Genomic DNA, 56,419 nt, shown 5'->3' with positions numbered 1-56,419 from the left:
TCGGTGTTGCGTAGCACCTCGTGGCAGGGACCCGATGTGCTCGGCTGGTTCGAGTTGGCCAACTTCGTCACCGCCGAACTCGTCGATCGGGCCTCCGAGCGGCCGAGCGATCCGGGCGCTTTTCTGATCGCGGCCTGGATCAACGGCGAATTCGGTCAGCCGAGCGAGGGCAACCTTCGCGCACTCGCTCACTATGTGAAAGCGCAAACCGAGCTGTCGAAACGGATGACGGAAGTGCTGCACAGCAACGCTTCCCGGTGGGGAAAGCTCAGCGGGAACGTCAACGGCCTTCTCGGCCGTAGTAAAGCCGACAGGAAGCACCGAGGGGAGCGCGATGACATCATCGAACAGTGAGCGCGAACTCCTAGCAGCGGTAGCGGCGACGACTGTCGAGGACGGGCACACGCTCGTGTGTCAGGTCGGCCAACGTGTGGTCGTGGCGGCGGTCGTGCTCAGGTCGCATGGTGCGCTCCGCGTACTCGATACCCGATCCGCTCAGATCGGCGATGCCGAACCAAGCGCGCGCATGCTCAGAGCGAACGGGTTCACACCGACCCCCGATCGCGTCGCCGCACTCAACACCGAACGCGCACAACACGGCAGGCGCGCCAATCTGCTTCTGGCACGAGCGCTGACGCACCGTCAGTATCTGGCGACTCCGGTGTATCCAGCGGGTGCGCACGGCGGGTCCATCGACGCGGCGACTGTCCTGGCCGCATTGCGTCCCTTGGCCGAGATCGTCGCCGATGTCATTGCCGCGCTTGTTGCCCGCGCGAGCCCCTCGCTGCGCCTGGACCTCACCCTCGTCGGCATCAGCGCACTCGGTCCCGTTGTGGATTCGGCCCATCTCGCTGTCGGCGGAAGGCTCGAACAGGCGCGGGTGATCGAAGCGACTGAAGTCGACACCGGGAGAACCCAGATCGCCGCCGGCGCCGTGCGCGTGCTCACCGAGTATCCGCATACGGTCGGCGTGCTCACCCATCGCATCTGCGACGGTCTCCTCACCCAAGTCATCGAATCAGTCCCCGTCGTACCAGCTGAGCAACTGGTCATCGAGTGTCAAGCGCCGCAACGGATTGCACAGATAGTGCGGATCCGAGTGGATAGTGACGGCGGCTGGCTGTCCGTGGACGCGTCGGCTGCTCGGCACTTCCCCGCGGGCCGCTACTGGCTCTCGGTTGATCCGAGTCGCACTGAATGGGGTCGCTTGCGTGTCACGGCGGACTCCGGCGATATCACCGATATACCCATCGAGCCGGAACGGGAGATCGCCGCATGAACGATGAGCAGGCACGCACGATCCTGGGGGATACGCTGGCCGACAACACGATTCCGTTCCCTGGGGTTCGCGCACTAGGGCAGGCGATCGACTGGTCGGCGGTAACCATCGCTGACGCGCTGGCGCATCGAACTCACCACTGCGACAGCGCCGACCAGTCCACCCTCGACCTACTGATAGCCCTTGATGACGCCCTCGACCGGGTAGGTGACCTGACCGATCGCTTACCAGCCCTCGCCTCTGCCGCCATGAGTGGCGCCGAGGTGGCCGAGGTGCTGGCCCGACGCACCGATGAGCTCAGGGCCCGCACCGCCGAACTCGCTACGGCTCGATCCGATTTCGCACGCGTAGCCGAAACCGAGGCCGAATTGATGGCTGCCGGCGCGGAGTACGAACGGATCACAGACCGGATCGCTGAGCTCAACCGCTTGCGCGCGCTTGCCGCTGAACTACCGGCGCTGCGCGAGCAGCAGCAAGCCCTGCTCGGTAAGGAAGCCGACCTGATCGTCGCGACCGACGAGCTCGAGCGGGATCTGGCGAGTACGAGCACGCGTGTGCTCACCCTCGCTCAGGACCAGCAGGCGCGATTGTCCTCGCACCTGGCTGAGCTATTGGCCCAGATCCAGGCTGTCGAGATCGGTAACGCCGCGGCGGCGAACCAATGCGCACAGGCGCGCGCCGAAGCCCAGACCCTGCGCGACGACCACGCCAAACGGGTTGCCGAACTGTCCATCCATGCCGAAATCAGCAAGCAACTACTCGACCAGCTCAGCGGTGTCACCGATACGTCGGCACTTCGGCGAGTCGAAGCACTCGTCACCGAAGCCGGCGACCTGCTGCGCCGCGTCGACAGCGGCCTTGGCGCTGCGCTGCGTCGCTATGACGAATTCCGTGCTCGCGACCACCAGGTGCTGACCTGGGGCGGCCAGGATTGACATGGCGAAAACCGAAAGGAATCACAATGTTCAGCCGTTTTCTCCTGTCGCTGGTCGGCATTCGAGAAGCCATTCTCGAGCAGGCACCGTCGGATCGGGCGCGCTACCTGTCCCTGGGCGCGATCTTGCTCGGCACCGCCACGATCGCCGCAGTCTCGATGACCTTTGCCATACGGATGGCCGCACGGGCACCGCTACCCCTGGCTGTGCTTCTCGGAATCGGCTGGGGTGCTTTCATTCTCGTCTTGGACCGCGCGATGGTCATCGGGATGAGCAAGCAAAGGGGTTGGGTCCGTACTGCGGTGATGGTGGTGCCGCGCGTTGGGCTCGCATTCCTGCTCGGCGTCGTCGTATCGACCCCGATCGTGTTGCAGATCTTCGACCGCGAGATCCAGACCCAGATCAAGGTGGAGCAGGCCGAGAACGAATCCGACTATCAGCGCGACTTGGCCGCCGACCCTGCCTACTTGACGATCCCCGATCTGGAGAAGAAGGTCGCCGAGTTGAGCGCGACCGCATCGCGCGACCCCGCGGTGATCGACCGGAATCCGGCTGTGCAACAGGCGCAGGCCGCCTATGACCAGGCGAGCGCGGAGTTGAGCGAGGCGGTCAAGGACGAAACGTGTGAGCGTGCTGGCTGGAACTGCCCGAACAGCACCGGCGTCGAGGGCATAGGCGAGGCAGCGCGCGCTGCGATGGACGCACGACAGGAGAAGCAGCGGGTCGTCGACCAAAAGCTGGTGATTCTGAACAAGGCGAAAGCCGACGCAAAAGCCGCCGAGAACATCAACGCAGTAGCCGCACAGGCCGAATTGCAACGGGTGCAACCAGAACTCATCCGCCTACGTGAAGCCCGCGACGGCAAAACCGCCGCGTATCGAGTCAAGTCAGCCGACAGCGATGGCCTCGCGGCACGCCTGGACGCTCTTGACGCGCTCAGTGAGACAAGCCCGTCAGTCAACCGCATGCGCTGGGTACTGTGGGCGACGTTCCTCGCTATAGAACTTTTGCCGGTGCTGTTGAAGCTGCTGCAAATGGGTGGCGGGGAAACCTCCTATGAACGGTTGAGCAGATTGTCGGATGAGTCCGACGAGCGCGCCGCGCAGGCCCGCATCGCGCAGGAGGAGAACCGCGTCGCGCTCGAGCGAGAAATGGACGCCGACCGCGAATACCTCGACGCCCGCGACCAACTCAACCGTCGCCGTACCGAAGGGTGGCCGAACCGGCAGCCCGAGGAGGCTGACGACCACGCGGCGAGCGCCCGCGTCGATTCCGACCTGCACAGTGGCCTGTGACCGTGCGCTTTGAACCCGGATGTCGGACAGGAGAACTCGATGAGCATGCTCGCTAAGCAGGTGATCGGCGCGGTTGGGTCGGTCGCGGTCGCCGGCACCGTGAACGTGGCGACGTCGATCCTCACCGAGAGTCGAACTGTCGGGTGGATCGCGTTCGTTGTTGCGTTGCTCATGGCCTGCGTCGCGGTCCAGTTCTGGCTCGGACTGCTGGGGCGGTCGGCGTCGAGCGCGATGGTGGTCGAGGATGTGATCGTCGACGGTTCGATCAACGCGCGAATGACGAACCCCGGAGTCCAGCGGGTGAGTGGCGCCATTGTTGGTCGAGATCTCAACCTCGAGCAGAACGGCAATTGAGGCGTGTGCGCGTTCCGTGAACGGCCAGGCATGCGAGCCGAGATCAGCGGTACCACCGTCGGCGGCGATGTCAATATCAACCAGTATCGCAACGACGTGCATATATACGGCACCTCAGCCGCACCTCAGCCTGCAACCGTCACTGGGTCGTCGCGCTGGCGCGTTCTCGCGTGGACCGTCCTCGGCTGCTGTGTCGGCGCGGTTCCGTTGCAGGCCTGGCTGTTGGCGACATCCTCGCCGGGGACCCTGGGCTACGCGTTGACCCATGTGGTCAACGGTCCTGTCCAGCTCGGATTCCTCGTCCTGTGCGCGGGTGCCCTGATTGCTGATGCGGTGCTCACCCGTAGGTTTCACCAGTTCCCTGGCTGGACCCGTGCCGCGCACATCGCGGCGATCATCGCCGGCCTTGTCGCGCTCGCGCCCTTCCTCGGGGTCGTCCTCGCCATCGTGGTGGTCGTCGCGACGGTGCAGGTGATGCGCTTGCTGATGCGTGCTGGCGATCGCACCACCGAATCGCTGACGCGGTTCTCGAGCTGAGAGGGGGCTACCGAGGTGCAGGGGGCGGACCAGGTGATCGAGGCGGCCTGGCCGTTGGCCGGGCGTGGCGACTTGATGGCCGGGGATGCGTAGATCTCCGGCATCCCAGGACTCGCCGCCGCAGCAGCGTGGGAACCGATTCGCGCGATCACCCTGCCGGCCGTCGTGGTGTTCAGTGTCCAGTTGATCAATCGGTTCTGCGTTCGCCGGACTGCAATGCAGCTTTCTGCCCGATTTACTGATCGGGATCGTTGTCGGGCCGATCATCGGCAGCTGAGTGCGCTACCCGGCGTCCTGGTTGGTATATCGCGTCCACCAGCACTGGACGTACCACCTTCCCCGAATACGTGTAGCCGCGACGGATCAGGGTGTCCACATGGAGTGGACCACCGGGTTCCCCGCTGATCGAACGGATTTCGTGAGTGTCGGGATCGACCGGCTCACCGGGGTGGCCGAAGGGCTGAACGCCGCAGTTTTCCAGGATGGCGTGGAGTTCTTCGATCAGAGAGGTGACGAAGGGGTCGGGGGAGTTCTGTTCGGCGCGGTCGATCAGGCGGGCGAGCTGGAGTACGACCGGTACAAGATACTCCGCGCCGAGGCCCGCTTCAGCGGTGGCGACGCGGAGTTGGAGGGATTCGACGAGTTGGCGGTAGCCGCGGTCGTCGAGGAGGCGGCGTTTGAACAGGTCGGACAGGCCGGCCAATTCCGTTCGGATGCTGTCGAGTTGGTCGGCGACGGTGTTGTCGGTCACGTGATCTTCGCCCAGATCAGTTCGGAACGGCTGGCTTCGACGTCGGTCGCGGTGAGGTTGGCGTCACGGTCGATCTCCATTTCCCCCAGGTTGTTTCCGTCGACCAGATCGACCACCTCGATGTGCAGGGTGCCGTCGAGGTCGCAGGAGAAGACGACGCGGATGGGGGAGCCGGCCGGGCGTTGGGCGAGGGTGAGTTGGGCGGTGCCGAGGATGCGCACGTATTTGGGGTCGACGCCGTCCTCGTCGCCTTCGGTGACCTGGAGAAACAGCGATTTCTGGCGGTCGACAACGGTCGCGAACCAATCGGCGGTGATCTGGCACGGCACGGTCAGGTTCGGCCGCACGACCATCGCGTTGGATGCCACGCCGTGCTCGTTGTCGGCCACCACTCCCAGACCGTGTGACACCACATCGCGAATCGCGACATTCCGGCGCCCGGCCAACGACGGCGCCCGGCCTGCGAACTCCGCGTGCCGAAGTTCGCCGATGATCGCGGCGCCGAGCGCGACCGCCTCGTCGGGGTGGATCGAGACATCGGCGGGCATGCCGGTCACCCGTTCGATGAGGTCGCGCACCATCGGCATGCGAGTCGACCCGCCGACCAGCAGTACCTTGTCGAGGTCGCGGTAGGTGAGCTCGGCCAGCTCCACGGTCTCCTCGACGAGGTACTCGCACCGGGTGAGCAGATGCCGTGACAGTTCGGCGAATTCGGTCCGGGTCAGCTGGAGCTTGGTGGAGTGGTCCTGGTGGGTGATGAAGATCGTGGTCGACTCGGCGGTCGACAGTCGCCGTTTGGCGTCCTCGGCGCGTTCGCGCAGTTGCGCTCCGGCAGTGGAATCCTCCTCGAACCGCGCACCGCCCACACGCTCGAATTCCGCCAGCGCCCAGGTGATGATCGCGTTGTCGAAATCGTAGCCGCCCAGCTGCGGGTCGCCGCCGACCGCGAGAACGTCGAAGGTGTCTTTGCCACAGCGCATTACAGTGACGTCGAGCGTGCCGCCGCCCAGATCGACGACCAAGAGCGTGCCGGTGTAGTCGCGACCGAGCCCGAAGCTTACTGCCGCCGCCGTCGGCTCGTTCACGATGCCGATGACATTGATTCCGGCGATCTCTCCCGCCTGCCGGGTCGCAGTGCGTTGCGCCTCGTCGAAATAGGCGGGCACGGTGATCACCGCGTCGGCGACATATTCGGTGAGTTCGCGTCCCGCATTGGAGACCAGGGATTTCAGGATCAAAGCCGAGATCTCCTCCGGTCGATATTCGCCCTCGGTCGACTCGGGAAAGAAACGATAGTCGGGATTTCCCATCTGCCGCTTGATGAACTGCACGGTATCCAGTGGGAAAGCGCTCAACTGTCGCTTCGCCCTGGTTCCGACGACGATGTCGGAACCGTCGAACAAGACCACCGACGGCGTCAGGCTCCCGCCGTCGCGATTCGGGATTATCTCGGGTATTCCCGCCTGATTTATCGCGGCGACGGCCGAATAGGTGGTGCCGAGATCGATGCCGATGACGCGTGCGCTCATCGCGCCAACTGACTTGCCGCTTTCCAGCGGGGTACCCAGCACGTCTTATAGACGAGAAACCCGATGCCACCGGCCGCCAGGATCAGCAGAAAGCCGACACCGGCTGCACCGGAGCTGAACAGAATGAAGGCCAGAACCACCGCGGCCACGGGAATTCCGACCGCCCGCAGGCTCGAGAAACCGAACAGGCCGGGAACTTGCCAGGTCATCTCCTCCATGCGGTCGAGGTATGCCAGGATGTCGCGCGCGCGATTGGCGATGTCGAAATCATCGCTGGGCAGGCTTTTCGCACGATCGACGAGTTGACGCATGGTGGCGATCTCGGCTTCGGAGGTCGCCGCGTAGGAGTCGTTGCTCTGAACGCGCGGGGTCTGCTCGGCCTTGTCGAGCAGCGCGCTGGCGAGGTAGAACGCGACCAGCGGCACATCGCGATGGGCGGCGTAGACCGGCTCGAGCACCTCGAGCGCCTTGTCGGCGAGGCCGTGTTGCAGGTAGACCCCACCGATCGCGATCTGATAGATGTACTCGTTCGGCGCCAGCCGCGCGGCCGCTTGATAGCTGTTCAGCGCGTCGGACCACTGCTCCATCTGCTCCTGGATGAGCGCGGTCTGGAAGAGGAAATCGGGGTTGTTCGGCGCGATCGTCGTCGCCTGTCTGGCCTCGTAGATCGCGTCCTGCAACTGTCCGAGACCGGCGTTGGCGCGGGCGCGGATGATCCATGCCTCAGGTGAGTTCCCGGCGGTGTGGGTCGCTTCCCTGGCAGCGTAGGAGGCATTGCGATAGTCGCCGCGACCGAGGGCCGCGCGGGCCTGGGCGAGCCAGTCGCCGCCACCGGACACCGCCGCTGGTGCCGCGACGCCACCGGCGGTGAGGTCGCGGTCGTAGGCTTGCCGCTTCGAGGGCTCGAGCAGGATGTCGAACGCCTGACGCAGCAGGCTCGTCTTCGTCTCGGCTTCCTGGCGCGTGCTCTGATCCGCGCTGGCGGTCCGTTTGGTCCAAATGCGGGTCTGGCGTTTGTGGGCATCACGGATGGTGTCTTCCGAGGCATCGCGCGCGACGCCGAGAAGATCGTAATAGTCGACCTGCACGGTCACTGGCTTACTCCAAATCGGTCGCAGAAAGCACCTACTGCCACGAGCTGATCGCCTCAGTAGGAAGAACATCGCACCGGCCGCGATTGCTCCCACTGTGACAGCCTGGATTTGACTCCGCTATCGGTTGTTCGGTGGACAAGCTGACCGTTTCCTGTCGTTCATGGAGCGGACAGACAGGCGTCGGCGAGCTCGATACCATTCTCCGGCAAGGCGAATCGATCACCGAAGGAGAATTGCTGTGGCCGGTCTCAAGTGCAAATGTCACCGCCCGCTGGTGGATTGTCAGGGGTGCAAAGGAAAGGGCGGGATATCCGATTTCGGCAATCGCGTGAATTGCGGCCAGTGCAGTCAAGGTCTGGTCTGCCCGGACCACGGCAAGCACTGGAAGTAGCGGCCTGTCGATGTTGCCCGGCGGACACCGCCGGGCACTACCAGGTGCGCACCTCGTTGGCGGGATCGGTGAGCCCGTAGCGCTGGGCCGCCGCGGCGAAATACGGCGCGAGGGCGAGGCGACCGTCGGGCATGCGCAGTCGCGGCGGTGGCGCCATCGGCAGGGCCGCCCCGGCGACGAGTGTGGCTGCGCCGCCGTGTATTCGGGCCGCGTCCGAGGGGTGCGGAGGCCCGGCGATGTCCAATTCGGCCACGGCGAGACTGGTGGTTCGCAGGAGATCCTTGGACGTGGCGGTGGTGTGGGTGCCGGAGTTCAGGGATACCTCGATGAGGTCGCCGAGCAGCGCCGGGTCAGGGTGTCGCACCGCGAGGGTGAACAGGTGGGCTTGCAGTTGCGTATAGAGCGCTGACCACGAGACCCGGTCGTTTGCGCTGTCGAATTGCAGTCGGATGCTGTTGATGTAGAGGACGGCGGGAAGGGCGAGGTCGATCGCGGTGGAGACCGCCGAGTCGTCTCGGTCGTAGAGCGTGACGGCGACGAAGAAGTCGCCCTTGGCTACTTCGATCAGAGTGCCGATTTCCATGGCGATCGCCCGGCCCGCGGCGAACTCGGCCAGCGCGGTGTCGTGATCGTGGCGCATGGTCGCCAGGAGTCCGCGTCCCCGGTGCACCAGAGCGAGGTTGGCGCGGTAGTCGGGATGGGCGGCGAAATAGCGGCCGGCCTGGTCGAAAGCCGCTGCGCTGGCGTCGAGTTCGCCGATCATGATCAGCGCCATGCCTTCGTTCTGCGTGCAGACCGCGGCTTGGCCGTGGAGTTCGCGGGTGCGCAACTCGTCGGCGGAGCGGCGGTAGATTTGCGCGGCGTCAGCGTATCGACCCTGTTTGAGATACAGGCCCGCGATATTGCCGTCGGCGGCCATGACCCTGTCGGGTAGCTCGGCCGCGATCATGATCGCGCGGGCGCCGCGCAGCGCCAGTTCGGCGTCGGCGAATCGGCCGGTCTCGGTGAAGACCAAGCCGAGGTGCATATCGGTGAAGGCGCGCTGGAGGTCCATACCGTAGGTGGTCGCGATCCGGCGTGCGGAGAACAGTGAATCGGTCGCGTCGGAGTACTCGCCGAGTGAGTACCAGCAGATCCCCTCGCTGTGGTGGCAGAGCATCTCCTTCTGATCGGAACCTATGCGCGAGAAGGTCTCTCGGGCGAGCGATAGTCTCTCCAGCCCGGTTCGATATCTGCCCGTGAGGGTGGCGACGAGGCCGAGGCCATAGTGGCAGTCGGAGATGAACTCCTCGTCTTCGACGTAGGTGCCGATGTCGAGCGCTTCCTCGTAGTGTTCGACAGCGAGCTGGTATCGGGATTGTTCGGTGCGTAGCCCGCCGAGGAAGCGCAACGTCTGCGCGTACCGCGCGGTGCCGACCTCGGTGCCCGAGTTGCGATATCGGTCGGCCGCCCTTGTCAGATCGGCTTCGGCGGTGAGGTAGTCGCCGGTGTTCATGGCGGTTGTCGCGAGATTGACGTCGTACCACAGCGCGTCGTCCGGATCGCCGTACGTGGCGCACAGGTGGCCGCCCTCGCGGTAATTGGCTGCCGCCTCGGCGAATCGGCCGAGATCGTCCATGACCATCCCGATCTTCAGGGCGACCTCGGCGGCGTCCAGTGGTTGGTCGGCACGCAGGAAATCGGTTTTGGCCGATTCGAGGACACGCAGTCCTTCCTCGATGCGCAGCGCGGGTAGCAGCAGGTTGCCCAGCCGCCAATTCGCGTCGGCGGCGCCCGCGTAGTCGGAATGCTCGGTAAGAATGCCCGCCAGTCGGGAGAGATGGGCGGCGGCCTCCAACGGACGATCCAGTTCGGTGAGCAACTCGGCCAACAGATTCAGCGATGCTGCCACACCACCCGCATCGTCGATGGTGTCGAATTTTTGCAGTGCCAGCCGCAACTGGGTCTCGGCGCGGGTGAACTCCTCGACGCCGAGATCGGCGGTGGCCATGCCGAGCAGGCAGTGTGCCGCGGTCTCCGGGTCGATCTCGCCGAGCAAAGCGTGGGCAGTGCTGAAGTGGTGGTGCGCGTCGGCGGCGTCCTCGCGCTCCATGGCGAGGTCGGCCAGCGATTCGTGGCAACGGCCCCGCAGTTCGGCGGCGTCGGCGTCGGCGACGAGTTCGAGCGCGGACTCCAGTGTGATGGTCGACGCATCGAGGTCGCCGTTCTCGTACTGCGCGGTGGCGAGCCAGTAGTAGCAGTCGGCGAGCTCGAATTCGTTGTCGGCCACACGGATAGCCGCCTCGAACTCGGCGATTGCCTCGACGGGAGCGTCGGCCTGCAATGCTTCGAGGCCACGTGACCGATAGACAGATAGCTCACTCATGATCGGCAATTTCCTGTCGGACGAACAGTGGATACCCGGGTGTCGCCGCGGCCATTACCGTCGAATTCGCGAGACACTTTGTCGCCCCGGTGATTCGCGAATAGCTCGAGCATTCTTCGGTGGGGTGTGTGCACGGAAAGTCGACAACATTCATGCAAATATTCGTGTCTCTCATCGTGGTCGCGCTGCTCGGTGGTGCCATCGCCTCCTCCGGCGGGTTCGGGGCGGTGGTCGTGTACGGCCTCGGCGTTCTCGTCGCGCTGCTCGTTGTTTCCCTGGTCTTCAGCGTCGCGGCGAGACGTCAAGCGTCCTACAGTGTTTCGGCGCCGCGCAGCGAGGTGGTCGGATTGGTGTACACCGAATTCAAGAAGGTGGGGTGGAAGGAAGTCAACGGTCGCGGCGAGTTGAACTACCAGTCGCGGGGTCTCGGTGTCGGGGTTCAGGGACGCAAGCATCCGGTGCTGAGCATCGATTTCGAGGATCTGCCCGGTGGTGCCACGCGGGTGGATCTGTGGATGTCGGAATGGGAGTCGGTGCTGGGCATGGTTCCCGCGTGGGACCGGGTGCTGTCCAAGCGCTGGATGCTCGGTCGGCGCCTGTCCAGGGTCTCGTCGGTCTCGAAAATCGCCGGCTGAGTCGGTCATCGCACCTCGAATCGGCCGGCGGCGCTGTCGGCCAGGTTGAACGCAACCGTGCGCCCGCTGGTGGTCGGCAGCTCCACGGTGACATCGGCCGGTTTCATCCGGGTTCGAGCGCCCTGCGCGGTGGTGGCGTAGATCGTGGTGGACCGGTCAGTGGTGAACGGCTCGGACCAGTTGAGGTCGCGCACGGTAATCGACTCGGTGAAATGGTCGTTGTTGTCGAGGTCGAAGGAGCCGACGCGCTCCCACCCGCGATACACACTCACCTGATTGCACTCGCTGACGCGCGGCGTACCTTTGGTCTGGCCGAGGTGGATCTGCCACAGCTCGTTCTGCCACAGCTCGGTCTCGGCTTCGATCTCCCAGCTGGCGCAGTCGACGAAGCGTGCGGCGAACGGGAAGGCCGACTCACGCAGCGACGTGACCGTCTTGCTTTCGGCCTCGTTCCACCACGACAGCGTCGTCGGCAGGAGCACGACCAAGGTCAATGCCGCGATCACCCCGCCGATGATCATCTCCCGCTGCCGGAATTCTCGTGGTCGCACCAGCAGGAACACCGCGAGCAGGGCACCGATCGCGGTGACGCCGCCGAGATAATCGGCCAAGAAGTGATCGGCCAGGCCCCGTGCCTCTTCGTCGAAGACCCGCGAATCCGGTGCCAGCAGAAAGGTCTTCCGAAGCGCGAAGTGTCCGAGTAGGTAGGGGCCGAGCACGGTGATGCACGCCAGGCCGGCCGATCCCAGCGCGATGTAGTCGTTGTCGCGGCGCGGTTGAGCGAGTCTGCGGCGCTCCTGCACGCGTTGCAGTCGTTCGCGCTCCTCGGTGGCGTCGCGCTGTTCCTCGGCCTGTCTGGCCTGCGTCAGAGCGGTGCCGAGCACTGATTCCAACAGGATCGACTGGGCCACCTGTCTGTTCGATGGAGGAGTCATCGCAGACCGGCCCGCAGTGCCGCGAACCAGCTGACCTCGCCCGCGCCCGCGGCGGCGGGATCGGCCAACTGACGTTGGATCTGGTCGATATAGGTCTCGACCAGTGGCGCATCCGAAGCGGCCAGCAGCAGCCCGCGTGCCATGATCTGTTCCCGGCCCGCGGCATCGAGAGGCACGCTGTGCTGCAGGGCCAGTTCGTGCGCGCAGGAGACGATGTCGTGCCAGTTGCTGTCGATCATCGTGTACCCTCCGCGCGCGGGTGCGGTTGCCAGGCAGGACAGCAGTTCGTGCTGGTAGAGCGCCGCACGAATGGTTGTATCTGTGGTGGCGGCGAGTGCGCGTAGGTCGGCGGGGGTGTGCACCGAGGCGCCGCGATAGGCGAGTGCGAGCTCGGGTGCCAGGCGTGCGACGAAGTAGGTGACCAGCTCGTCGGGGCCCCATTTCTCGCCGTGGGTGGTGAGTTCGGGGTAGCGCTCGCCGGTGTTGGCCTCGGTGGTGAGCCAGGTGACGAGCCGTTTGCGACCCGGTCCGGTCAGAGCGCGGGCGGCATTGCCGGGATTGCGGGCCATCGCCTGCCCGAGTTCGAGCGCGTCGAAGAATTCGCCGACGCCGGGGATGGGGAACGATGTCCGCGCTCGCGTCGGGCCCGGCGCGCTCACGGCGGTCGGTGTTGCGGGCTCGTCGGCGATGCTGCGAAAGATCTGTGGGGTGTCACCGCGCAGCCAGGCCGCCACCTCCTCGCCACCCCAACGGTGGGTGGTGTCGCGGGTGAGCAGCCCGGCCAACAGGTGTTGCCAGCGTGCGGTTTTCGGGCCGAGGTCCGACAGCGCGCCGAGGCCGGCCAGGGACACATCTCGGGCGAGCAGTTCGGACTGGATGGTGTAGTCGTCGAGCCAGACCATCGCCCTGCTGCCCGGATCCCATCGCTGGAAGTAGGAGCGCCCGACAATGACCTGGTACATCACCATGCCAAGGCTCCACCAATCGGCAGCTGGTGTCTTGAACCTCAGCAGTTCCGGGGCGTTGTAGGCGATGGTGCCCTGGCCGAGGTTGGTGAGCTTGCTGCGGGCGCCGAGGTCGGCGGCGAGCCCGAAATCGGCGAGCACGAGATCGATCGGAGATCGTGTGCGCAACAGGATGTTCGGCGGTTTGAGATCGCTGTGGACCAGCCGGTCGGCAGGTCCGATGCCTTGGAATCCGGCCAGTGCCGCGCTGAGCTGACGAAGGACGGTGGTCGCCAGCTCGTGACCCGCACGCCCCACGATCAGGGATTCGAGCGTGCCGGGGCAGTACTCCATGACCTCGTAGTGGACCGAATTCTCGGTGCCGCGCTCGGCGACCTGCACGGTGTTGGTCGGTGCGAAGTTGCTCGCGTACAGAGGATCGTCGAAGGCCAGGGTGTAGGTGGGTGGGCGCCAGTAGAGCTTGATCGCCACCGACTCGCCCGCCGCATTCACGCAATGGGTCACGGAGGCTTCGCGGCCCGCGCCGAGGAAGCCGACGCGGGTGAAGCGGGCGGCGAGATCGGCGGGCATTTCCCGTTCGTCGCGGTCCAGCGGCGTCGCACCGCTGTCGTCGGGAACGGGGTCGAGGATGGTTCGCGGGGCGGTGCCGGTCGGGTTGTCGAGGGTGGTGCGTGGCGCGCGGGTGCCGGTGTGCCGTTCGGGATGGTGGTAGGAGATGCGGGGGGCGTCGTTGTCGTCGGGGTCGATGGTGGTCAGTGCGGCCACGGGGCACCTCCTGGTGGCTGGGCGGGCAGCCGGTCGAGCGCGGGCGAATGGGGCAGGTAGGTCGGTTCCACGGCACTGACCTGCAAGATCGTGATGTTGTCCCCGCCGCCGCCGCGCAGGGCCAGGTCACGCAGCCGTGCCGGAACACCGGGTTCGGCGGCCAGCAGCACGTGTTCGATCTCGCTCTGTGCGGCGTAGTCGTCGAGGCCGTCGGTGCACAACAGCAGGCCGAGGTCGGTGGGAAGCGGGCAGTCGAAGAAGTCGGGCTCGAGGATCACGCGGACTCCGCCGCCCAACGCCTGCATCAGTGTGTTGCCGCCGATACGCCGGTGATCAACGCTGAGCTGCGCAAGGTAGTGGTCCTCGAGTCGGTAGCACCGGGAGTCGCCGACATTGAACACGATCGCGTGCCCGTCGGGGCTGATCGCGACACCGACCACCGTGCACCCCATCCCGGCCAGTTCGGTCTGCTCGAGCGAGCGGTCGTTGAGCGCGTCGGAGGTGAGCTGGATCCGGGTCCGTAACGCGGCGGTGAGCTCAGCGACGCTCTCACCGCGCACCGCACCGGGCGCGGTGAGCAATTCGCAGGCCATACGACTTGCCTGCGCACCACCGGCGTGACCACCCATGCCGTCGCAGACCACGACGAGCGTCGGTTCGCTGATCGTCAATTCGGTACTCAGAGAACCCGATTCGCTGCCCGAGAACGACCAGCCAGCCCATCCGAGACTGTCCTCGTTGTGTGCGCGCACGTTCCCGCGGTGGGTGATCGCGGTGATAGCGACGGTGATCATCGGTCCCACCGGATGGTGAGGTGCACATCGGCCGCCAGTCGCAGCCGCTGACCGGGCTTGATCTCGTATTCGGTGTCGTCGGGGATGCGGTGGTCGTTGATGAATGTCCCGTTGGCGGAAGCGGTGTCGGTGATGAGGAGTCGGCCGTCGCGGTACAGCAACGTGCCATGGAACCGGGACACATTGGTGTGGTCCCGGAAAGCGTCTGCCGTGGGGTAACTCTCGTCGCGTCCGAGGGCGAGCGGCTTGCCGGATTCGAGGCGAAATATCGTCCCGCCGGCGATCAGCTCGATCGCGGCGCCCGACTCGGTGACGGGATCGAGCTGAGTGCGCGGTGTGTCACCAGGTGGTGGCGGCGGAGGCGGCGGGGGCGGCGCGATGGTCGTGATCTCCCACAGGTCCGTGCCGTCGTCCGGGCACTGTGCGAGGGCCATTCGGTTCCAGGTCTTTCCGCACCGGCAGCGGACCGGGTCGGTACTCACATCAGCCATGACGTCCTCTTCGTCTCGATGCCTCGTTCGGCCATGCGGGTGCGCAGGGCGGCCAGATCGCCGGGCAGCGGGATGCCGACGGTCCAGATGACACCGCGATCGACTGCCACGGAAAGGTGTTTTCGTTGCGGGCCGTATTCGCTTTCCAACGAGACGAGCGGGTATCGGCGCGCGCCGAGTTCGCTGAAGATCCGCACGATCTGATTGCGGGAGCCGCGCAGCGCGCATTCGTCGGCACGGTCGAGCAGGAACGGTTCGCTCACCAGCACATCGACAAACTCCGCGAGCCAACCGAATTCGCGTTCCAGCTGCGTGGTGTCGCGGCCGGAGTACAGCAGCACGTCGATGTCACGTTCGCCACGCCAGGCGCGGATGCCGGTAAGCATCGCGGCCAGAGCCTCGGGTTGATCGGTCGGCTCGCCACCGGAGACGGTGATGCCGTCGAGCTGATCGGCCGGCAGAGTGGCGAGCCAATCGAGGACATCGGAGATCGCACAGGCCCGATCCGGGTCGAATGGCCAGGTGTCGCGGGCGATGCAGCCACGGCAGTACACCGTGCATCCCTGGAACCAGATGCCCGCGCGCACACCGAATCCCAGATTGCGCACCGGGTGGTGCAGGCGCGAGAGCAGCATCGTCTCGGTCATGCCAGCGTCACCGCCCAGCCGTCCTCGATGTCCTCGATCCCGGCGACGGTGACCGTGCCGCCGTCGGGTTGCTTCTCGAACAGTGCCCTGGCGAGGGGGTTGACGAGCATCGACTCGACGGTCGAACCGACCCCGCGTCCACCGAAATCCAGCCTCTCGACCGCCGCCCGGTGCAGTCGATCCAGGGCGAGCTTGCCCACCTCGACGCTGAATCCGGTGGCCGAAAGCACGCGTGCGCAGACGTTTTCGACGAAGATGTCGACCAGTTCGCGGGCGGTGGTCTCGTCGATGAAGTCGAATACCACGATGTTGTCGCCGATCCGGTTGAGCAGTTCCGGTCGGCCGATCTCCTTGGTGAAGTGTTCGCCGACCGCCGCGCGGATGGTCTGCTCGACCTCGCGGTAGGGGGTGCCGCGCGTCACCACCGGCACCCGCGCCCCCCGTTCGTCGGTGCGGTACACCCCCAGATTGGAGGTGAACACCAGCAGCGTTTCGGAGAAGAACACCGTCGACCCAGTACCGTCTGTGAGCCTGCCGTCTTCCAGGATCTGCAGGAACTTGTCGAGGATGCGGGGATGGGCCTTCTCGACCTCGTCGAACAGGGCGAGCTGGAAGGGCTGCTGGCGGATCGCATTGGTGAGCTCGCCCCCGGCGTTGTGTCCGGTGTACCCGGGTGGCGCGCCGATCAGGCGGGCTTCGGCGTGTTCGGCGGAGAACTCGCTCATGTCGAAGCGGATGAAGGCGTCGTCGCGGCCGAAGACCAGTTCGGCGAGGGACTTGGCCAGCTCGGTCTTGCCCACACCAGTCGGCCCAGCGAAGAACAGCACACCCTGCGGCCGCGCCGAACTGCTGGTGGTCTGCGCCCCGGACAGGCCCAACGCCGAGCGGATGAGAATGTCGATGGACTTGCGGATGGCGGCCTGCTGACCCTTCACCTTCGCGGTGAGCAGGGTCGGCCCCTGCTGGATCCGCGCGCGCAGCGCCGAGTCCTGCCACGGGTTGTCGGGGATGCCGACCCGGAAGGTTCGAATAGCATCGTCGATCTCGGCGGCCGGGATGCGTCGGTCGATCGCGAGTCGGTTGATCTCACGGATGGAGCGCAGGGTCAGGCCGTTGGTGCGGGCGGCGTACCGGGCGACGATGGCGTCGAATTCTGTTGGGCGCGTATTCCGGTCGGGGATCTCTGGCAGAGAACCGGCCAGCATCGCTGCCAGCGTGAGACGTTGGCGCAGTCCCGGCGCGGGAATGGACACCACCCTCGCCAGCTCGCCGCCGGTCAACCAGTGCGGCAGATCGCCTTCGCGGTCGAGCAGCCAGATCACGGTGTTGTACAGGGCTGTTCGGTGCGGGCCCGGCACGTCGACGCGCTTGGCCGTCACCATCAGTTTGTGCGCGGTGATCAGGGTCCGGTGCAGCGACTCGTCGCTGAAATCGACACTCGGAGACAGCCGCGACGCACCGTCGATGACGAGGCAGCACGGTTGGGGCGAGCCGACGACACCTTGCAGCAGGGCGGGGAGATAGTCGAGCAGGTTCGCGTCCGCCCCGCCGCGCGCGGCATCGACCAGCTTCGCCGCGACACCGTCGGCGTCGAGGGCCGCGCGCGCCCCGTCGACTGGGTCGGCGACCACGACCCTGGCGTGTCCGGCGAGGGCGAGCACATGCAGCAGCGCATCGACCACCGACAGCATGCGCGGCATCGGTGCGGGCGGGATCGGCACCAGCACGATGTCGCGCAGGTTGCCGGTGATCAGTAGCTGCGGGTTGGCGGCCAGCGCCACATCGACCTCGCGAAGCCACGCGGGCAGCTCGACGGCCTCGGTGCTCACGGCGCGCTCCTCTCGGTCGTAGTCGAGCGGCGCTTGGCGGTCCGAGCGGCGGTCGGGGCGGTCGAGACGGCGCGTTCGAAGAGCGGTAGGGCGGCGATTCCGGCCGGTGCGCGGCGGATGCGGCCTGGCGTGACGCCGCGGGTTCGCAGCGCGGCGGCGATCTGGTCGATGTCTTCGCAGAGCGCCCGGTCTTGGGTCCGGTCGTCGTCGGGTCGCGTATCGGGGCTGGTCCGGACGGTGCGCAGGGAGATCTCGTTGTCGACCACCTGCGCAAGCACCGAATGTTGTGCGGCGCCGGGACGGTTGACCAGGACCGATCCGGGAGTGACCACCGTGACGGGGTCGACGGTGTAGCCGAGGTCGGTGAGTGCGGCGGTCACCGCGTCGAGTACGAAAGCGGTCTCGGGTTCCGGTCGTTCGGCGGCACGGGCGCGATCGGCGAGGGTCGTGGCCTGGTCGAGCAGCGCGGCGGCGGTGCTCGGGTCCGGGGCGGTCTCGGCGCGGTCGAGCAGGTCGGTGATCGGGCCGGGAACGCGCAGATCCGCTGTGTCCGAGCGGAGTTCGGCGATGGCGGTGCGGTGGGCGCGGGCCGCCTCGGTCGCCAGATTCGCGGTGCGGACGCGCCTGCTCAGGTCGCTGGTGAGCAACCTGGCGCGGGCCGGGTCGGTGGTGCGCAGGATCTCCGCACCGGCGGCCAGGAGCGCCGAATCGGGTTCGAGCAGGCCGGCCAGCAGCTGCTCGACCCGCTCGCTACGCGCCTTCGCCACCTCGCCGGAACGATCCGGTGCCGACTCCCGCGACATTGCGCCCGAGACTTCGCGACGCGCCGAATCGACCGCAGCCGCTTCACGATGAGCCAAATCAGCCAGCGCCACGGACAATTCGGCATCGACCTCGGCCCGCCGACGCGTCTGCGACCATGCAGCCAACTTCCCGACCGCGGCGACGAGCTCGGCCTCCAACGCCGCACACGCCGCATCGATGGCCCGGACGTCCAGGCCAGGATCCGCGCCTGCGGTGACAACGAATTCGGCGGCCCCGGAACTCACACAGTGCTGCTCGTGTACCCGTACTCGCGCGGTCACCCGCCGCCAGCGCGACCGAGCCGCGTCCAGTTCGGCCCGCTCTCGCGCGGCTCGCGCCGACGCCGCAGCCGCACTGTCGATCGCCGCCCCGACCAGGTCGAAGGTGATGAAACTTGAACTCATCGCACTCCCTGCTCTTGTTGCCGGCGCCGGTACAGCCCGTAGCCGAGGTGCGCGAGGACCGCGAACAGCGGCGGCCACCACCAACTGGCCGCCGACCCCGATCCGGCGATCGCCTGATAGGCCAATAGCAGCAGCCCGACACCGAATCCGACCATCGCCGGAATCGATGTGACCTCCTCGTCCCTGGGGTAGGGGAATACGAAGCCGAGCGCGGCCAGGCAGACGACCATGCCGAGCAGCAGTTTCCACAGCAGTCCGTACAACGTGCCCGGCCCGCTGCCCGCCGTGGCACCGGTGTCCCCGGACAGGAACACCACCTCGGTGATGTTGTCGCTGAAGATCGACAGGATCGACCCGATCACCGGGGTGAGCACCCACACCGGCACCGATAGCGCGAGCAGTCCACCCGCGCTCGACAAGATCCGGCGCCGCAGGTCCCGATGCTCCTGGGCCATCTGCTGGCGCCTCTCGGCGAGTTCGCGCTCTGCCCGCTCTGCCTGCTCGGCAAGTGCCAGCAGTCGTCGGGTCTCGGCCTCTGCGGCGAGCACCAGTGCGCGAGTCGCAACGACCTCGAGTAGCACGATCCTGGCGAGATAGTCGTTGGTTCGCATGGGTTTCACCGCCGATGCAGGTCATGGGTAGGCGACGGGGCGCCGCCACGACCCGCGTGCGTCGACCTTGCCACGGGCCTGAGCCCCTGTCTGTCGGGTGAACAGCCGACACCGACGCCGACACGGCGCGAAATCCGGGGGATCGGTGTCGATTCCGCGAGGGGCAGCACGGCCGCTCGCGGATCGACGAGGAGTCGCGATGATTTCCACTCAGACCCGGCCAGGATTCGCCCAGGCTCTGCGAGTATTCCGGCAGGCGGCCCACACGGTGCCCGCCTACGCAAAGTTCTTGTGTGACAACGGCATCGATGCCGATGCGGTGCGTACCCCCGCCGATTTCGCCGAGGTTCCCCCGGTCACGAAGGACAACTACATCCGCGCCTACCCACCGCACGAGCTGATCACCGGCGGGGTGATCACCGGTGCGGGCACGTGGTCATCGAGTTCGGGTTCCTCCGGCGCGCCCACGTTCTGGGCGCGCGACGAGCTCTCCCACGAGCACGGCGTCGACCTGCACGCCCGGATCCTGCGCGGCTTTCTGGCCTCGACCGCGCCGACGCTGGTCGTGGTCGGTTTCTCGATGGGCGACTGGATCGGCGGCACCTACACCTTCCGTTCGGTCGCCGACCTGCATCGCCGCGACCTGCGGGTTTCGGTGGCGACCCCCGGCATGGACATCGATCTGATCCGCGCCGATATCGCTGCCCTCGGCCCCTATTACCGCCAGATCGTCCTCGCGGGCTACCCGCCCTTCGTGCGCGACGTCCTCGATCGAGCCCCCGCCGCCGTGCTCGACCAGGACATCAAGGTCCTGATGGCGGGGGAGGCCATCAGCGAGCCGTGGCGTGACAACTTGCTGTCGCTGCTCGGCAAACCGGACCGCCCCGAGGACACCTGCCTGATCTACGGCGCCGCCGACGCGGGCATGTTCGGCCACGAGACGGTGAGCTCGATCACGACCCGCCGACTCGCCCAGCACGACAGCACTTTTCGCGATGCGCTGTTCGGTGCCGATCCGGTGCTGCCGACCTTCGTCGAATACGACCCCGCCTACCGCTACGTCGAGACCGACGACCATGGCCGGCTGCTGTGCACCGTCGCCAACGCGATGCCGTTGGTGCGCTACCGGATCAACGACGTCGGTTCGGTCCATACGTCGGCCGAAGTGGGCCAGGCGCTGCGCGCGGCCGGACACCGGACTCAGATCCGAACCACCACGCCCACAGCCGGTTTCATCGCCCTGCGGGGCCGCCCCGATGTGGCCGTGAGCTTCTACTCGGTGAAGTTTCCGCCCGAGACCGTCCGCGCAGCGCTCACCGATCCGCGGCTCGGCGGCGAACTCACCGGCAAATTCGTCCTCGACAAGGACCTCGATCCCACCGGCTCCGACCGGCTCCGGTTGCTCGTCGAACAGCGCCCCGGCCGCACCCGCGACGAAGTCTTCGCCGAGAAGGTCGGCGCAGTGTTCGTGGACACCCTCACCGAGGCGAGCCGCGAATACCGTGACCTGCGTAGTCGCATCGGCACGCGCGCCGAACCCCTGGTCGAGATCCGGCCCTTCGGCAGCACCGAATTCCGGTATGGGATCAAGCACGACGGGCGGATCAGCGGGGCGTAGGCGAGTCCCGAAGCAGGCCGTGCAGCAGTAGGTCGACGATGAACGCGGTGTTTTCCTCGGGCAGGTGGCCCCGGCGGGTGAAGCACCGGTGCAGTTGGATATTGGTGATCGTGGCGGCCAGCTCGTCGGGTGGGGCGAGCTCGGCCAGCACGCCCTTGCGCTGGGCCGTGGCGATCACCGGCGCGATGATGGCAGGTAGATCGACCTTCTCGCGCAACGAGAGCAGCCCGTCGGGTTCCCCACGCGAGTCGTGAGCCAGCGCCACCAGCAGCGCGTCCATGAACGCGGTCTCACGCGCGGTCAGCTGGGCCAGTCGCAGGAGATGGTTGCCGAGGATCGTGAGTTCGTCCCGATCGAGCTTGGTATCGTCGGCCACCGCCTCGGCCAGCTCGGTGACGTGCTTGCGCAGTGCACCGATGATCAGGTGCGGCTTGTTCGGGAACAGGGTGCGTACCGTGCCGATCGACACGCCCGCCCGCTCACCGATGGCCTGCATCGACGCGTCGAAATACCCACGGGCATCGAACTCCTCGCGTGCGGCCCCGAGTATCGCCGCACGCAGATCGCGGGGTAGCCCCGCGGTGTCCGCGGTGGGGTAGTAGGTGGTGAGCACGTCGTCGATGTGCTCGTGCCGATCCGGCTTCGCGATTGCGCCGTTGAGCAGCGCGACGATCGTGTCGGCGACCAGATTCGCGGTGACGGTGCTCGGATCGCCGTCGGTTCGCAACCGAAATCCGTCCACCAGTGCGGTGAGCGCGACGGCGAGAGACCTGGTGGTGAAGGGCGAGCGCAGTGAGGCGCCCGACCGGGTGAACGCGACATCGACACTGGCGACGGCGAGTTCGTCGCGCCGATGGAAGTGCGAGGCGACCGCGCGCGCGGTGCGCGGATCGCCGGTCGCGAACAGGTGGGACAGCAGGTTCTTGGTCAGGGTGGTGCGATCGGTGAGGACGTCGAAATAGTGTTCGGTGAGCGCGCGCACCACCGCTCGACCGACATTGGCATGCGCGGCGACCCGCTCAGCGACTGTCTCGCGAACGGCCTCGACGGTGCAGTCGGCGGGGGCCTGCATTTCGTCGAGCACGGCGAGCAGAAACGCGTTCTTGGTGGCGAATCGGCGATAGAACGTGGCCTGTGAGACACCGGCGGCGTTGATCACGTCCTCGCTGCGGAAGCCACGCAAAAGGATCTGCTCCGGGTGATCGACCAGCGCGCGCAAACCCTCGCGGACGAGCTGCGCGGAAATAGGGTCCTCGACGGAAATGGTTATCCCTCCTGCGATCTCGTTCCCCCGGTGATAGTTCGTCAGGGAGAGCCGCCCGTTACATCGTGTGAGAGTAGTTGCCCTCAGCTGAGAGCGCGCACGTGCAACGACGGGAGTGATCTCGCTGAGAAGTTCCTCTTTGATGGAGTCGAGGCGCCCGAGCAATCGACGGGCGTCCGCAGCGAACGAGTGTCGGAGGGTAGCAATAATGTCTGTTGGACCCGTTGTCGCGACAGCACCCAGCGAGTTGGGGCTGATCGCACCGCAATTGAGCCCCCGCGAGGTGGAGGTGCTCCTCACCTGGATCCGCGTCGACACCAAATCCGATGTGGGCAAGTCGCTACACATCGCGATCGGCACCGTGAACACCCACCTGGCCAGGATCCGCGACAAGTTCGCGGCCGTCGACCGCGCCGCCCCCACCAAGGCGTTGCTGCTCGCTCGGGCATTGCAGGACGGGTTGATTCAGCTCGACGAACTCTGAGCCGAGCTATCGGCCGGCGATGGGGTCGGCTGTGGCGGGGATGCCGCGGGCGGTGAGTGTGGCGGCGGTCGCGCTCACCAAGCCGCGCAGGCGGGCGAAATCGGGGGATTTCGCACCACGACGGGATCGACAGAAGAACTCCGCGTAGGCCACCGCGTCAGTGATCGCGAAGACGACGTCGACCGTCGGACAATGACGTTGGGTCAAGGCGATCGCGGCGACGGCGCGGCCGGGCCGATCCGTCGCGGGCACCGGCCGGTCACAGACTCGCGGGCGACCCAGGTAGGTGACGTTGCCGGTGCGCCAGGTCGGCGCGGGCGGGCCGACGGCGAGTTCGTGTACAGCATCGATCAGCTCACTGAGCGCGTCCGTGGGCACGGTGAGCTGGTAGCCCGCCCGGTGTTCCATCTGCCTCCGTTCCCATCGCGTCGCGACCGCCCCAGTCTGCTGTCCGCGCAGGGTCATCGGGTAGTCGGCGATTCGCAGGACATCACAGTTCGTCGAGACCGATGATCCCGTCTTGCAGCGCTCTGGCCAACAGCGCCGATTTCGTGGTCGCGGCCCGGCCGACCGCAGCGTACTTGGTTCTGGTGCGGCCCAGATGGGTGTTGACGGTCCCCATGGTGATGAACAGTTCCAGGGTCACCTGCTGTTTCGTCTCCGACAGCAGCCAGGTGCGCAGGACTTCGCGTTCGCGCACCGACAGCGGCGCTGGGGTGAAGCGGGGCATCCCGCAGTTGGGGCACTCGTGGGGTTCGGGGGTGTTCGCGATGTTCATATCGCCTCCACCGATCCCCCGGTCGGCTGTCATTCAGCCGACCGATGGCGGGGTGGGTTGACGACTGCCATGCTCGGCGGAGTGACGCCTTCACTGACCGGGCAGCGATATCCCCAGCCGGACTGGATCCGCGAATTGTGGTGGGTCCGAACGGGTTCCCGTCCCGAGGTGTCGCGCACCGTGTTGGCTCGGCAGTGGTTCGCCGCGGCTGAGGCGCCCAAGCCCCGCAAGAAGGAGTTCATCGACGAACTCAAAGGCTGGTCCGGGGTGCTCAGCGGAACCTGCGAGTGGGTGCGCGAAAGATACGGCGCGCTGGCGGTGTTTCTCGCCGGAACCGACAGCAGTATCGACGAACCGGCCGGGTGGCTGGCGGTCTCGTTCCTCTACCGCGACTACGCCGATCCGCTTGCCCGATTCAGCGCCCAGTTCGCACTGCTCGCCCACGAGCACCGTCCGCGCGGAATACCGAACAAGATCTCCGATCGGGTGAAGAGCTACGAACTGGTGGTCCCGCCCTCGGTGCGCGCCGCGATGGCGGGCGAACGCCTCGATGCGGGGGTCGGTGGTGTGCTCGACACCGCGGCCGACGCGGACGCCTTCATCGCCCGGCCCCACGACCACCGGGACCGGTACCTGTCGATAGCCCTGCGCCGCTACGCGTCCCACCTGCTCGAGAAACGCCCCGACTTCTCGGCCGACCAGCGGGTGCTCGACGCGATCGATGCCGCGGTCGCCGCGCTGGCTGTCCACGGCGATCCCGACCGGCCCGCGCGCGAACCGACCCCGGCCGAACTGCGCCACGTCGACGGTCTGCTGACGGCCCGGATCGACGCCGACCCGACTGTGCGTGAGGATCCCCGCTTCGCGCACGCCTACCTGCGCGCCAGGAAGACCATGGTGCGGTGGGCCGTCGAGGGCCGCGAACTGACCGACGCGACGGTCCTCTACACCAAGCTGCGCGCGGTCGGACTCGACAACGCCCGCGCCGACTACCGCACCGCGCGTCGCGAGGTGCCGGTGGCCGAACCGACCGTGCTGGACTCGGCGACCGAGCAGACCGGGTTCGGCCGACTCCTCGACACCGACATCTTGTCCAGGGCCGCAGCCGAATTGGACACCGTCTCCCCGCCGTCGTGGGAACGCTCGCTCGCCGCCGAATTGCTCCGCGGTGGGGCGGGTCGCGTGCCGTACGACGATCTGCGCGCGAAGGTGCGCGCCGACTGGAATGCTGTCGGCGGTGACGGTCCGCCCACCGCGCGGGCGCGCAACCCGGCGGTCGCCGCGCGTCTGGTCGACGCCATCCTGTTCATGGCGGTGGCCTCGGTGATCGGCACCGACGACGTCGCCGAACTCTTCGACGCCACGGCCGCACGCGGCATCGGCGCGCGATTCGACGGCGCTGCGACGGTTCTCTACGCATTGGGTGCGGATGAAGGGGAGGACGGGACATGGTGAACCTCCGAACGGGTCGCCTCGTCGTCGACGATCTCGGCGGCGTGAGCTGGTTCGCGCTGCGCACCCCGGCTCTGCCCGCGGCGGAATTGCGGGTGGACGCGGGCATCTCGCTCGCCGTCGACCCCGTGGCGCCCGCCTGTCCGCTCGGCTGGTCGGTCGACCCGGGCGCCGATCCCGCCGCACTGGGCGAGGTTTTCGCCGATCCCGCGCTTGTGCTGCTCGTGGCGGCGTCGCGCAACGAGGGACCCGCGGTGACGCACCTCGACTGTCCCGCACTGCCCCCGACATGGGCGCATCGAGCTCACGTCGCCGCGACCGCCCGCTGGACTCTGCGCCCGCTCGACAACGGCGCCCTGCTGCTCGATGAAGCCATAGCCGAATACCGTTGTGGCCGTATCATTCTCGCGCGTCGACTGTTCGGCTATGGCGAATACGCGCTGCTCGCCCTCGGCGAGCGGGCAGTGGACGGCGAATTATCCGCGGCGGCAACAGAACTGGTTCGCACCGCGATGTCGGCCGCGGTGTCGGCGGGGCTGGGTGGCGAGATCGCGGACCTCGCCGAACAACTCACCGGCATCGATGAGGCGCACCTGTCGGCGGTGCTCGCAGATTGGCGCGCCGTCGACGAATCGGCCCTGGTCGGTGCGGGCACGTACGCCCACGACCGCGCGGCCCCCGAGAACGACACCGCCTACGTGATGGCCGATCCCACCGTATTGCCCCCGCGAATCCTGGCGTGGCCGGGCGCGGCCAGACCCGAGATCAGGGTCGACTACCGTGCGGGCGCATACGAACTGCGGTCCAGGCTCGCCGCGGGCGTCGACCCGTGGTGCGCCGAAGCCACTGAACTGCTCGCCTACACCGCCGACGAGACCACCGGTCGTCTCCTCGGCGTCGCCCCCGTCGAAGCCGGCCCCGACGGCGACCTCTTCGCCGAACTCCCTGACCACGGCGAGCCCGGCGCCCGCGCCTTCGGCTTGTTCTCCGCCGAGATCGACCCGGAACAATTGCGTGGCACCGCGTTCGGTCGAACCGGGATCGAGGTGGATCGCGAACTCCTCGAAGGCTGGAATCTCGACCGCGCCGCCGCAACCCGACGCCACCTCAGCGGCGCCTCACCCGAACTCACCGAACTGGTGATGGCGGCCGAAACCGCCGTCGGCAACGCGCGCGCGCAGGTGGACGACCTCCTGCTCGATGACCATCCCGACGCGGTGGCGCGGGCCCTGCGAGCCCGCCTCGACGCCATCGACGCCTATCTCGCCTCGCTCGCGGGCGCCGAGCCGCGCCAGGGTGCGGTGCTGCTGTGCGAACTGGTCGAACCGTCGGAGGGGCGGTGAGCGCACCGATCGAGGTGCTCGTGCGCGCCGTCGACGCCGGCGACACCTACCTTTCCTGGCGCTGGCTGGACCGGCCCGACCGGTGCGAGTACGCCGTCGTCGCGGCCGGCACCATGGAGCGGGTCTTGGCCCAACTGGGTGCCGCGCTCCCTGCGCTCCAGGCGGGGGAGGTCGGCAACGACGGTGTCGAACGCGCGCTGACCGGTGCGTTCACCGACCGAGACGCCGAACTGAGGCTGATCGAGGCACTGACCGCCGCGGTGCTGCCCATCGCGTTCTCCGCCCAACTGTCGCGCCGCGCCGCGCGCGGCGAACAGGTCAGGGTGCGACTGACTCCGAGCGCCCGACTCGCGCGTCTGCCGTGGGAGCTGCTGATCGTCGACAGCGTGCACAGGATGCTCGAGATCGCCGACATCGTCTACGAGCCACCCGCGGCCGTGCACGCGGGCCGAGACAACCTGCCACCGGACTGGTCGGTGAGCGCTGGCCGTCCCGCCTTGCTGCTCATCGACCCGCGTACGCCCTCCGGTGCCGAGGCCCACCACCTCGGCTCGGTCCTGGACCGCGCCGACCACTTCGACTTCACCGACCGTGTGGACTCCTACGTGACGGCGGGTCGAATACTCGCCGCCGAACGTGGCCGCTGCGTCGCCGCCCGCGTGAGTCGCCGCGACCTCGCGACCGCCCTGCGCACCGAACGTTCCCGCCTGTTCTACTTCGGACACATCTCCTCTGTTGCCGACGAGCCGGGCTCGGCCGCCCTGCACCTGCACGACACCCGCAGGACTTGGGGCATGGCGGAGCCGCTGACCCGTGCCGACCCCCACGGCAACCCGATCGTCGCGAGTGGCGATCACCGCCCGCTGGCCGCCATCGACCTGCTGCTCGGCACCCTCGCTGGTGACGCCGCCGCGCACCGCGTCTACGGCCACACCGAACCGCAACCGGGTGCCCGACTGTGGCCGATGCCGCCCCGCGTCGCCTTGATCGCCTGCGAGGGTGGCGTCGACTACCGTTCCTCGGAGACCTTTGGCCTGGTCGTGGCCATGGTGAACGCGGGCGCGGCCCTGGTCACCACTACCCGCTGGACCCTGCCGACCAATCGGGCCTTCGCCGACTTCGGTCCGGGCACGACCGCGAAGCCGACCACCGAACTCGGATTGCGGGTCGACCGCGCACACGAAGGTCTCGACCCCGTCGGGGAGTTGCGCGCCTGGCAGCGCGAATGCCTACATCGGTGGCAAGCGGCCGGCGACATCGCCGACAGCCCGCTGGTCTGGGCGTCGCTGAGCCACACCATCGCCCCGTGGAGACCTTGATCACCTCCGTGTGCGGGTGTTCGCACCGATCGCGCTCGCGACCGCGAATGTCGCGCCGAACACCATCACCATCACGATGCCGTTGGTGTTGGCGCTGTCCCCGCACCGCGGCGCGAACGCCGCGACCAGGATCGCTACCGCGGCCAGCGCGCTCGTCCCACCATCCAACACCACGTTCGACCGGCGCGCGGCGAGCCAACCCAACGGCATCGCGAGCAGCACCATCGCGCTCAGCGGAACGGGATCGGGCAACGCGTCGATCCCGAACGGCGACGTCGCGGCGGTCAACAACTCGACGGCTCCAAACCAACGCAACCCGAACTTCGGCGCGATCCCGGTCGTCACGACGGCCGCGAAGAATCCCAGCCCCGCGAGCACAGACAACAACGCGAAGACCGAGTACCGCAGCGCCGCGGGTGCGGTGTCACACGGTGTGCCGCGCAGAAATGCGGCGGCGACGGGGATGCACGCCAAGAGCCCGACCGCGGAATAGAAGAAGTCGGCCACCGGAGCTAGATAGCGCGCCCTGGCGAACAACGCCGCGACGATGCCGACGAACAGCGCGAAGACAGCCATCGAACCCCCATCGACCCCGGGTGAGGTGGCCGCCAGCTCGCCGATTGCCGCGGCCGCGACCAATCCGTCGGCGAACGGAAGAAAGGGATGTGCCGGGTCGGATGTGCGCATATCTACCCCCGAAACCGGAATCGACTCTGCTGCAGGGCTACCTGCCGCTCCCGTCGATCGTGTCGATGCAACGCCTGGCTGGTTTTCTGGGCGACGTCATCGACAACAGGACGCGCGTCGGACAAAGTGGGGCCGCCGGCGTTGCGTGCGTGTATTTTTCGGATTCGCGCACCCGGAGAGAATGCGGATCGAATGCGACTCATGACGCCCATATCGCTCGATCGTAGGGCTCGAATCCGGAAGCCGATGTCCGTCGAAGAGCTGACATTGCGTTGAGCCACAACGGGATACGCTTTTTTCGGCGGCGATTCCGGAGGGAGCGATAGTACATGGAGTCATCGGAGCGACAAGTAGCTGACGGGCTGACAGTGGTCGACGGTGTCGTAGGAACCGTGTTGAGCGGTCGGATCCGCGAGCAATTGCTGGACGCGGATCGCCACCATCGCAGCGAGATTCTCATCGACTCTCACCGGCACCTCGCGCCTCGGCTCATCTCGTCGTTCTCCGATGTCCCACTCGCGCTGGACGGGATGGATCCCAGTCGACCATGGATACCGGAACTGGCTGACCTGCGCGAGTTCGTCGGCCTGCGGTTCGGTCTGACCTTCAACTACGCGCTCGCCAATCTGTACCGCGATCGTTCTGATTTCACCGGCTGGCACTGCGACAAGGCATGGCTGCACGAACCGGGCAGCACCATCGCGATTGTGAGTTTCGGTGCCACCCGAACTCTCGCGGTCCGGGCGTTGGGTACCGACTCGACAGTGCGATATCCCCTGTCGGATTCCTCTGTCGTGCTAATGAGCCTCCCGCTCCAGGAAACACACGAGCATTGTGTTCTCGCCGAAACTGAGGACGTGGATATGCGCCTCAGTATCACGCTCCGGCACATCCGAATACTTCCCGAATATCTGGATGATGACCGGCGATGTCGCCGACACCATGGCGTCACCACCACTGAAAGGAAATAGGCACATGACATACACGGAAAAGGTGCAGCACTTCATCGACGAACCGCTGTGTGGGTTCACCGAAATCGAACTGCGAGAGCGGGTCTCGACCGACCTGGCGCGGACGGCATTGGCACATCCGCCGCAGGAATTCCTGATCGAGAAATTCGCCAAGGACCACGGGTACGCCGACGACGACGCCCGCGCCCTGTTCGAAGACGTCAAGAAGTTCCTGTTGCTCGGCAGTCTCGTCGACGCGTCGCCGGCGCCGAGTCTGCCCATCGACCAGATGTGGCACGCCTTCATTCTGTTCACGAAGGACTATGCCGAGTTCTGCGGCAAGGTCGGTGGGTTCATCCATCACCGCCCATTGCCCTCGACCAGCGAGCACCAGCCGCCGATCGAGCCGACCCTGGAACTCATGACCGCGGCCTACGGCCCACTGAGCGAAACCTCGTGGCCCGCACCGCTCGGCGCCTTCGGAATCATGGATTGCAAGGCCGGCGTCTGAGCGAGAGCACTGGGCGCGTACTCCGCGCCGGACACCGCTCTCGGTGCCCGGCGCGGGCTCGTTCGGTTCGAAGGGAGGCGCGGTGACCAGCGGGTTGTACCGAGACAGTGCGCACTGGTGTGACGATGGCAAGCCGACGGCAGTGGCCTGGGATGAGCGAATCATATTGGGCAGCAGCATGTTCGACGCGACCCGAGCGGAACGAACCGGTATCGGCCGGGTACTCCTTGTCGGGCACAGTTGCGATCCTGACCTCGCACGGATCGCGATGCTACTGGCAGACTCCGGGGCCGAGGTCCACGCCGTCTTGGTGGACCGCATCGGTCGCCAGCCGAGTATGGCGTTTCCGGGCCTCGGAGATCGGTCGCACTACGATGTCGGCTACTGCCGGGGATTTCGGCCCGAACAGTTCGTCCACTTCCACTTCGACCGGACGCTGCGACGCGACGAGGATTGGCGAGCGGTCGGGCCGGATCTCCTCGATCACGCGACCGGCCAGGCGAATACGCTGATGTGGGGGTGGCTGGCGCGCGTCGACGTGGCCCGCTGGGTGAACTCACCGTGGCAGCTGCGTACCGCCGAGAACAAGGTGATCCAGTTGGCTGCGGCCGAGAGCGCGGGATTGGCGATCCCGGCGACTCTGGTGACCAGCCGAGTCGACGAACTGCGGCAGTTCGCGCGCGGCTGTGCGGCAGGCGTGGTGCACAAAAGTCTGAACTCGCCGATCATCTCCGGGCACCATCGGGGGCGGAGGTTCCTCTACACCTCGGCGATCACGCCCGACGACGTCGAGTCGTTGTCCTACCCCTGTCTGTTCCAGCAGCGTCTGCTGCCCCGCGTCGAACATCGGGTCACCGTGATCGGCGCGCGCACCTTCGCCGCGTCGCTGACCCGCGCGGCCGACGAACCGGCCGACTGGCGACGGGCCGCGAACGGTCACGCTCGTTTCGAACACCACCGCCTCGACGAATCACTGGTCAGCGCTATTCGGCAGCTGATGAAAACACTGGATATCCAAGTCGGCGCCGTCGATCTGATCGACACCGGTGAGGAGACCTACTTCCTCGAGATCAACCCCTCGGCCGCGTTGCTGTGGTTGGAGAGAACGCTAGGAATGCATTTATGTCAGAGCGTGACGAACCTGATTCTCTGCGGCAGGTAGCCGAGCACCTGCTCGATATCGCTCGGCGCGACCTCGGACTGTCGGTGGATGCCGTCAGATCGGTCGTCGCGGCCTCAGCGCACGACAGCGACAGCTACCGAGCGCTGGCGGGGGTGGCCGACGCCGTGATGGGGCGTCGTCCGCTGGCGGACGGTGTCGTGGACGGCTTCTATTCTCGAGCCCGACGCGGTGACCGCGGAGAGCGCGCCTTCCTCGATGGTGCCGACGCGATGCTCGTGCACGGTTACCCGCGCTCCGTGATCGACGGATTGCCCGCCGAAGCCGTCAGCAGATTCCTCGGGCTCGGGAACGTGTGCAGTGCCATCGCGGAGTCGGCGGGTGGCCGGGTGGTCGACATCGGTTGCGGCGCAGGCGTGGATCTGGGTGTCGCGTCGATGCTCTGCGCGGATCCGACGCTGCTTGTCGGTATCGACAAACGCCCGGACCTCCTGCACGTCGCGGCCGCCGCGTGCCCGCGCGCTGAACTCGTCGTCGGGGACGTCACCGCGCTGCCCTTCACCGGCGATGCTTTCGACACTGTGCTGGCGAACGGGCTGCCGCCGTTGCAGCGACCGGCGACGCTACCGGCGACGGCTGACGCGCTACAGGCGCTCGCGGTCACTGGAGGCATCGTCTCGGTGACGGTGATCGTCGCCGCGCCACGCTTGACGGCGAGGTTGGCCGAGGTCTTCCTCGGTGACGACGTTCTCACGCGTGGTCTGGCAGTGTTGATTTCAGGCAAGCCGACCATCGCCGATGTCGTGAGTGCGTTCAGGTCGCAGAGCCTGGTGACGGCGCGTCAGGGAAACAATCCCTACCGAGAACGAGGTGCGCGCCATCGCACCGCCATGTACGCCGTGCGAGCGGTCAAACAATGAACGCGATTCCGTCGTGCCTGAGCAATAGCGGTGCCTCGCTGTCCTGCGGAGACCACGATTACTCGCCGTCCGCATTGACGAGGGCGATCGAGCAGATGATGGCGGAGTGTCGTCAGATCGGTCTCGGTGCGACCGATGTGGTCGTGCTCCGCGCTCACCTGTCCGACCGCTACGTGATCGCCCTTCTCGCAGCGATCGAGCTGAGGTGCTGCGTGGTGCCCGTCGATATCTCTATGCCGACTGTCATGATCGAAGCGATCGTCACCGTAGCCGCGCCCGCGGCGATCATCGACGACGACGGGATCGTCGTCGTTCCAGGCCGGGGTAGACCGGTGCCGAGTCGCGGGCGCGACCATGACGACGCCGCCTTTATCCTGTTCACTTCGGGAAGTACCGGGGAGCCGAAGGGGGTGATCGGTACCCGCCGCGGCCTGGAGGCCCGGCTCGATTGGGCGGTTCGCTCCTTTTTCAGCCACGACGTGGATCGCTGCGCGATCAAGACCAATCCGACCTTCATCGACAGCCTCACCGAGATCCTCGGTGCTTACCGCAGTGGGCGGACCCTGGTGGTCGCACCGGTGCTTGCCCAACGTGATCCGGGGTTGCTGGCCGAGTTCATCGAGTCTGCCCGCATCGAGCAGGTCACCCTGACGCCCAGCTGTGTTCCGGCACTGGACGCGATGGGCGGGGCCACCTTGGCGACGGTGCGGCGCTGGATACTGTCGGGTGAGCAACTTCGTCGCGGTTGGTTGTCCACGATCCGCGCACTGTGTCCTCGCGCCGAGGTGATCAATTCTTATGGATCGACCGAGGTGTGCGGTGACGCCGTCTTCTATACGGTGCCCGCGGGCGTGGCGACTCCTGACATCGTCCCGATCGGCCGTGCCGCGCCGGGAGTGCATCTGTATCTCGACGGCGATGTCACCGGATTCCCGGCCGGAGCCGCCGAGCTGTGGGTCGGTGGCGATCAGGTCGCACGGGGCTACCTGGTGTCAGGGCAAACGGCCGAATCGGACCGGTTTTGTCGAACCCCGGATGGTATGCGCTGGTTTCGTACCGGTGACATAGTGCACCGGACCGGGGGACTGCTGTACTTCCTGGGTCGCGGGGGAGACGTGGAGCAGGTGCGAGGACGCCGGGTCGATCTGACCGCAGTCGCCAACGCCCTCGAATCCGTCGACGGCGTCGATGACGCGGTCGCCTGGGTGAATCATCGTCAGAACGGCCCGTCGATCCTGCAGGCGGCGGTGATTCCGGAGTCGGGCGCGAACCCGACCGCCGCGACCGTGCGCGACGATCTACACAAACGTTTTCTGCCGCAGCTGGTTCCGGACCGGATCGACATCGTGACCCGGTTCCGTCGGACGTCGAGCGGCAAGATCGATCCGGCGGCGACGGTCGGTGGCGCTGACCAAGGCGAGCTGGATCGGTCGAGATTCGCGACGGGACTGCAATACCTGATCGCGTCGGTCGTGGGCTCGGCGACAGAGAACAGCTGGATCGGGCCGACCACGTCGTTCGTCGACCTCGGCCTGGACTCCCTGCTGGCAGTGCAGGTCGCCGAAGAGATCGCGCGACACTGCGGTACGCGTGTGACCGGCCTGGATGTACTCGCAGCTCACAACGTCGAGGAGCTGGCCATTCGGATTCCGGGTCTGGGCCCAGCCACAATCCGTGGCCCCGTCCGGCTCGCCCGCGGCGGTGGTACAGACACAGACCGGGTACTGATACTGCTACATCCGGCGATCGGTACTTGTCTAGGGTATTTCCCCTTGCTGCAGCAGCTCTCATACCAGGGCCGAATCCTCTACGTCGAACAGGACGATCGGGCCCGCGTCATCCTGGGCGACGGGGGGATGGAGGCGCTGGCGCGTTACTACGCGGTCGAGGTGGCTGCGCACGCGACGGACGCGACTGTCGATGTCTTCGGCTACTCGTTCGGTGCGTTGCTCGCCCCAGCCGTGGCACGGAGCCTGCGCGGCCTCGGCAGGCAGGTGTCATCGCTGACACTCGTCGATCCGGCGTGGGTGAGATCGAGCGAACAAGTCGGCGAGGATCTAGTGCTGCGACGCGTGCTCACCGACTCCGGATACCGCGATCTGCCGGATTACCCGTTGGACGTCATCGGTGCGCTCGAGGTGGTCCGCGCGGCATCCGGTCCGTTGCGGCTGGTCTCGGTCGAGACGCTCCGGCATTGGGCAGATTGTCTGCGGCTCAACATGATCCACGGTATCGGATATGAACCCGGGCAACCAGCGGTCGATACGCTCGTCGTGCGCGCCTTGGCGACGGCCGGCTTGCTCGGCGTCGACGCGAGCTGGCTCGACGGGGTGCTGGCAGACGCGACAACCGTCACGGTGGACTGCACGCATTTCGAGTTGCTGCAGGGTGATGCGGTCGGTCGGCTCGCCGCCTCGCTCTCGACGTTTCTGGCCACCCGAGGCACCCATGGGCGCTAGGTCATCGGCGCGCAAGGACATGGTCTTGTGTGCGTTTCTGTGCTCGACCGGCTATCACAGCGCGTCCTGGCGGAGGCCCGGAGCTGACCCGATGGCCAACATCAAGCCCGACTACTTCTGCGCGCTGGCGCGCACCGCCGAACGCGGTGATCTCGACGCGGTGTTTCTCGCCGACAGCATGGCGGTGTGGTCGGATGTGGCGGTTCGGCCCGCAGGCGCTGTCGAGCCCGCGGTTCTCGCAGCCGCGATCTTGCAAGCGACCGAACGCATCGGAGTGATCATCACGCAGTCGACGTCGTACAACGAACCCTTCAATGTCGCACGTCGCCTGGCCTCGCTCGACCACCTAGGGAACGGGCGGATCGGATGGAACATCGTCACCTCGGCCACCCGCGAAGCGGCCCAGAACTTCGGATTGGCCGACATCCCGGACCATGACACTCGATATCGGCGCGCGAACGAGTTCGTGCGGGTATGCCTCGCCCTGTGGAACAGCTGGCAGCCTGACGCGATCCGGGCCGATCCGAACGGCATCTGGGCCGACCCGGCCGCGATCACGCCGATCGAGCACGACGGTGCATTCTTCCGCGTTCGTGGTCCGCTCGACGTGCCACCATCACCGCAGCGGGTGCCGTTGCTGGTCCAAGCCGGTTCGAGCGAGCAGGGGATCGCGCTCGCGTCGGAATTCGCGGACTTGGTGTTCAGTGTGGCATCCACTGTCGAAGCGGCGTACGCGTTTCGGCAACGTCTGCTTTCGCGCGCGAGGGCCGCGGATCCGCGACGGCGAATCCGGGTGCTACCCGGATTGATCCCGGTGGTCGGGTCGACCGACGAGGACGCCCACCAGCGTCTGGCCGCGCTCGACGCGCTCGTCGATCCCGCGCCGAGCGTGCGCCAACTCGAACGCAGCTTGGCGATACCGCCGAACACTCTGGCCGTCGACGATCCATTCGACCTCGAATTGCCCTCGGCGGCAGTCAATTCCGGCAATCAGACCTACTACCAGGTGATCCGGGACATGGCTCTCGCTCGCTGCTACACCGTGGGTCAGGTCGCACGGCTGCTCGCGACGAGCCGGGGGCACCGCTTGGTGATCGGATCGCCGACAACGGTCGCGACGGCGATGATCGACTGGGTTCGGCGCGGCGCCGCTGACGGCTACGTCGTTATGCCCGCCGCATTGCCGAGCGACCTGAACCGGTTCGTCGACGAGGTGGTGCCGCTGGTGCGGTCGGCTGGGTATCACGGCATGGCGACGTCGGAAAAGCCACTGGCACAACGGTTTCGAACTGACAGGACGCCAAGGTGACAGGTGAATTCGGACTCGATGCGGTATGGGCGTGGAAATCGACGGCCGCGATCCCGATCGGACTCGGCGGCAGCGTATTCGGCTGGATAGTCGCACCCGCGGACACCGACGCGATTCTGGACCGGTTCTTCGAGATCGGCGGCAGGTTCATCGATACCTCCGACGGCTATTCCCACGCTGCGCGGCCTGCCGGCGCAGACTCGGAGAGTCTGATCGGATCCTGGGTACGCAGACGCGGCGTCGCGAACGAGATTCGGATCATGACCAAGGTCGGATTGTGCCCCGGTGTCGAGGGGCTCGCGCCAGCGGTCGTCGCCGAGGCTGTCGATGGCTCGTTGGATCGGCTCGGCGTGCCCGCTGCTGAGGCAATCCTCGCGCACGCAGACGACGGCGTCACCGCGCCGGAGGACATTGCCGCAGGATTCGCCGCGCTGGCCGGTTCGCGCGCCCGCCATATCGGGGTCTCGCGGTTCTCGACGGACCGGCTGCGGGCGACACAGGCTGCCCTACGCCGGTCTTCGCCCGCCGAGTTCACCTTGATCCAGAGAGAATTCAGTCTCGCCGAGCGCGGTCACGTCTGCCGTACGGCGCGGCCCGAGGCCACCGAGCGGTTGGGGTTGGTGTGCAGTGCGGCATTGGCCCGAGGATTTCTCACCGGAAAGTTCGAGCACGCGCTGACCCGTGCCGGTGCCCGGCACGCCTATGTAGACGAGCACTACGGCCTACCGGGCCACCACGCGTTGCTCGCCGGATTGCGTGAGGTGGCCGCCGCGCACGATGTCACTCCCGCCGCGGTCGCCATTCGTTGGCTGCTCCAGCACGAAGCCGTCGCGCTGCCACTGGTCAGTGTGACCGATCCCGGACAGCTCGACGTCTTTCGCGATGTCGCGTCGCTACGAATCTCGGTTGACGAATGGGAATCGCTGAACGCACTCTCGGCCGCGCTGCCTACCGGCTCGGGCTGACGTCGGGACTGCCACCGCGCAGCACATCGCGCGCCAACGAGACCTCGATCGTCAACCACAGGCGGAGCAGATGCCGCCGCAGGGCCGGGTCGGCGTGATCTGTGTACGCCGCGCGGGCATGCAGCACCGTGGTGTTGTTGAGCAGTTGCACATCGCCTGCCCGGAAGTCCATCGTGATCTGGAGTGCGGGGTCGTTCGCGATCTCCTCCGCCAAGTCCAGCGCCGCGAGCTGATCGTCGGTCAAGCGTGGGGCGCTCGGGTGGTGCTGCGACTGACGGATGTACCAGGCGATGAACGAGATTCGCGGCGTCCCGTCGATCTCGGCGAACGGAGCGAGCTCGAAATGGGAAACCTCACCCGGACGTGGCTCGGCATGGCGGCTCCACGGCATCGGTCGGTACATGATCTCGACCAGATGCGGTGCGCGGGTGAGCATCTGATTGTAGAGTGCGTGCGCGCTGACGATCTTCGATCTACCCCCGCGCGCGGCGGGCCGCAGGCAGAGCAATCCGACCAGATCGGAGGCGTCACTGTGGAAATCCTGGCTCAGACTCGTCTGGTACCGGCGAACTCCCGGACCGCGCTGCCCTCGTTCGTCGCGGATATGGGTGATGAGGTTGCCGTCACGATCCTGACCGACCGGAATGCCGAGCAGCGATCCCAGCGCGAGGTAGGCCCGCTCGATTTCGGGTGGGGTGAGAACCTCGGTCGGAAAATCGCGCAGTCGGACGAACCCCGGTCCGGAATTGAGGATGTGCGCCCATTTTGCGGCCGCAGCGCCCAGCGCGCGGCGCAGGTCGGTGTTCCTCGCGCCGCGACCGCAGTCGACCAATGCGCGCTGCTGCGTCGAAGTCAACCTGAACGACCATGCGCGAGTATCGGAAAACTGAGCTGGGGTCCACGCCGACGGGGAATCGATCGGGACCAATGAGCTCATCGGCGTGCACCGCCACAGTGCAGTCGGGCGGGCTGGGTCCTTGGAAGCAGCACCGCAAGTATCCCTCCTGAGCCAGCCTCCGGCCCCAGTCTCAATCGCATCATGACTGTAGAAGTCACCGGCAGTGCGCTGTTCGAGGCAATCTTCGACTGCACCACAATGCCTTTCGTCGATCCGGTCACCTGCGGCCAATTGTCGTCCTCGGTTCGTAACACGGGCAGTCGTTCGTTCGAACCACATGACTCGGACCGAGCCCCATCGCGCGGAAGCCGCAGTCGCTGTGGCTACGAACGTCGAAACGGCAGAGAGCGGGGTGGCGCGAGTCGTTGCAGGTTGAATCCTGTCAGCCCGACAGTGACAACCCTCTCCGACCTGGGTTGGAGGGGGAGTTGCTGCGGAAGCACTGAGTATCGAGCCTGGCGCGTCGTAGGCTCGCGCAGCGGGCTCGCCTCCGCTCGCCCCGAACCCGTTGCGGGTGCGGGGGTCAGGTCACCTTTTGAACGAGATCATTCGGCGCCCGTCAGATGTGGATCATCGAAACCGCAATCCCTGCGGTCCTCGGCCGTGGCGCGGCGCCACTCGCGGGGCGTGATGCCGTAAGCCACGCGGAATCTTCGGGTGAAGTGTGAGGCGTCCCGGAAACCCCAGCGAAGGGCGATCGCGGCAATGGAGCAGTGGCGCAGCTGTGGGCTCGCGAGGTCGTCGCGGATGCGGTCGAGTCGTTGGCCGATGATCCACTGGGCGAGGCTGTAGTCGGCGGCGGCGCAGATCTTGTACAGATGCCGCACCGAGATGCTCAAGGCGGCGGCGATGCGGGTGGCGTCGAGGTCGGGGTCGGCGAGGTTGCGGCGCACATAGGCGCGGATCTCGGCAAGCAGGATCTCCGAGGGGAGGATCGCGCCGTCGTGGTCGGGTTCGATGGCCGACAGCAACAGCCCCCGGATCAGGTCGATGCTGGCCGAGCCGGTCAGGCGCGCGGTCGGATGGGTGCTGAGAGTGTCTGCCTGCCGGGTCATTTCGGTGATGTGGCCGGCAACGAGTCGATAGAAGGGGCTGCGCGGCAAATGCGGTGCGGCCTTGCGGATGCGGTCGACTGGAAGATCGAGATGGTCGAGGGGAACGTGCAGGCAGGTCGACCCGCCATCGCCGTCCCATCGGAAGTCGTACGGTGCGTTGAGGTCCATCAGATGCAGGTCGCCGACGGCGAGTTCGCGCTGTAGTCCGTCCTGCTCGTAGCGGGCCGCGCCTTTTCGATGCACCGCTATGGCCAGCATCGGCGATGGGTTCGTCCGGATCTGCTTCGGCGTCCGGATCAGCTGGATGCCGGACATATCCGCACGAAAGATGTTGGCGTCACCGAATTCCCACACGGTGAACTGGGCGTGTGCGCGGGCATCCGGGTTCTCGTGCACCACGTTGCACGGCGCGGAGGCTTCCTGCATGGCGGCGGTGATCGCGTGGGCGCGTTCGGCGGGCGCGACGGCGCCGGTATCGAAGACAACTGCCACAATCCCGCCCTCCTGTTGGACCGGAAACACTCCTCCTGATGGTGGCACTGACCGCGCGGCACTTGCAGCCTAGAAATCATGCACGCCGAGTCCAGTTTGCCTGGTCGCAGCGACCTACGCTCGGCAACGCGGCCTTGGCGTGGGCTCGAGGTAGGAGGCTTCTGTGATCCAGCCGCTGGGACGAGCGGACGAGCTCGACCGCCTCTACGGATTCATCGCCGCCGCGCGCAACGGCATCGGTCACGCGGTGATCCTGCGAGGTGAGCCCGGAATCGGTAAGTCGGTGTTGATCGACTCCATGACCGGGTCGGCGCACAATTTTCGGGTCCTGCGATCGGATGGCTACGAGGCCGAGGCCAACCTTCCGTATTCAGGTGTGCAGCGCCTGGTCGGGTCGCTCGAGGTCGACGGCGAGCAGTTGCCCGATCTGGAGCGGGAAGCGCTACGGGTCGCGCTGGGTATCTCGGCGGGAGCGGTACCGGACCGGTTTCTGGTCGGCCGAGCGGTGCTCGGCCTGCTGGCGATCGTCGGTAAGGGTGGGCCGGTGCTCTGTGCTGTCGATGACGCACAGTGGCTGGACCGGGAGTCGTTGGACGCGTTGGGGTTTGTCGCGCGCCGACTACATGCCGAAGCCGCGGTGATGGTTTTCGCGACGCGTGCGGACGACGACGTCGATGTCCGGCTCGCGGGAGTGCCGGTACTGCAGGTCGAGGAATTGGCGCGGCCCGCCGCCATCGAACTGCTGACGCGATCGTTCGACGGGGTGCTCGAGCCACGGGTAGCCGCCGACACCGTCGATGAGGTTGGCGGAAACCCGCTGATCTTGACCGATCTGGCCCGCGATCTCACTATCAGGGAACTCACGGATTCGTCCTTTGTGCCCGGCCCGATGCGCGCCGGTCAGCGATTGGAAGAGCTCTATCGCCGCAGGCTGGAGGCCCTGCCGCAATCGTGCCAGGACTGGATCTTGGTAGCCGCCGCGGAATCGACGGGCGACCTGAAGTTGGTGGACCGCGCGGCCGCGCTTCTCGACATCGACGAAAGCGCGGGTGAAGCGGCCGATGACGCCGGGCTTGCTGTCATCGACGGGGCGGTGCGATTTCGGCACCCGCTGGTCCGTGCGGCCGTCTACCGTGCCGCGACGGCATCCGCGCGGCGGCGCGCACACGGCGCTCTGGCCCGGGCGGCCGAGGCATCGGGGTCGGTCGACATCGAGGCGTGGCACGCTGCCGCCGCGACCGCGCGCCCCGACGCGGCGGTCGCGCAGCGGCTGGTCGACGCGGCCGACCGGGCCGGACTCCGTGGTGGTCTGATCGCCAAGGCGAACCTGCTGGCCCGGGCAGCCGAGTTGAGCGAGGATCCCGTGCTCCGTGACGACCGGCTCCTCACCGGCGCCGAGTCGGCCTCCGACTCCGGGGCCGCGCGATTCGCGTTGGACCTGACCGACCGAATCCCCGACCCGGATACCCTCGAACCGGTCGCCGCCGGACGGTATCTGTTCATCCGAGCCTCCTTGGCTAACTTCCTCAGTGATCCGGAAGCGATTCGGATCGCGCCCGATCAGCTGACGGCGGCCGCGGACCTGTTCCACGGACATGAAACACGGCGCGAGCACCTTGCCCTACTGCGTGCGTTCGACGTGGCACACAGCAACGAACGAGCGGTGACAGCCGACACCATGCGCGCGCTCGGCCTTCGGCTGCGGGCTGCGGCGACCGACGCGGAGCCCGTCACTCGCGCCGTGCTCGTCGGCCTCGGTGCCCTGATCCTGGATTCGTATGCTGAGGCCGTCGGCCCCATGCGGGACGCGGTGCGGGTACTGAGCCGACTCGACGATCGTCAGGTGCTGGAGTTCAGTATCGCGGGGGTCGTTTTCACCAGCGCCCTGTGGGATGAGCGGGCGCGCAACAGCTGGCTCGATCGTGGCGAGCGGATCGCGACACAGGCAGGCGCACTCAGAGAACTGGACTCCCTGTTGTGGATGCGTTCACTGACCGATCTCGATCGTGGTGATGTCGCCGCGGCCGGACGGGCGGTCGCGCGCGTTCGAGAGCTGCGCCGAGCGATGGGATACCCCGCCGAACATGTCGTCAACGGTTCCTATCTTGCCTGGACGGGCGCACCGGCGGAGGCGGTCATCCAGATTGCCGCGCTCGTACTCGCGGCGGGTTTCGGCGGTGTGCACACCGCCACGATCAACGCATTGGCGATCCGGAACCTCGCCGAGGGCCACTACCAGGATGCTTACGCTCTGCTGTCGCCCTATGAAGCCGACCGATTCCTGCAAGTCACACCGCACCAGCTCCCCGAGTACATCGAAGCGGCGGTGCGCGCCGGCCACACCGCCGATGCCCACCGAGTCACCGCCGAATTCGCCGTGTTCGCCGAGAACGTCGGCTCGCCATGGGTGCGTGGCCTCGCTGCGCGGTGCTCAGCGTTGATTGCCCCAGTAGAAGAAGCCGAGGGCCTCTATCTGGCGGCTATTGCTGCGTTGACCGAGACGGACACCCCGATCGAGCTGTTTCGCGCCCACCTGCTGTACGGCGAGTGGCTGCGCAGGCAGCGTCGTCGTGGTGATGCCAAGGCCCAATTGCACACCGCCGCCGAAGGATTGACTCGCTTCGGTGCGGTGGCCTTCGCCGAGCGGGCAGCACGCGAGCTGAGCGCGCTGGGTGAGCGGGCACGGCTCGGCCACCCGGTGTCGACGGTCGAGTTGACCGCCCAGGAGTTGGAGGCGGCCGCGCTGGCCGTAGCGGGCAACACCAACGCCGAGATCGCGGCGATCATGTTTCTCAGCGCCAACACCGTCGACTATCACCTGCGCAAAGTCTTTCGCAAGCTGGGCGTTTCCTCGCGCCGCCAGCTCCGCGAGCACCTGCCTCCGGCTACCGGCTGACCTGAAGGACTACGTGCGATACGTGGTTCGCACACGGTCCTTCATGGCCCATCGTGAACACAGTGCTCCGCACCCGCCCGCGAGGAGGCTCCCGATGCCCACGATCACCGCCGACGACGGCATACAGATCTTCTACAAGGACTGGGGTCCGGTAGAGGGGCACGCGGTCCTGCTGAGCCACGGCTGGCCGCTGAACTCCGACGCGTGGGAAAGCCAGGCACTCTTCCTCGCCGAGCACGGGTGCCGGGTCATCGCCCACGACCGCCGCGGGCACGGCCGCTCCACACAGACCTGGAACGGCAACGAAATGGACACCTACGCAGACGATCTCGCGACACTGCTCGACACCCTCGACCTGACCGACGTCACCCTGGTGGGGCACTCGACCGGTGGCGGCGAGGTGGTGCGCTACACCGCCCGCCACCGGTCTGCCCGGGTCGCGAAACTGATCCTCGTCTCGGCGGTGCCGCCGTTCATGTTGCGCACCGACGACAATCCCGAGGGACTGCCCGCCGAGGTGTTCGACGCGATCCGCGCCGGCGAACGTGCCTCGCGCTCGCAGCTGTACCGCGACCTGGCCGACGGCCCGTTCTTCGGACACAACCGGCGAGGCGACGTCCCCCAGGGCATCCGCGACGCGTTCTGGCTGCAGGGGCTCGCGTCAGGCCACCGCGGCGCCTACGAGTGCATCGCCGCGTTCTCGGCCACGGACTTTCGGGGCGATCTCGCCGAGGTCACCGTCCCGACCCTGGTCATCCACGGCGACGACGACCAGATCGTCCCCCTCGAAGTCGGTGGCCTGCGCTCGGCGAAGCTCATCGCCGGTGCCGTGCTGAAGGTCTATGAAGGCGCTGGTCACGCGCTTCCCGACACCGAGAAACAGCGCCTGTCGCAGGACTTGCTCGACTTCGTCGAGTCGTGATCACCGGAAGGGAGAACACCGAAATGAATCAGCCGAAACACACCACCAAGCCGCCCATCGTCCTCATCCACGGACTCTGGATGACACCCCGCAGCTGGGACACCTGGGCCCACCGCTACCGGGACCTCGGACACCAGGTCGTCGTCGCGGGCTGGCCCGGCATCGGCGATCGAGCCCCGGCCGATGTCCGCGAGGATCCGAGCGCGCTCGAAGGCGTCGGCATCGTGGAGATCGTCGACTTCTACGCCGATCTCATCTCGTCGCTGCCGGAGCAGCCCATCATCATGGGTCACTCGTTCGGCGGGATCTTCACCCAGATGCTGCTCGATCGCGGCCTCGGCATCGCCGGTGTCGGCGTGGCACCAGGGCAACCGGCCGGCGTTCTCGCACTGCCGCTATCCACTTTGCGCACGGGGCTGCCCGTGTTGTCGAACCCGTTCCGGGCCGGCAAAGCCAGCCCGATCTCCAAGCGCCACTTCCACTACACGTTCGGCAACGACCTCAGCCGCGCCGACTCCGACCTGGAATGGGCAGCGAGCGCGGTGAATTCGTCCAACCGGGTGTTCTTCGAGGGCGTGCTGTCGTTGCCGAAGAAGAAGTCGGGGATCACCGCCGTCGACTTCGGCAAACCCGACCGAGCACCGCTACTGCTCATTTCCGGGGGAATCGACCACGTCGCTCCACCCGCCATCCAGAAGGCCGCCCTGCGGAAGTACGCACAGGGCACCGCGCTGGTCGAGCGGGTGGAGTTCCCCGGCCGCACACACCGGCTCGTGAGCCAGGACGGGTGGGAGGAGATCGCCGACTATGCCCTGGACTGGTCGCTCCGGCACGCCGCGACCCGATTCCCGCAGGCGCGGTAGCACCACCGTGGCGGGCGTCAGAATCACCCACATCGGCGGGCCGACCGCGCTCATCGAGATCGATGGCTGGAACATCCTCACCGATCCGACCTTCGACGATCCGGGACAGCGCTACGACTTCGCCCTCGGCACCTCGTCGGTGAAGACGATCGGGCCGGCGATACAGGTGACCGACCTGCCCGTGATCGACGTCGTGTTGCTGTCCCACGACCACCATGCCGACAATCTGGACCACGCAGGCCGGGCATTGCTGCGCACCGTGCCGCGGGTCATCACCACGGCGAGCGGCAGCCGTCGGCTCGGTCTCGCGCACGCCGAGCCGATGGCGGCTTGGCAGGAAACCGTCCTGCGCGCCCCAGGCCGCACTCCACTGCGGGTGATCGCCACGCCGAGCCGGCACGGGCCACCGCTCAGTCGGCTGCTGGTGGGGGAGAACCTCGGCTTCGCGATCCAACGGCCGGCGCACAAGCAGGTGGCGGTGTGGATGTCGGGGGATTCGGTCTACTTCGCGGGACTGGAGGACGTGGCGCGCCGCCTCGACGTCGATATCGCACTGCTGCATCTCGGTGCGGTCCGGTTCGGACTCACCGGGCCGCTGAAGTACACGATGGACGCCCGTGATGCCGCACGGTTCATCAGGCTCCTCGAACCGCGTATCGCCTTGCCCGTGCACTACGAAGGCTGGACCCATTTCAGCGAAAGCCACGATCGGGTTCGCGTGCGGTTGCTCGAGGAGTCCGAGGGCGTGCACCACCGGGTGCAGTGGTTGCCGCTCGGACACGCTGTCGAATTTCCTTCTCCCACTTCACCGCTCGCGCACTGAGCGCCTACCGAAAGGTGATCGATCATGTCATCGTCTACGCACGTCCCGAGTCCGCGCACGCGGCGGTTGCTGAGCGCACTAGCGGTGACGGTTGTCGCTGTGAGCCCGCTTGTTCCCGTTGCAGCGGCCGCCGATCCGGGTGAACCCACACTGGTGCTGGTGCACGGTGCTTTCGCCGACGCAACCAGCTGGGACGGGGTCGCCGCCGAGCTGCGCGACCGCGGCTATCCGGTTGTCGCAGTGAATAATCCGCTGCGCGGCCCCCGCAACGACTCGGCGGCCCTGCAAAATGTTCTCGACGGCATCGACGGGCCGGTCGTGCTCGTCGGGCACTCTTACGGCGGGGTCGTTGTCACCAACACCCACAACCCCAAGGTCAAGGCCAACGTCTATATCGCGGCCTTCGCGCCCGCACAGGGCGAATTCGTGCAAGGACTGCTCGACCCGATCCGCTTCCCCGGCAGCCGACTCCTGCCGCCGGCCCTGCAGGTTCGGGTAGTGGACGACCCCACCGGCATCGCGGGCCGCAATGTCGACGGCTACATCGACGCGCCCTACTTCCACCCGATCTTCGCCCAGGACGTGAGTCCGGAGACCGCCGCGGACATGTATGCCCATCAGCACTCGGCTGCGCTGAGCGCCAATCTGGAACCGTCGGGCGCGCCGTCATGGGCGACCACGCCCAGCTGGTACCTGATCTCGAGCCAGGATCACGTCATTCCCGCTGCCGCGCAACGATTCATGGCCGGGCGCGCCGCCCCGGCCACGACCAGGGAGATCAGCGCGTCGCATGCCTCCCCGGTGTCCCAACCGGTCGCCGTCGCCGACACCATCGTCGAGGCCGCGAACTCGGTTCGATAGCCGACCGGTCTCGGACGAGATCAATCGGGGTGGGTGGCCGGGGAATGGGCGATTCGCTAGCTCGCGGGAAGCTGCTCTCCCTGGACGACTTCGATGTCGAGTTCGATTTTGACGGTGGTGCCGACAGCGGCCACTCCCGTGCGCAGGATCGCGTTGTAGTCGATCGCGAAGTCGTTGCGGTGCAAGATGGTTTCGGCGTGGAACGCGGCGCGTACACCACCCCACGGATCCGGCCCGGACCCGCCATAGGCCACCTCGAGATCGACCGAGCGGCGCTGTCCGTGCATGGCCAGCTCGCCCGGCATCACCCAGGTGTCACCCCCGGTACGACGCAACCCGTGGCCGGTGAAAGTGATCATCGGATACCTGTCGACGTCCAAGAACTCCGGCGAGCGCAGGTGATTGTCACGCATCGAGATACCGGTATCGATACCCGCCGCCTCGATCTCCGCGTGCCCGGTGGACCGCTCGAACGATTCAGCGATATCGAGTCGCCCACTCACCTCGGCGAATCGGGCTTTGATGCTCGCGATCCCCAGATGACGCGCGGTGGCGATCACCGTCGAATGTGCCGGATCGATCGTCCACGGTCCCGGCGCGGGCAACGCCACTGCCCCGATCGTCGGCACCAACACCACCTCACCGAGCGCGCCCGTTCCCGTAGCAGAGATCTGCGCGGTCCGCGCCACCGGGGCGAACCCGACAGCGGTGAGCACCGCGGTATGAACGCCCGCGGGCAACGGGCTGGTGCTCACCGTTCCGGTGTCGTCGACGACCGCACGGGCGAGCTGGCGGCCCGTCATATCCGTCACCGTCAATACCGCATCCGGCACCGGCCACCCCTCCGCGGTGCGAACACGACCGGTCAACCCACTCATCAACGATCCCCGAGCCCGTAACCGAGACGTACATCGTGGGCGGCCTCGCCACCGGTCACGGTGACCTGCCCGGTCACCGGCGGATAACCACGAGCGACCACGGTGTATTGCCCTTCGACGAGATCGGTCACGACGTAGCGGCCGTTCTCGTCGGTGCGCGCCGTCGCGGTCACCTCACCCGCGGCGTCGAGCACCGTGACCAGCACGTCCGGCACCGCCCGCCCGCCGTCGGCCTGCGCCGATCCGGCCAGGACCGCCATCGCGGTCAACTCGATGTCATGACGCAATACGCCACTGTCGGGCACGGTCACGGTGATCGCGCTGGGACGCATGTGCTCCGCGGCCGCGACCACGGTGTAGACACCCGACACCACGCCGTGGCACAGGTAGGTGCCGTCGACGCCTGTGACCGCGGCCCCGACCACCTCACCACGCATATCGGTCAAGGTGACGGTCGCATTCGACAACGGCGACCCGTTGCCCGCGATACGGACGACACCCGACAACTCACCGGAACCCACCAAGGTCAGATCGATCCGCTGGGTCCGCTGACCGACCTGCACATTGACCGCGGTCGGCTGGTGCCCTACCGCCGACACGATCAACACATGACCGCCCCGCTCCGGCGCGTCGATCGCATAACCACCATCGGCGGCACTGCTCGCCCGCGCGACCTGACGACCGTTCTGATCGATCAACGTCAACACCGCGCCCGGCAACGGATGACCGTCTTCGCGGCGGACGTGACCGTCCACCGCTCCACCGCCGATGCCCGACCCGGACAACTCGCCGGTGGACGGAGCGGACGGCGACAACGCATCGACCCGGTACGCCCGGCGACCGTTGTGATCTACCGGGCCGTGCTGTGCGGCCGAAGCTGTCGGCACCAGCTCCGATTCGGACAACACTCGCTCAGCGCCTTCCCAGACCGGGTCTTGTTCCCCCGCGAGTACGGCCAGTTCGGCATCCAGCGCCGCCATTCGGTCGGCATCGGACGGATTGCCCTGCGACGCAGTATCTTTCACGGTCGGGTCGAGGGCTGGATCGATGTCGATCGTGCTGCGCAGCGGACGGTTCGGAAGCCACATGGTCGCGAGGAAGGCAACGACGGCGGCCCCGGCGGCGATGAGGAAGATCCGACCGGTCGCATCGCCGTAGGAGGCGCGCACGATCGTCGCGATCGGTGCGGGTAGGCCGTGCAGGTTCAGATTGCTGCCGCCGGAGGAACTGGTTGTCACCCCGATCTTCGCGAAACCTTCTGTCGACAGCTCGCTCACGCGGGTGGCCAGCACCGACCCGAGCACCGAGACACCGATCGCGCCACCGAACGTGCGGAAGAACGCGACGCTGCTCGATGCCGCGCCGATATTGTGCACGCTCACGGTGTTCTGCACGGCCAGCACCAGGTTCTGCATCATCATGCCGACCCCGAGCCCGACAACGGCGATGTATGCGCCGACCAGCCACAGGTTGGTGGCGTGATCGATCGTCGAGAGCAGCCCGAACCCGACCACCAGCAGCGCACCGCCGGTGACGACGAACGCCTTCCATTTGCCGAACCGGGTGATCAGCTGTCCCGAACCGGTCGACGCGACAAGCATGCCCGCGACCATCGGGATGGTCAGCACGCCGGCCACCGTCGGTGAGTATCCGCGCGCGGTCTGGAAGTACTGGCCCAGGAAGGTGGTCGCACCGAACATGCCGATGCCGACCGCGATCGAGGCGATGATCGCCAGACCGGTGGTGCGCTCGGTGACGATCGAGAGCGGGATGATCGGCGACTTGGCTCGCGATTCGACCAGCAGGGTGGCGAGCAGCAGCACTACGCCGACGCCGACATACAGGGCCGATTCGCGGGAGAACCACGCGTAGTAATCGGCCTTCCCCGCGAACGACACCCAGATCAGCAGCACCGACACCCCAGCCGTCATCAGGGCGGCGCCGAGCCAGTCGATCGACACCCCGTCCTTGCGTTCGGTCGGTAGCCGCAGGGTCCGCTGCAGCAGCACCAGGGCGATCACGGCGAGGGGCACACAGACGAAGAAGCACCAGCGCCAGCCGAGCGGACTGTCGACGATGACGCCGCCGAGGATGGGTCCACCCGACATCGACACCGCCATCACCGCACCCATGTAGCCGGAATAGCGTCCGCGTTCACGCGGCGAGACGATGGAGCCGATGATCGCGACGACGAGCGCGGTCAATCCGCCCATGCCGATGCCCTGGATGACGCGGGCCGCCAACAGCATCGGCACAGTGCCCGCTACGCCCGCGATCACCGAACCGATGACGAAGATGACGATGGCCGACTGGACCAGCAGCTTCTTGTTGAACAGATCGGCGAACTTGCCCCAGATCGGGGTGGACGCGGCGTTGGCCAGCAGCGCTGCGGTGATCACCCAGGCGTACGCGGTCTGCGACCCCTCCAGGTCGCCGATGATCGTGGGCAGCGCGGTCGCCACGATCGTGGTGCTGAGCAGCGCGGTGAACAGCGCCGCCAGCAGCCCGGTCATGGCTTCCAGGACTTGACGATGGGTCATCACGTCCGGGGCACGCCGCGTCCCCGCCTCGACTGACTTAGACATCCGCTTCCTGACTTTCTGTCGAATCCGGCCGGCGCGCGCCCACCGCGGTGTGGGGCGCGACTGTCGCCAGTGAGTTTCTGAGCTTCAGAACAACCGAGGTGGCCTGTTCGGCTTCGTCCTCGCTCCACTGCGCGAGAGCGGTTTGCAATCCCTGTGCCCGCGATACTCGGACGCGCCGCAGCAGATCGCGTCCTTGGCCGGTGATCTGGATGAGGGTGGCGCGGCCGTCGCTGGGGTCGGCGTGGCGGGCAATGTTGCCTGAGCGCACCAGCTCGCTGACATGCCTGCTCAGTGTCGATGGGCTGATGCACAAGTCCACAGCCAGATCCACCTGCCTGCACGGACCTCTCGCCTCGAGCGAGCCCAGCACGCCGATACCGCCGGGAAGCAGGTCCCCTTCGTCCGGATGGGAGAGGGCGGCGCGGATGGTTCGGCCCATGAGATAGAGCTCTCTGATCAGGCTCTGAGCCGTTTCGGGTGACACTGCCATGACTACTCCCGGACAAGACCTTTTACTTGCAGAATGCAACTATACATATTTTACTTGTAGTAAGCAACTAACTGGCCCACGACGGCCTTTTGCACACCTTTGCGCAGGTGTGGGATGGTGGTGAGTGAAAGGACGGACGTGACTGCGACGACGCACTCGACCACCGTCGGCCTCGGGCCGCGCGCACTGGCCAACCGGCGACGCATCGTCGCTGTGGCCGGGGACGAGTTGCTGCGAAATCCCCTGGCGAGCATGGAAGACATCGCCGCCGCGGCCGGGATGGTCCGCCGCACCCTCTACGGTCATTTCCCCACCAGGGAAGCGCTGATCGACGGCATGCTCGACGAAGCCTTCGAACAGGTCGGTCGCGCACTCGACGGTATCGACACCGCACAACCGCCCGCCCGGGCGATCGCGGATATGGCGCTCACGCTGTGGGCTGTCGGCGACGAGTTCCAGCTGCTGCTGCGCCTGGACGAAGCCGGGTCGCGGGCCCGGATGGCCGACCGGCTCGCGCCCGTCCGCGCTCGGCTGATCACATTAATAGCGGCTGGTCAAGCCGACGGAATCTTCGCTGGTCACTTGCCGCCCGCAGCGGTGGCCAGGGTGCTCACGGCGCTGGTGCTCGAGCTGCTGAAAGCGCACAGCGATGGTGAATGGGTCAGTGCCGAAGCTGCGCGGGACGCCGCCCTGGCTTGCCTGATCGCGGTCGGCGTCGATCGTTCCGGTGCCGCGGAGATCGCCCGGTCCGCCGCGAAGGCCGCGCAGCACTGATCGCAGGTGCGCTCGTCGGGTGATCGCTCGTCGAAACGTGCTGTCCCCGAATGGATCCAAGGTGTGCTCTCCGGCACGAACCCCAGGCGGCTGTGAGTCCCTTCACGAGTTCTTGCACATTGATGTGCAATGGACGTAGTTTCACAGGTACGTGCAATTGCACGAAGGTGTGAAAATGTCGAAGGAGCGGGATATGACCAGCCAGGTGGCATCTGTGCGCATGGCGTACGCGACCAAGACCTCCACCGGGGGCGCCCCCGTCGATGTGTCCTCGTGGACGCTGCGCGGTGTGGGCGCGATCCGCGTCCTGTACGGCCTCGTCCCATTCGCCACGCTGATTCTGGGAACCGATGTCGGCACCGGAATGGCCGTTCCTGTCTTCGTCGTGGTCGGCCTGCTGTCCGTCCTGCTCGGCCTGGCCACCGTTGCGCTGACTCCTCGGCTGCTCAGCCGCGACGACGCTGTCCTGGCCGCCGTCGGCGTCGACGCGATCCTCGTGGTCCTGGGCGTGGCCGCGCTCATGGTGGGCTGGGATCAGTTCACGGTCGCCGCCGCCGCGGTCGTCCTCGGCGGGATCGTGATCGGGGCGTTGTCCGCGGCGGTCGTCGCGATCGTCACGGCGGTGCGCGAAGCCTGATCCGCTGACGCGGTGCGAAGTGCCCGAGCGGCGCCCCCGGAATTTCCGGGGGCGCCGTTCGTGGTTACAGACCTATGCCGGTGCGCAGGGTCGGCCAGGAACTGTGGAGTGCGTCTTGCCAGTACGGCCATGCGTGGGTGCCGAACAAGGTGTAGCGCACGGTCGGTTCGAGGCCTGCGGTGCGCATGATCTTTTCGACGGTGCGCGTGCAGTTGAGTGCGCCTTCCTCGAGGCTGATCGCGCCGAACAGGTCGATCGGGTAGGAGAAACTCGGGTCGAAGTCGACGTCGGCGGGGCCCGGGGTGCCGCTGCCGACCGACATGTAGACGGCGGTATCGCGTAGTGCGTCGAGGTGTTTGGTCGGATCGTGGGCCGCCCACCCCGGGTCCAGCGAACCGCCCCACATGTTGTCGGGGTTGCCACCTCGGTGGTGGACGGCGGCGCGCACCATCGGCTGTCCGACATCCGAGGTGAGCAGGCAGCCGCTGTAGACGCCGACGGCTCGATAGAGTCCAGGGTTGCGGAAGGCCAGCGTGGCCGCCGCGTGGCCGCCCATCGACAGTCCCGCGATCGCGTTCTTACCGTTGCCCAGCAGTTCTCGGTTGATCAGCGGCGGTAGTTCGCGGGTGAGGAAGTCCTCCCATCGGTTGTGTCCGAGAACGGAGTCGTTGTCGAGCCAATCGGTGTAGAAGGTGCCGCCGCCGCCGATCGGCATGACCACGTTGACGTTCTTGTCGGCGAAGAACCGGGTGACGTCGGTGCGCAGGGTCCAGGTGCTCTGAGTTTGATCGTTGCCGGCGCCGGTGCCGTCGAGCAGGTACAGCGTCGGGCGTGGGGCTGTACCGGTGGGGTGCAAAATGTCGAGCCCGACGACGCGGCCCATGGCGGGGGAGAAGACGTAGAGCTGCTCCCAGCGTTCGCTGCGGATGATGCGATGATCCACTGTCGCGGTGGCCGCGGAGGCGACACCGGGTGCGGTGAGTGCGGCGACGATGCCGAGGGTGGTGACCAAGCCGAGTAGTCGGCGGTGCAGGGTGCGGAGTCGAGCAGGTGACGCTGTCATCAGGTCCTCCCGGCCACGGTCGGTTGCCGGGCCACAAGGCTAACCGGTGAAAACTCGAATCTTGTTACGGTAGAACAGGTTCCGCTGCTTCATCGTGGTCTCGGCGACGTCGAATGCGATGCGCATCGTCACGTCTTCCGGCCGATCGGCGGTGCCGGTGCGGCAAGTCCGATCTGCTCCTGCAGTCATCGCTCCCTGCGTGTCGACGCCGCATGGGATCTCCGCCATGCCCGGGAAGGGGCATCTGTCTCAGACAGTGATCGGAACCCTGGAGGTGATCGGACCTTTGGACGTTCCTATAGCCATCAAGTTGAGGGACCCCCGGTGAAGGTTAGGGCTGGAGCTGCCAGTTTTGGGTGGTGTACCGCGCTGTGACTGTCTGGGTCAATTCTCTTTTAGCCGTTGACCCAGGGCTCGTGAGCGGTCTAGTATTTCTACTCACACGTAGTAATACTTCTACGTAGTCGTAGAAAATGGATTGGAAACATGCAATGGCAACAATTGCTTCCTTGCGTGAGTGGCTGTCGCTTCCCCCACTGACGCCCGCGGAGGACTACGGTTTCTTCGGCCCGGAGTCGGTCGCGTGGCAAGTCTGGAGTTACCCGACCAGTTTGACGATCGGCTTCCAGCGCGCGGTGGTGATCGAGGAGCTGGATCCGGCGCTGGTGGCCTCGGTGGACGCCACTCACGCGATCTACGACCGTCCTCGTACCCGATACGACCGCACGCTGCGATATTTCGCCATGGTGCTGTTCGCCGACAGCCGGTCGACCGCGCACGCGGCCGACATTCTGGTGAAGATCCACTCCAAGGGCATCGGCGTCGACCCGGTCACCAAGCAGTCCTACGACGCGAACAATCCGCAGTCGCAGCTGTGGATCCACCTGACGGCATGGCATTCCATCCTCGTCGCCTACGAGAAGTACGGTCCCGGCCGGCTCAGCGAGGCCGACGAGCTGCAGTACTGGGCGGAGTGCGCGCGGGCGGCGGAACTGCAGACCTGTGACCCGGCGGACGTGCCGCGCACCAGGGCTGGGATCAGTGAGTACTTCGAGCAGATGCGCCCGCAGCTGATCGGGTCCGATATCGCCCGCAAGGCGATGCGCCACCTGCTCCAGGCGGAGGTGATGATGCCGGAGATCCCGCTGCTGCTCCGGCCGATGTTCAAGATCGTGTACGCCTTCCTGCGCCGGGGCACCCTGGCCACCATGCCGCGATGGATGCGGGAGATGGCCGGATTGCCGACGGGCAGGCTGCTCGACGCGCTCGTCACGACGCCGATGAGCGTTGCCTTCACCGTGGTGAGTCTCAACGCGCGCCTGCAAATTCAGCTGCTGCGCCTGATCTCGCCGATGACGGTGGCGGTGGCGGGACCGGTGCTGCTGAAGATTCCGCCCGCGAGCAAGACCACGATGACCCCTCGGCAAGCGCAAGAGCTCTACGGCTACGACATTCCCGCGCTCGCCCATCAAGCGCTGCGGGACAAGCAGCGGGCCCGGGTCTTCGGCCGTGGGGAAGCGCCGGACGACCAGGGCCTGATCGAGTCCCAGGCCGTGCTCGGCGAGATCGCGTGAGAGGTGTTGTGCTGATGATCAAAGAACTGCTGGGCTACCGCATCAGCCTTCGCCAGCTCATCTTCCTCGGCATCGCCTTCGGGGTGCCGTACTTCCTGATCGGGCTGTTCTGGCTGGGGGCCCACCACGAGCACCTCAACGATCTGCACGGCTTCGACAAACTGTTCTCGGCGATCGGTGAGATCATCGCCTGGCCGCCGTTGGTGATCTCCGATATCCAGCTACGCTGACGCCGGTCAGTTGGGAAGTGTCTCCGTGTTGTCGGACTGCCAGGCCGAGACCACCGATCCGCCGGACGGGATGATCCGAGTTCCCTTGTCGTCCTTGGGCAATGTTCGAGTCAGTGCCCGCACCGCGGGCCGAAGTGCTTGGGGAGAAGCGAGTTCCGGATTCGACAAGACCAGTCGGCCGAGCGATTCGATGAACCCGAGCATGACGCGACTGGCCAGTTCGACGTCCACGTCCCGGGGGCCGCCGCGCCGCGCGATGCCCGTCTCGAGCAGTTGGGCGCAGCGTGCGATGACCTTCTCTCTGGCGTCGGCGAGCAGTCCGCGATAGGAGGCAGGCGCTCCATCGGCGGGCATGAGGATCAACCGCCAGCGAACCGGATCGTCCTGAACCGCGGTGAGGAAGGCGATGACCGCTTCCTCGTACTCCACGTCCGGGTCGGAATCGTCGAAATCCGCCGGCAATGCCTCGAGGACCTGCGCGATTCCCCGGGTGTGTTCGCGCCGCAGCAGCGCGTCGAGCAACTGGGGTGCGGTGGGGTAGATCGCGTACAGCACTGGTTTGGCGACGCCGGCTTGTTTGGCCACCGCTTGCATCGTGAGCTCGGCCAATCCGTCACGACCGGTGACCACGCGGGCCGCGTCCAGCAGCTGCTCGCGGCGTTCCTCCGGCGGTAGTCGCGGGCCGTTGCGACGCCGCGGCCGGGCAGGTTGCGGCGGGGCGATCCGCCAGACGCCGTCGGTGCCCTCTTCGATGCTCATCAGGAAATGATCCCCCAAAGCTCTGGTGCCGCGTGATCGGCGCTGTTACTGTCCACATATCTACTCTAGCGTAGTAATTCAGAGCTACGGACACGTAGAAAACGTCCGGGGGATCAGGCGTCGCACCGAGCTCGTGTCTCGGAGTCGCGCCGGCAGCACATCGGTCCGACCCATCAGCAACCGCCGAGAGTGAACAATCGTGCAGCAGCCGTCGACCAGTCTTTCTGGTGAATTCAATACCGGGACAACAGCTCCGCCAGGAGGTGGTGATGCCCGCGATCAGGTCGTCACCTTCGGGCTGACCTATTGGCGCGAACACCCGCAACGCGCCGTCGAGACGGCCGGGCGCCAGGTTCTGATGACCGGCCGGGCACTCGCCGAACTGGTCCGCGCCCTGTTCACCCGGCGTTTTCCCACCACGGAATTCGTCAAGCAATGCGCGTTCATGGCCAGTGTGTCGGCGACACCGACCCTGCTGGTCGCCATTCCCATCGCGGTCGTGGTGTCGATCCAGGTCGGCTCGCTCGTCAGCCAGGTCGGGGCGACCACCTTCATCGGCGCGGTCAACGGACTGGGAATCATCCGCCAGGGCGCCCCGCTGGTGACCTCGCTGATGATCGCCGGCGCGGTGGGGTCGGCGATCTGCGCGGATCTCGGGTCGCGCACCATCCGGGAGGAGATCGACGCCATGGTCGTGATGGGCGTCGATCCAGTCCGCCGACTGGTCGCCCCTCGCCTCGCGGCGGCCGTCGTGGTCAGCACTCTGCTGTGCGGGCTGGTCGTGTTCGTCGGCTTCGCGACCGGCTATGTGTTCAACGTCTACATCCAGGACGGGACGCCGGGCTCCTATATCGGCACGTTCGCCTCGTTCGCGGTGGCCGGCGATCTGGTCGTCGCCATGGTCAAGGCCACGGTCTTCGGCGCGCTGGCGGCGATCATCGCCTGCGACACCGGGCTGCACACCCGCGGCGGACCGGCGGGCGTCGCCAACGCCGTGAACTCGGCGGTCGTCAACTCCGCGATCGTCCTGTTCGCGGCCAACATCATCCTCACGCAGCTCTACAACGCTGTGTTCCCGTCGAAGGTGCTCTGAGATGGCCTCGGGTTACGTGCCACCCCTGCTGCGTCCGGTGCGCCGGCTGCGCGCTGCTGCCGCCGCGCCCGCGACCGTTCCGGTGCGGCTCGGTCATCAAGGACTGGTGTTCCTGCAAGCGGTCGCCGCGATTCCGTTCGTGCTCAAGCACTATCGGAAAGAACTGCTGCGGCTGATCACCGATGTGAGTTTCGGCAACGGCTCCTTGATCGTCGGCGGCGGGGTGATCGGCGTCGTGGTCATCCTGTGCGGGTTCGGCGGAATCACCGTCGGCATGGAATCGCACACCGCGCTGAACCTGCTCACCATGAGCCCCCTCACCGGCGCGATCTCCGGATTCGCCACGACGCGGGAACTGGCACCGCTGCTGGCAACGCTGGCGTTCGGCGCCCAGGCCGGCTGCCGATTCACCGCGCAACTGGGTTCGATGCGGATCTCCGAGGAGATCGACGCCCTGGAGTCGATCGCCATCCGCCCGCTGCCCTACCTGATCACGACGCGCATGCTGGCGGCCGTCGTCGCCATCGTGCCGCTCTACACCGCGGGCCTGGCCATCGCCTACATCGCGACGAGGTTCACCGTGGCCTTCCTCGGCGGGACGACGCTGGGCACCTACGACCACTACTTCCACCAGTTCCTCGACCCGGTGGACGTGGCCTACTCGATCCTCAAGATCATCGTCTTCGCCGCCGTGGCGACCTTCATCCAGTGCTACTACGGCTACACCGCGGCGGGCGGGCCCGAAGGTGTCGGAGTCGCGTCCGGCCGGGCGATCCGGATGACCATCGTCACGGTCGTGTTCATCAATCTCCTGTTCTCCCTGTCGATCTGGGGGATCGACCCGGGTATCAGGATCACGGGATAGGCCTCGATCATGATCATCGACCCCAGCGGGCGTGGCCCGAGCGCGCTGCGCCTCGGCCTGCTCGGCGTGCTC

At 66.6% G+C, this 56,419-nt stretch carries 56 protein-coding genes and 1 pseudogene (2 of these 57 running past the window's edge); 32 read left to right on the top strand and 25 right to left on the bottom strand.

Features of this window, described 5'->3' with window-relative positions; genetic code table 11:
• From ACFWFP_RS12735 to ACFWFP_RS12710, 6 genes are all read left to right on the top strand, one after another.
• Positions 1–354 carry the 3' end of a hypothetical protein gene (locus ACFWFP_RS12735; protein WP_379294886.1) on the top strand. Its footprint begins 2,148 nt before the window's first position, so 354 of the gene's 2,502 nt are visible here — the last part of the coding sequence; its start codon lies beyond the left edge, outside the window; it ends in the stop codon at positions 352–354.
• 373 nt (positions 355–727) lie between these two features.
• A complete protein-coding gene (locus tag ACFWFP_RS12730) occupies positions 728–1,279 on the top strand; it encodes a hypothetical protein (RefSeq protein WP_379294885.1) in 552 nt (183 codons plus the stop codon).
• On the top strand, positions 1,276–2,214 hold the full coding sequence (locus ACFWFP_RS12725; protein WP_379294884.1) for a hypothetical protein: 939 nt from the start codon (positions 1,276–1,278) through the stop codon (positions 2,212–2,214). Before ACFWFP_RS12730 ends, ACFWFP_RS12725 begins: the two co-directional genes overlap by 4 nt.
• Before the next feature lie 26 nt (positions 2,215–2,240).
• Entirely contained in the window at positions 2,241–3,509 is a 1,269-nt protein-coding gene (locus tag ACFWFP_RS12720; RefSeq protein WP_379294883.1) for a DUF4407 domain-containing protein, read from the top strand.
• 39 nt (positions 3,510–3,548) lie between these two features.
• Entirely contained in the window at positions 3,549–3,863 is a 315-nt protein-coding gene (locus ACFWFP_RS12715) for a hypothetical protein (RefSeq protein WP_379294882.1), read from the top strand.
• A 30-nt stretch (positions 3,864–3,893) separates the two neighbouring features.
• A complete protein-coding gene (locus ACFWFP_RS12710) occupies positions 3,894–4,400 on the top strand; it encodes a hypothetical protein (RefSeq protein ID WP_379294881.1) in 507 nt (168 codons plus the stop codon).
• Positions 4,401–4,635: 235 nt separating this feature from the next.
• On the opposite strand, the gene ACFWFP_RS12705 is transcribed toward ACFWFP_RS12710, so the two are convergent.
• The 3 genes from ACFWFP_RS12705 to ACFWFP_RS12695 are packed head-to-tail and all read right to left on the bottom strand — an operon-like array spanning position 4,636 to position 7,774.
• Positions 4,636–5,151, bottom strand: a complete 516-nt coding sequence (locus tag ACFWFP_RS12705) for a nucleotide exchange factor GrpE (RefSeq protein ID WP_379294880.1) — start codon at positions 5,149–5,151, stop codon at positions 4,636–4,638.
• Positions 5,148–6,680, bottom strand: a complete 1,533-nt coding sequence (locus ACFWFP_RS12700; RefSeq protein ID WP_379294879.1) for an Hsp70 family protein — start codon at positions 6,678–6,680, stop codon at positions 5,148–5,150. Before ACFWFP_RS12700 ends, ACFWFP_RS12705 begins: the two co-directional genes overlap by 4 nt.
• Complete coding sequence (locus tag ACFWFP_RS12695; protein ID WP_379294878.1) at positions 6,677–7,774, bottom strand: tetratricopeptide repeat protein; 1,098 nt, start codon at positions 7,772–7,774, stop codon at positions 6,677–6,679. The genes ACFWFP_RS12700 and ACFWFP_RS12695 overlap by 4 nt, the downstream gene beginning before the upstream one ends.
• Positions 7,775–7,905: 131 nt before the next feature.
• On the opposite strand from ACFWFP_RS12695, the gene ACFWFP_RS12690 reads away from it, so the two are divergent.
• On the top strand, positions 7,906–8,106 hold the full coding sequence (locus ACFWFP_RS12690) for a hypothetical protein (RefSeq protein ID WP_379294877.1): 201 nt from the start codon (positions 7,906–7,908) through the stop codon (positions 8,104–8,106).
• 96 nt (positions 8,107–8,202) lie between these two features.
• Here ACFWFP_RS12690 and ACFWFP_RS12685 read toward each other — a convergent pair whose 3' ends face one another.
• Positions 8,203–10,530 carry a tetratricopeptide repeat protein gene (locus tag ACFWFP_RS12685; protein ID WP_379294876.1) on the bottom strand — a complete coding sequence of 776 codons (2,328 nt, stop codon included), beginning with the start codon at positions 10,528–10,530 and terminating at the stop codon, positions 8,203–8,205.
• Between the two features lie 164 nt (positions 10,531–10,694).
• On the opposite strand from ACFWFP_RS12685, the gene ACFWFP_RS12680 reads away from it, so the two are divergent.
• Entirely contained in the window at positions 10,695–11,165 is a 471-nt protein-coding gene (locus tag ACFWFP_RS12680; protein ID WP_379294875.1) for a hypothetical protein, read from the top strand.
• Between the two features lie 5 nt (positions 11,166–11,170).
• On the opposite strand, the gene ACFWFP_RS12675 is transcribed toward ACFWFP_RS12680, so the two are convergent.
• From ACFWFP_RS12675 to ACFWFP_RS12640, 8 genes are read right to left on the bottom strand one after another with little or no spacing between them, the layout of a single operon-like run.
• Complete coding sequence (locus tag ACFWFP_RS12675) at positions 11,171–12,076, bottom strand: hypothetical protein (RefSeq protein ID WP_379294874.1); 906 nt, start codon at positions 12,074–12,076, stop codon at positions 11,171–11,173.
• A gap of 20 nt (positions 12,077–12,096) precedes the next feature.
• Positions 12,097–13,830, bottom strand: a complete 1,734-nt coding sequence (locus ACFWFP_RS12670; RefSeq protein ID WP_379294873.1) for a serine/threonine-protein kinase — start codon at positions 13,828–13,830, stop codon at positions 12,097–12,099.
• Positions 13,818–14,624, bottom strand: a complete 807-nt coding sequence (locus tag ACFWFP_RS12665; protein ID WP_379294872.1) for a PP2C family protein-serine/threonine phosphatase — start codon at positions 14,622–14,624, stop codon at positions 13,818–13,820. Before ACFWFP_RS12665 ends, ACFWFP_RS12670 begins: the two co-directional genes overlap by 13 nt.
• Positions 14,621–15,115: an FHA domain-containing protein gene (locus ACFWFP_RS12660; protein ID WP_379294871.1), complete on the bottom strand. Its 495-nt coding sequence runs from the start codon at positions 15,113–15,115 to the stop codon at positions 14,621–14,623. The genes ACFWFP_RS12665 and ACFWFP_RS12660 overlap by 4 nt, the downstream gene beginning before the upstream one ends.
• On the bottom strand, positions 15,103–15,762 hold the full coding sequence (locus ACFWFP_RS12655; RefSeq protein WP_379294870.1) for a 4Fe-4S cluster-binding domain-containing protein: 660 nt from the start codon (positions 15,760–15,762) through the stop codon (positions 15,103–15,105). The genes ACFWFP_RS12660 and ACFWFP_RS12655 overlap by 13 nt, the downstream gene beginning before the upstream one ends.
• Positions 15,759–17,591, bottom strand: a complete 1,833-nt coding sequence (locus ACFWFP_RS12650) for an AAA family ATPase (protein WP_379294869.1) — start codon at positions 17,589–17,591, stop codon at positions 15,759–15,761. The genes ACFWFP_RS12655 and ACFWFP_RS12650 overlap by 4 nt, the downstream gene beginning before the upstream one ends.
• A complete protein-coding gene (locus ACFWFP_RS12645; RefSeq protein ID WP_379294868.1) occupies positions 17,588–18,799 on the bottom strand; it encodes a hypothetical protein in 1,212 nt (403 codons plus the stop codon). Before ACFWFP_RS12645 ends, ACFWFP_RS12650 begins: the two co-directional genes overlap by 4 nt.
• Entirely contained in the window at positions 18,796–19,410 is a 615-nt protein-coding gene (locus ACFWFP_RS12640) for a hypothetical protein (RefSeq protein WP_379294867.1), read from the bottom strand. Before ACFWFP_RS12640 ends, ACFWFP_RS12645 begins: the two co-directional genes overlap by 4 nt.
• 199 nt (positions 19,411–19,609) lie before the next feature.
• Here ACFWFP_RS12640 and ACFWFP_RS12635 point away from each other — a divergent pair, with 199 nt between their 5' ends.
• Complete coding sequence (locus ACFWFP_RS12635) at positions 19,610–21,028, top strand: phenylacetate--CoA ligase family protein (protein ID WP_379294866.1); 1,419 nt, start codon at positions 19,610–19,612, stop codon at positions 21,026–21,028.
• Here the strand turns inward: ACFWFP_RS12635 and ACFWFP_RS12630 are convergent.
• On the bottom strand, positions 21,015–22,247 hold the full coding sequence (locus ACFWFP_RS12630; protein WP_379294865.1) for a TetR/AcrR family transcriptional regulator: 1,233 nt from the start codon (positions 22,245–22,247) through the stop codon (positions 21,015–21,017). The two genes, ACFWFP_RS12635 and ACFWFP_RS12630, sit on opposite strands and share 14 nt — an antisense overlap.
• Positions 22,248–22,500: 253 nt before the next feature.
• Between ACFWFP_RS12630 and ACFWFP_RS12625 the strand changes: the two genes are divergently transcribed.
• On the top strand, positions 22,501–22,776 hold the full coding sequence (locus tag ACFWFP_RS12625) for a LuxR C-terminal-related transcriptional regulator (RefSeq protein WP_379294864.1): 276 nt from the start codon (positions 22,501–22,503) through the stop codon (positions 22,774–22,776).
• 6 nt (positions 22,777–22,782) lie between these two features.
• Here ACFWFP_RS12625 and ACFWFP_RS12620 read toward each other — a convergent pair whose 3' ends face one another.
• Entirely contained in the window at positions 22,783–23,184 is a 402-nt protein-coding gene (locus ACFWFP_RS12620; protein ID WP_379294863.1) for a hypothetical protein, read from the bottom strand.
• An 82-nt stretch (positions 23,185–23,266) separates the two neighbouring features.
• Positions 23,267–23,554 (bottom strand): helix-turn-helix transcriptional regulator, encoded by a 288-nt coding sequence (locus ACFWFP_RS12615; protein WP_379294862.1) that lies wholly within the window; start codon positions 23,552–23,554, stop codon positions 23,267–23,269.
• 81 nt (positions 23,555–23,635) lie between these two features.
• Here ACFWFP_RS12615 and ACFWFP_RS12610 point away from each other — a divergent pair, with 81 nt between their 5' ends.
• The 3 genes from ACFWFP_RS12610 to ACFWFP_RS12600 are packed head-to-tail and all read left to right on the top strand — an operon-like array spanning position 23,636 to position 27,668.
• Positions 23,636–25,009, top strand: coding sequence for a hypothetical protein (locus tag ACFWFP_RS12610; protein ID WP_379294861.1), 1,374 nt, complete (start codon positions 23,636–23,638; stop codon positions 25,007–25,009).
• Entirely contained in the window at positions 25,003–26,349 is a 1,347-nt protein-coding gene (locus ACFWFP_RS12605) for a hypothetical protein (protein ID WP_379294860.1), read from the top strand. The genes ACFWFP_RS12610 and ACFWFP_RS12605 overlap by 7 nt, the downstream gene beginning before the upstream one ends.
• On the top strand, positions 26,346–27,668 hold the full coding sequence (locus ACFWFP_RS12600) for a hypothetical protein (RefSeq protein WP_379294859.1): 1,323 nt from the start codon (positions 26,346–26,348) through the stop codon (positions 27,666–27,668). The genes ACFWFP_RS12605 and ACFWFP_RS12600 overlap by 4 nt, the downstream gene beginning before the upstream one ends.
• On the opposite strand, the gene ACFWFP_RS12595 is transcribed toward ACFWFP_RS12600, so the two are convergent.
• A complete protein-coding gene (locus tag ACFWFP_RS12595) occupies positions 27,669–28,355 on the bottom strand; it encodes a hypothetical protein (RefSeq protein ID WP_379294858.1) in 687 nt (228 codons plus the stop codon). It abuts the gene before it with no gap.
• A 329-nt stretch (positions 28,356–28,684) separates the two neighbouring features.
• Here ACFWFP_RS12595 and ACFWFP_RS12590 point away from each other — a divergent pair, with 329 nt between their 5' ends.
• From ACFWFP_RS12590 to ACFWFP_RS12560, 7 genes are all read left to right on the top strand, one after another.
• Positions 28,685–29,326: an alpha-ketoglutarate-dependent dioxygenase AlkB gene (locus tag ACFWFP_RS12590; RefSeq protein WP_379294857.1), complete on the top strand. Its 642-nt coding sequence runs from the start codon at positions 28,685–28,687 to the stop codon at positions 29,324–29,326.
• Between the two features lie 4 nt (positions 29,327–29,330).
• On the top strand, positions 29,331–29,816 hold the full coding sequence (locus ACFWFP_RS12585) for a glycine-rich domain-containing protein (RefSeq protein WP_379294856.1): 486 nt from the start codon (positions 29,331–29,333) through the stop codon (positions 29,814–29,816).
• Between the two features lie 268 nt (positions 29,817–30,084).
• Positions 30,085–30,978 (top strand): hypothetical protein, encoded by an 894-nt coding sequence (locus ACFWFP_RS12580; protein WP_379294855.1) that lies wholly within the window; start codon positions 30,085–30,087, stop codon positions 30,976–30,978.
• Positions 30,939–31,856, top strand: coding sequence for a class I SAM-dependent methyltransferase (locus tag ACFWFP_RS12575; RefSeq protein WP_379294854.1), 918 nt, complete (start codon positions 30,939–30,941; stop codon positions 31,854–31,856). The genes ACFWFP_RS12580 and ACFWFP_RS12575 overlap by 40 nt, the downstream gene beginning before the upstream one ends.
• Positions 31,853–34,315 carry an AMP-binding protein gene (locus ACFWFP_RS12570; RefSeq protein WP_379294853.1) on the top strand — a complete coding sequence of 821 codons (2,463 nt, stop codon included), beginning with the start codon at positions 31,853–31,855 and terminating at the stop codon, positions 34,313–34,315. Before ACFWFP_RS12575 ends, ACFWFP_RS12570 begins: the two co-directional genes overlap by 4 nt.
• Positions 34,248–35,624 carry an NtaA/DmoA family FMN-dependent monooxygenase gene (locus ACFWFP_RS12565; RefSeq protein ID WP_379295132.1) on the top strand — a complete coding sequence of 459 codons (1,377 nt, stop codon included), beginning with the start codon at positions 34,248–34,250 and terminating at the stop codon, positions 35,622–35,624. The genes ACFWFP_RS12570 and ACFWFP_RS12565 overlap by 68 nt, the downstream gene beginning before the upstream one ends.
• Complete coding sequence (locus ACFWFP_RS12560) at positions 35,621–36,589, top strand: aldo/keto reductase (protein WP_379294852.1); 969 nt, start codon at positions 35,621–35,623, stop codon at positions 36,587–36,589. The genes ACFWFP_RS12565 and ACFWFP_RS12560 overlap by 4 nt, the downstream gene beginning before the upstream one ends.
• On the opposite strand, the gene ACFWFP_RS12555 is transcribed toward ACFWFP_RS12560, so the two are convergent.
• Both ACFWFP_RS12555 and ACFWFP_RS12550 read right to left on the bottom strand, forming a co-directional pair.
• A complete protein-coding gene (locus tag ACFWFP_RS12555) occupies positions 36,573–37,445 on the bottom strand; it encodes a TauD/TfdA family dioxygenase (protein WP_379294851.1) in 873 nt (290 codons plus the stop codon). The two genes, ACFWFP_RS12560 and ACFWFP_RS12555, sit on opposite strands and share 17 nt — an antisense overlap.
• Before the next feature lie 587 nt (positions 37,446–38,032).
• Positions 38,033–39,034 carry a helix-turn-helix domain-containing protein gene (locus ACFWFP_RS12550; protein WP_379294850.1) on the bottom strand — a complete coding sequence of 334 codons (1,002 nt, stop codon included), beginning with the start codon at positions 39,032–39,034 and terminating at the stop codon, positions 38,033–38,035.
• 163 nt (positions 39,035–39,197) lie between these two features.
• Here ACFWFP_RS12550 and ACFWFP_RS12545 point away from each other — a divergent pair, with 163 nt between their 5' ends.
• From ACFWFP_RS12545 to ACFWFP_RS12525, 5 genes are all read left to right on the top strand, one after another.
• Positions 39,198–41,930, top strand: a complete 2,733-nt coding sequence (locus tag ACFWFP_RS12545; RefSeq protein WP_379294849.1) for an AAA family ATPase — start codon at positions 39,198–39,200, stop codon at positions 41,928–41,930.
• A 94-nt stretch (positions 41,931–42,024) separates the two neighbouring features.
• On the top strand, positions 42,025–42,852 hold the full coding sequence (locus tag ACFWFP_RS12540; protein ID WP_379294848.1) for an alpha/beta fold hydrolase: 828 nt from the start codon (positions 42,025–42,027) through the stop codon (positions 42,850–42,852).
• A 23-nt stretch (positions 42,853–42,875) separates the two neighbouring features.
• Positions 42,876–43,715 (top strand): alpha/beta hydrolase, encoded by an 840-nt coding sequence (locus tag ACFWFP_RS12535; protein ID WP_379294847.1) that lies wholly within the window; start codon positions 42,876–42,878, stop codon positions 43,713–43,715.
• The gene (locus tag ACFWFP_RS12530) at positions 43,660–44,538 is read left to right on the top strand and encodes an MBL fold metallo-hydrolase (protein WP_379294846.1); all 879 of its coding nucleotides are present in this window, start codon (positions 43,660–43,662) and stop codon (positions 44,536–44,538) included. The genes ACFWFP_RS12535 and ACFWFP_RS12530 overlap by 56 nt, the downstream gene beginning before the upstream one ends.
• Before the next feature lie 24 nt (positions 44,539–44,562).
• Positions 44,563–45,399 (top strand): alpha/beta fold hydrolase, encoded by an 837-nt coding sequence (locus ACFWFP_RS12525; protein WP_379294845.1) that lies wholly within the window; start codon positions 44,563–44,565, stop codon positions 45,397–45,399.
• A gap of 56 nt (positions 45,400–45,455) precedes the next feature.
• Here the strand turns inward: ACFWFP_RS12525 and ACFWFP_RS12520 are convergent, their stop codons facing one another.
• The 4 genes and pseudogenes from ACFWFP_RS12520 to ACFWFP_RS12505 form a co-directional block, all read right to left on the bottom strand.
• A complete protein-coding gene (locus ACFWFP_RS12520) occupies positions 45,456–46,277 on the bottom strand; it encodes a YceI family protein (protein WP_379294844.1) in 822 nt (273 codons plus the stop codon).
• Entirely contained in the window at positions 46,277–47,257 is a 981-nt protein-coding gene (locus ACFWFP_RS12515) for a collagen binding domain-containing protein (protein WP_379295131.1), read from the bottom strand. The genes ACFWFP_RS12520 and ACFWFP_RS12515 overlap by 1 nt, the downstream gene beginning before the upstream one ends.
• Before the next feature lie 48 nt (positions 47,258–47,305).
• Positions 47,306–48,817: pseudogene (locus ACFWFP_RS12510) on the bottom strand (MDR family MFS transporter); the annotation flags it as partial.
• Between the two features lie 37 nt (positions 48,818–48,854).
• Complete coding sequence (locus ACFWFP_RS12505) at positions 48,855–49,352, bottom strand: MarR family winged helix-turn-helix transcriptional regulator (protein ID WP_379294843.1); 498 nt, start codon at positions 49,350–49,352, stop codon at positions 48,855–48,857.
• Between the two features lie 138 nt (positions 49,353–49,490).
• On the opposite strand from ACFWFP_RS12505, the gene ACFWFP_RS12500 reads away from it, so the two are divergent.
• Together ACFWFP_RS12500 and ACFWFP_RS12495 are read left to right on the top strand one after the other, a co-directional pair.
• Positions 49,491–50,126 (top strand): TetR/AcrR family transcriptional regulator, encoded by a 636-nt coding sequence (locus ACFWFP_RS12500; RefSeq protein ID WP_379294842.1) that lies wholly within the window; start codon positions 49,491–49,493, stop codon positions 50,124–50,126.
• A 193-nt stretch (positions 50,127–50,319) separates the two neighbouring features.
• Positions 50,320–50,763 carry a hypothetical protein gene (locus tag ACFWFP_RS12495; RefSeq protein WP_379294841.1) on the top strand — a complete coding sequence of 148 codons (444 nt, stop codon included), beginning with the start codon at positions 50,320–50,322 and terminating at the stop codon, positions 50,761–50,763.
• 64 nt (positions 50,764–50,827) lie between these two features.
• Here the strand turns inward: ACFWFP_RS12495 and ACFWFP_RS12490 are convergent, their stop codons facing one another.
• Together ACFWFP_RS12490 and ACFWFP_RS12485 are read right to left on the bottom strand one after the other, a co-directional pair.
• Positions 50,828–51,826: an alpha/beta hydrolase gene (locus ACFWFP_RS12490; protein ID WP_379294840.1), complete on the bottom strand. Its 999-nt coding sequence runs from the start codon at positions 51,824–51,826 to the stop codon at positions 50,828–50,830.
• 39 nt (positions 51,827–51,865) lie between these two features.
• Positions 51,866–52,054 carry a hypothetical protein gene (locus ACFWFP_RS12485; protein ID WP_379294839.1) on the bottom strand — a complete coding sequence of 63 codons (189 nt, stop codon included), beginning with the start codon at positions 52,052–52,054 and terminating at the stop codon, positions 51,866–51,868.
• Between the two features lie 263 nt (positions 52,055–52,317).
• Here ACFWFP_RS12485 and ACFWFP_RS12480 point away from each other — a divergent pair, with 263 nt between their 5' ends.
• Both ACFWFP_RS12480 and ACFWFP_RS12475 read left to right on the top strand, forming a co-directional pair.
• Positions 52,318–53,400 carry an oxygenase MpaB family protein gene (locus tag ACFWFP_RS12480; protein WP_379294838.1) on the top strand — a complete coding sequence of 361 codons (1,083 nt, stop codon included), beginning with the start codon at positions 52,318–52,320 and terminating at the stop codon, positions 53,398–53,400.
• A gap of 14 nt (positions 53,401–53,414) precedes the next feature.
• Positions 53,415–53,630: a hypothetical protein gene (locus ACFWFP_RS12475; protein WP_379294837.1), complete on the top strand. Its 216-nt coding sequence runs from the start codon at positions 53,415–53,417 to the stop codon at positions 53,628–53,630.
• A 6-nt stretch (positions 53,631–53,636) separates the two neighbouring features.
• Here ACFWFP_RS12475 and ACFWFP_RS12470 read toward each other — a convergent pair whose 3' ends face one another.
• On the bottom strand, positions 53,637–54,389 hold the full coding sequence (locus ACFWFP_RS12470) for a TetR/AcrR family transcriptional regulator (RefSeq protein ID WP_379294836.1): 753 nt from the start codon (positions 54,387–54,389) through the stop codon (positions 53,637–53,639).
• 298 nt (positions 54,390–54,687) lie between these two features.
• On the opposite strand from ACFWFP_RS12470, the gene ACFWFP_RS12465 reads away from it, so the two are divergent.
• The 3 genes in view from ACFWFP_RS12465 to ACFWFP_RS12455 are tightly spaced (at most 9 nt apart) and all read left to right on the top strand, a layout consistent with a single transcriptional unit that may run on beyond the window.
• Positions 54,688–55,482, top strand: a complete 795-nt coding sequence (locus tag ACFWFP_RS12465; RefSeq protein WP_378993009.1) for an MlaE family ABC transporter permease — start codon at positions 54,688–54,690, stop codon at positions 55,480–55,482.
• Position 55,483: 1 nt separating this feature from the next.
• Complete coding sequence (locus ACFWFP_RS12460; protein ID WP_379294835.1) at positions 55,484–56,347, top strand: ABC transporter permease; 864 nt, start codon at positions 55,484–55,486, stop codon at positions 56,345–56,347.
• A 9-nt stretch (positions 56,348–56,356) separates the two neighbouring features.
• Positions 56,357–56,419, top strand: partial view of an MlaD family protein gene (locus ACFWFP_RS12455; RefSeq protein ID WP_379294834.1) — the beginning only. It continues 1,314 nt past the right edge of the window; the window shows 63 of its 1,377 coding nt (coding positions 1–63); its start codon is at positions 56,357–56,359; the stop codon falls past the right edge of the window.

Source organism: Nocardia sp. NPDC060249 (assembly GCF_042728755.1).
Taxonomy (GTDB): Bacteria; Actinomycetota; Actinomycetes; order Mycobacteriales; family Mycobacteriaceae; genus Nocardia.
This window is presented reverse-complemented; position numbering and strand designations above follow the sequence as displayed.

Bases quoted from the DNA above. Each gene is read 5' to 3' on its own strand.
- ACFWFP_RS12595 (WP_379294858.1), bottom strand. From the start codon at position 28,355: ATGCGCACATCCGACCCGGCACATCCCTTTCTTCCGTTCGCCGACGGA.
- ACFWFP_RS12620 (WP_379294863.1), bottom strand. From the start codon at position 23,184: ATGGAACACCGGGCGGGCTACCAGCTCACCGTGCCCACGGACGCGCTC.
- ACFWFP_RS12475 (WP_379294837.1), top strand. From the start codon at position 53,415: ATGATCAAAGAACTGCTGGGCTACCGCATCAGCCTTCGCCAGCTCATC.
- ACFWFP_RS12715 (WP_379294882.1), top strand. From the start codon at position 3,549: ATGAGCATGCTCGCTAAGCAGGTGATCGGCGCGGTTGGGTCGGTCGCG.
- ACFWFP_RS12635 (WP_379294866.1), top strand. From the start codon at position 19,610: ATGATTTCCACTCAGACCCGGCCAGGATTCGCCCAGGCTCTGCGAGTA.
- ACFWFP_RS12520 (WP_379294844.1), bottom strand. From the start codon at position 46,277: ATGAGTGGGTTGACCGGTCGTGTTCGCACCGCGGAGGGGTGGCCGGTG.
- ACFWFP_RS12540 (WP_379294848.1), top strand. From the start codon at position 42,025: ATGCCCACGATCACCGCCGACGACGGCATACAGATCTTCTACAAGGAC.
- ACFWFP_RS12625 (WP_379294864.1), top strand. From the start codon at position 22,501: ATGTCTGTTGGACCCGTTGTCGCGACAGCACCCAGCGAGTTGGGGCTG.
- ACFWFP_RS12460 (WP_379294835.1), top strand. From the start codon at position 55,484: ATGGCCTCGGGTTACGTGCCACCCCTGCTGCGTCCGGTGCGCCGGCTG.
- ACFWFP_RS12645 (WP_379294868.1), bottom strand. From the start codon at position 18,799: ATGAGTTCAAGTTTCATCACCTTCGACCTGGTCGGGGCGGCGATCGAC.
- ACFWFP_RS12480 (WP_379294838.1), top strand. From the start codon at position 52,318: ATGGCAACAATTGCTTCCTTGCGTGAGTGGCTGTCGCTTCCCCCACTG.
- ACFWFP_RS12470 (WP_379294836.1), bottom strand. From the start codon at position 54,389: ATGAGCATCGAAGAGGGCACCGACGGCGTCTGGCGGATCGCCCCGCCG.
- ACFWFP_RS12490 (WP_379294840.1), bottom strand. From the start codon at position 51,826: ATGACAGCGTCACCTGCTCGACTCCGCACCCTGCACCGCCGACTACTC.
- ACFWFP_RS12525 (WP_379294845.1), top strand. From the start codon at position 44,563: ATGTCATCGTCTACGCACGTCCCGAGTCCGCGCACGCGGCGGTTGCTG.
- ACFWFP_RS12725 (WP_379294884.1), top strand. From the start codon at position 1,276: ATGAACGATGAGCAGGCACGCACGATCCTGGGGGATACGCTGGCCGAC.
- ACFWFP_RS12580 (WP_379294855.1), top strand. From the start codon at position 30,085: ATGCTACTGGCAGACTCCGGGGCCGAGGTCCACGCCGTCTTGGTGGAC.
- ACFWFP_RS12485 (WP_379294839.1), bottom strand. From the start codon at position 52,054: ATGGCGGAGATCCCATGCGGCGTCGACACGCAGGGAGCGATGACTGCA.
- ACFWFP_RS12605 (WP_379294860.1), top strand. From the start codon at position 25,003: ATGGTGAACCTCCGAACGGGTCGCCTCGTCGTCGACGATCTCGGCGGC.
- ACFWFP_RS12700 (WP_379294879.1), bottom strand. From the start codon at position 6,680: ATGAGCGCACGCGTCATCGGCATCGATCTCGGCACCACCTATTCGGCC.
- ACFWFP_RS12585 (WP_379294856.1), top strand. From the start codon at position 29,331: ATGACATACACGGAAAAGGTGCAGCACTTCATCGACGAACCGCTGTGT.
- ACFWFP_RS12570 (WP_379294853.1), top strand. From the start codon at position 31,853: ATGAACGCGATTCCGTCGTGCCTGAGCAATAGCGGTGCCTCGCTGTCC.
- ACFWFP_RS12640 (WP_379294867.1), bottom strand. From the start codon at position 19,410: ATGCGAACCAACGACTATCTCGCCAGGATCGTGCTACTCGAGGTCGTT.
- ACFWFP_RS12660 (WP_379294871.1), bottom strand. From the start codon at position 15,115: ATGGCTGATGTGAGTACCGACCCGGTCCGCTGCCGGTGCGGAAAGACC.
- ACFWFP_RS12615 (WP_379294862.1), bottom strand. From the start codon at position 23,554: ATGAACATCGCGAACACCCCCGAACCCCACGAGTGCCCCAACTGCGGG.
- ACFWFP_RS12710 (WP_379294881.1), top strand. From the start codon at position 3,894: ATGCGAGCCGAGATCAGCGGTACCACCGTCGGCGGCGATGTCAATATC.
- ACFWFP_RS12685 (WP_379294876.1), bottom strand. From the start codon at position 10,530: ATGAGTGAGCTATCTGTCTATCGGTCACGTGGCCTCGAAGCATTGCAG.
- ACFWFP_RS12495 (WP_379294841.1), top strand. From the start codon at position 50,320: ATGACCAGCCAGGTGGCATCTGTGCGCATGGCGTACGCGACCAAGACC.
- ACFWFP_RS12575 (WP_379294854.1), top strand. From the start codon at position 30,939: ATGTCAGAGCGTGACGAACCTGATTCTCTGCGGCAGGTAGCCGAGCAC.
- ACFWFP_RS12535 (WP_379294847.1), top strand. From the start codon at position 42,876: ATGAATCAGCCGAAACACACCACCAAGCCGCCCATCGTCCTCATCCAC.
- ACFWFP_RS12655 (WP_379294870.1), bottom strand. From the start codon at position 15,762: ATGACCGAGACGATGCTGCTCTCGCGCCTGCACCACCCGGTGCGCAAT.
- ACFWFP_RS12565 (WP_379295132.1), top strand. From the start codon at position 34,248: ATGCGGTCGGTCGGCTCGCCGCCTCGCTCTCGACGTTTCTGGCCACCC.
- ACFWFP_RS12515 (WP_379295131.1), bottom strand. From the start codon at position 47,257: ATGGCGGCGCTGGATGCCGAACTGGCCGTACTCGCGGGGGAACAAGAC.
- ACFWFP_RS12720 (WP_379294883.1), top strand. From the start codon at position 2,241: ATGTTCAGCCGTTTTCTCCTGTCGCTGGTCGGCATTCGAGAAGCCATT.
- ACFWFP_RS12590 (WP_379294857.1), top strand. From the start codon at position 28,685: ATGGAGTCATCGGAGCGACAAGTAGCTGACGGGCTGACAGTGGTCGAC.
- ACFWFP_RS12505 (WP_379294843.1), bottom strand. From the start codon at position 49,352: ATGGCAGTGTCACCCGAAACGGCTCAGAGCCTGATCAGAGAGCTCTAT.
- ACFWFP_RS12530 (WP_379294846.1), top strand. From the start codon at position 43,660: ATGCCCTGGACTGGTCGCTCCGGCACGCCGCGACCCGATTCCCGCAGG.
- ACFWFP_RS12665 (WP_379294872.1), bottom strand. From the start codon at position 14,624: ATGATCACCGTCGCTATCACCGCGATCACCCACCGCGGGAACGTGCGC.